This is a genomic window from Chryseobacterium oleae (assembly GCF_900115055.1).
GTDB classification, from domain to species: Bacteria; Bacteroidota; Bacteroidia; order Flavobacteriales; family Weeksellaceae; genus Chryseobacterium; species Chryseobacterium oleae.
Genome location: NZ_FOVD01000002.1, coordinates 576714 through 634384 on the forward strand (window position 1 = coordinate 576714; position 57671 = coordinate 634384).

A 57671-nucleotide genomic window follows, 5' to 3' on the forward strand; every position below is an offset into this window, starting at 1 on the left:
TAGAAAAGCTGAACGTTCCTACCGTTGTGCTGACAAGTGTTTTAACGGCTTCAGCTGCCGAAGACTTTTTAATTTATCTCTATAATCAGAAAAATATAACCAGAGTGGGCGACTACTCCAATGGAAGTACCGGCCAGCCTCTTCAGATAGAACTGCCGGGAAGTGGCTCTGCCATTATATGTACCAAAAAAGTGACCCTGCCGGATGGTGAAGAATTTATAGGAGTCGGGATTAAGCCGCATATTTTTGCAGAAAGAAACCTGAATGATACCTTATATCCTGTGAAGTTTGATTCTCAGCTTGAAGCTGGAATTAATTATTTAAAAGGAACTCTGAAAAACTAATGGAATTTTTACCCCTTAAACAAAGGGAATCTTATTTTACAAATTGTAAATTTGAAGGCCTTAAAGTTGAAGAATGAAAAATATATGCAGAATAAGTGTGATTGGTTTGGTTTTCGCATTGGTAAGCTGTCAATCAGTAAATTATAACAAAATGTTTTATGAAGATGTACAACCGGAGAAAGTGTCGGATCAATTCACTTTTACAGAAGGACCGTCTTCGGATCAACATGGAAATGTTTATTTCACTGACCAGCCTAATGACAAAATCTATTACTGGGACTGGAAAACCAATAAGGTCATAGAGTTTTTGGGAAAGACAGGCAGAGCCAACGGAACTCACTTCGATAAAGACGGAAACCTCATCACCTGCTCTGACGATCAAGGGGAGATCTGGAAAATTTCGAAAGATAAAAAAGTAGAAGTCATCCTGAAAGGTTTTGAAGGAAAAAGACTCAACGGCCCCAATGATGTGTGGAATGATGCATCCGGGGGAATGTATTTTACAGATCCTTTGTACCAAAGGGATTACTGGATAAATTTCAAACAAGAAATTGCACATAAAAGCCTTTATTACAGAACAAAGGATGGAAAAACCATTAAGATGGAAACCTTTGTGCAGCCCAACGGAATTGTGGGAAGCGAGATCTTTAAAAAACTTTATATTTCAGATATCGATGCCGGAAAAACCTATGTTTATGACATTCTTGGAGATGGAAAGTTATCAGAAAGAAGACTGTTCTGCGAGATGGGTTCAGACGGAATGACGCTTGATAAGCACGGAAATCTCTATTTGACAGGAAAAGGAGTGCATATTTTTAACCGTCACGGAAAGAAACTGTACCATATTCCCATTGAAGAGGAATGGACTTCCAATGTGACGTTCGGAGGTGAAAACAATGATGTTTTATTCATCACCGCTTCAAAATCTGTATACACTTTGCCCACCAGAGTAAGGGGAACCAGATAAAAACCTTTTATCATTTAAAGGATCCTTAAATTACAGGATTGTACAATATAACTTAAGAAGACTGTCAGTGATGGTCTTTTTTTGTTTGTCACTTTATGAAAATGAACAAACTGAAAATAGATTCAAGAGGGCGTTGATTTTTAGTAATTTAGAATGGTTTGGAATTTTATTCTTATTTATAATTGAATTGATTAAAAATAATAAGTCTAATTGTGTTTTACTAAGTATTATTTCTGTTAATTATGAAAAATGTTAAAAAATGACATTTTATATTGTTGATTGTGTGTGTTTTGTATTGAATTTTTCGCTTTTTTTGTAAAACGCTTAAAAGATTTTTTAAAATACAGATCAATCGTGGATTTATATCCTCGAAAATGATATGTGTATTTAAATTTTAACATAACACATTCAAAACTATAGATATGAAATTTTACTTATTCATTGCATTGTCACTGGTCCCGTTTTTAGGATCATCACAATGGACAAAAACAGAACTGCGATCGCAGAAAGTCAAGAAATCACAGGAAAAACTGGAATTTTCAGCATTGTATTCTTTAAATACAGATCAACTGAAACAAGCTTTGCAAAAGGCTCCTGCACGTTTTGCCAATGACAAGGGAGTGATAGTTTCACTTCCGGCGGCTAATGGAAAACTGGAAAAATTCCAGGTTTGGGAATTTTCAAATATGGCTCCCGAGCTTCAGGCTAAATATCCGGATATCAAATCTTATGTAGGAACAGGTGTGGAAGATCCGTCTGTCGTTTTAAGGTTCAGCCTTTCTCCGGTAGGGTTTTCATCTATGATTATCCGTTCCGGTATCTCTGAATTCATAGAACCTTTTACCGAAGACAGAACTGTATATGCGGTTTTCGACTCAAAAGCAAGAAGAGGTCACGATAAAGAACCTTTTGAATGCTCAGCAGCTGAAATGGTAGAAAAAAATGCAGGATACAACAATGGTGCAGTCAATAAGAAAGCGGCCGGATTTAATGTCTTCAGAATGGCATTGTCCTGTACCGGAGAATATGCACAGTATCATCTGACAACTGCGGGTACTCCTGCCACAGCTACGGACGCACAGAAAAAGGCGGTCATTCTATCGGCTATGAATGCGTCTTTAACCAGAATGAATGGTGTTTTTGAAAAAGATTTATCCATCCATTTTAATTTGATAGCCAATAATGATGCGGTGATATTTCTGGATTCAGCAACCGATCCATATTCAGTGGGGGCGGGTCCTGATGAAGCCAATGCCGGAATCATAACCGTATTAAGTGCTTCTGATTTTGACATGGGGCATTTATTAGATAAAAAAGATGCCAATGGAGCCGCTTACGGAGATGCTCTTTGCGGTGCTCAGCCGGGAAGAGGGTGGACAGCCTGTAATTTTCCGGAAGGAGATACGTATGATATCGATTATGTTGCTCATGAAATGGGGCACCAGATGGGAGCGGGACATACTTACACTTCCCACACAGGTCAGGCCAACCAGAGGGTAGAGCCGGCCAGTGGAAGTACCATTATGGCATACACAGGAATTATAGGAGGAAACTTAGATGTTCAGTTTAATTCCAATGATTATTACCATATCAATAGTATCAATCAGGTAAAGGCCAGAGTAGCCAATATTTCGTGCGGTATAAATACGCCATTTACCAATCCTGCACCTTCGGTTACCCTGGGAGGAAACTACACGATTCCAAAATCCACTCCGTTTGTATTGAAAGGAACGACTACAGATGCAGGCAGTGCTTCCTATACATATACCATAGAACAGACAGATCAGGCTGCTACGGCGCAGATGGGGGCCAATTCATTTGCCTATGCAGCGAAACCTTCGGGGCCTACTTTCAGATCAAAGACCCCTACCACTTCTCCGGTAAGATATTTCCCTGACTTTAACACTGTTTTGTCAGGAGTACTTACGACGCGTTGGGAATCGGTTTCCGATGTAGGAAGACCGCTTAGCTTTAATATGTCTGTCAGAAACAACAATCCTGTACAACCACAGGTAGGACAGGCAACATCCGTTGTAACTGTAAATGCAGCTGCAGGGCCTTTTAAAGTAACTGCTCCTGCTTTCGGACAGTCATTGGCTTCGGGAACATCATTTAATGTAACCTGGGATGTGGCGGCTACCAACGCAGCACCTATCAATACAGCCAATGTTAATATTAAATTATCTACAGACGGTGGTCTGACTTTTACCACTATCGCAGCCAATACAGCTAATGACGGAAGTGAGCAGGTGACGGTTCCTGCGGGTTCTTCTTCAGCCAATGCTTTTGTTTTAATAGAAGCTGTAGGGAATGTTTATTACGCCGTAAGCCCAAGTTTTGTTATTGATTATTCAGTGACCGATGAGGCTTGTACAACCTATACTTACAATGGAAGTCCTGTAGCTATTACGGACGGCCCGGGCGGAGGAAATATTTCTTCACCGATAGTTACGGTTCCTTTAATGGTAAACAATACGGGAACTATTACCAGAATTAAAGTGACTCCTGCTGTTACTCATCCCAACGTAAGACATCTGTCTATAGGAATTGAAAGTCCTGTAGGATCTTCCGCACTGATTTGGAACCGAAGCTGTAATGCAAACTCAGGAATTACCGCGTCATTCAGTGATGCCGGAAATGCAGTGGTGTGTGCTTCACCGGTTCAGGGTGAGACGAAATCTTATGAAACTTTAGCTATTTTTAAAGGACATAAAGCTCAGGGACAATGGAAACTCTTTGCTTCAGATAATAATCCTGGAAGTGCAGGATCTATTACAGGATGGTCTCTTGAGGTATGTACGCAGCAGACAAAAACTCTGGGTACCAAGGAAACTTCTTCTCCACTGGCAGATGACATCAGAATTTATCCTAATCCAAGTGACGGGAAGTTCTTCATTAAATCCAGAAATATAAAAGGAGAAATGAAAGTGACTGTATTCGATTCTTCAGGCAGACTGATCTCTTCCGATGCTTACCAAAGTAATGGAGATTTCACCAAAGAATTCAACTTGAATGTTTCTAAAGGAGTGTATATGATCAACATCAATTCACCAAAAGGAGCATACAACCAAAAGCTTATCATTAAATAAATTTTTTTAGTAGTAGTATAAAACGAATAGAGGCCAGTACAATACTGACCTCTATTTTTATTTTTGATAGGTGAATTCGCTTAATAGGCAACCTCCATTTTTACTTTCTTGCCTTTCAGTTTTTCAGCACTTAATTTCTTTAAAACAAAGCTTACCTTATTTCTGGAAACAGCAACATAAGAAGTCGTATCCTTCACTTCAATGATGCCAATATCTTCTTTCTGCAGTTCTCCTTTCTTGATGAGATAGCCTACAATATCCACTTTATTCACCTTATCTTTTTTTCCGGCACTGATGTAAATCGTCTGGAAAGGTGTTTTCTCAGGAACCTTATTGAAATCTTTTACACTTTCTTCGGGGGTATTGCTTTTAATGAACGGGAAGTTTTCATCTTCAGTCATGATCAGGTACGCGAAGCCTTTTGCATTCATTCTGGCAGTACGTCCGTTTCTGTGGATGAAAGCATCTTCTTTCGGAGGAAGCTGATAATGAACAATAGATTCCACTTCAGGAACATCCAGTCCGCGGGATGCAAGATCCGTGGTAATTAAGATCCTTGCAGAATCATTTCTGAATTTCAGAAGAGCACGTTCTCTCTCGTCCTGTTCCATACCGCCATGGAAAGTTTCCCTGTCGATTCCTTTTTCAGCCAGCAGATCAGAAATACGGTCTACAGCCTCACGGTGATTACAGAAAATCAGCGTTCTTTTATTTCCGATTTTACAGATTAAATTAAATAACGTATCCAGTTTCTCTTCAGAAATAGTCATTACTTTTCTCAGCTGAATATCCGGTTTTACTTCGCTTAATTTTAGAAAATCAATGATCTTTTCATTTTTTAAACCTGTAAACTGTGGAATTTCATCCATTGCTGTTGCTGAGGTTAAAATTCTTTGGGAAAGCCCTCTCAGCGAACCTGAAATATATTCCATATCCTCATGAAAGCCCAGCTCCAGCGCTTTATCGAACTCATCCAAAACCAAAGTTTTAATCGTTTTAGGATCAAAATTGTTATTTCTTAAATGGTAAGTCACTCTTCCTGGTGTTCCGATTAAAACGGCAGGCGCTTCAATTAAATTATTGACCTCAATTTTTTTATCATGACCACCATAACACACCGACACTTTAAAATCTGTTCCCATCGATTTGAAAACCTGCTCAATCTGCAATGCCAGTTCTCTTGCCGGAACCAGGATCAAAGCCTGAATTCCCTGAACATCTTTTTTAAGGTTACGAAGAACCGGAAATAAAAATGCCAGCGTTTTCCCTGAACCTGTAGGAGAGAGCAAAACAACATCCGTATTGTTTTCAGTAGTCTTATATGTAGATTTCTGCATCTGATTCATGTCCTGAATCTGCAGTTTTTGATAAATTGATTCTAATTCCATTTTGCAAAGGTAGTAAATTTAGAGGGCAAGTTTGGAATGGGGGAGTTTGAGGGTTTGAGAGAGTTATGAATTATGAGTTTTAGGGTGAGTTTGGTTTCGGGGTGCGAGTTTCGAGTATGAGGGTTATGAGTTTGAGGGTTTCAGTTGCTAGTTTATAGATATATCATGTTTTGCATCTGTTTGTCTGAAATCTGATGTCTGACCTGTAATATCTGATGTTTGGCACGTGGAATCTTGTTGCTTAGCTCTTGACTAAATCAAAGGACAATCCTTTCAACCTTCGGCACAGTCCCTAATCCCTAATCCCTGATATTCAACCTACTCAGCATCTCTTTCCCCCTCAATAAAGTAACAGGATAAGCTTCAGTAGTATTGGCAATAGCTTTTTCGTAAAAATCTTTAGCAGCAACTTTGTTTCCCTGGGTGAAATTGATGAAACCTGACATTTCGTACATGAAATTGCGGAGCTTGAGATCCTTCTCTTCTTTGGTGGAGAGGTATTGCAGAAGTTTTTCGGCAGAGGTCAGACGGGCGTCTTTGTAGGGTTTGATGTCATAACCGTTAGGTTTGCTGAACCAGTAATCCCACATGGCGCCGCTATTGTGTTCGTTCCAAGAATATTTAATCAGCTGTAAAGCTACTTCAAGCAGGGCTGGGTCAAGATTTTTATTTTTCGGATCCTGTTTTTCGCTTTCTGCAATATAGCGGTCGATGGTGATGTTTGCGCCTTTATCCTGTATTTCCTGGAAAATAGATTCTTTAAGATACAGAGAATGATTTTTGGAGAAGTTTTCATAAGCAAATGATGAAGGAAAATGATCTGCCAGGTTTTCTATGCGGTAGCCTTTTTTGAGTTCAGATTTTAAATCAATCTTATAAACGGTATTGTAATCGTGAAAAAGATACACGTAGATGATTCCTTTTTTAAGATCGCAGATGGTAGAGTATAGAGTGTTCAGTTCGCCTTCCTGATGGGTTTTGTCTAAAATGCTTTTCAGAAACCCGATATTGTTTTCCTTGGAAGCGGCAAGCATTTCATTGGCGATGTCCGGTCTCCTGCAAGACAGTTTTCCATTAATCATATTGCAGTTGGAATTCACCTGAAAGTCACCGGTCTTTTCTATGATTTTTCCGGGAGTGATTACGATGGAGTTTCCTTCTTTATCCGCCAGTAGAACTTTAGCAGAGATGGCGTAGTCATATTTTTTTAAATACACCATGGCTTCTTTTACGGTTTTACATTTTCCTAAAATTTCCCACATCAGGTCTCCCTGGTAAGGATTTTTCAGATTCAGCTTACTCAGGTCGTAATTGGCTGCTGCAAAATCATAGAACAAACCGTATTCGTTCATGGCAGCGGCGGTCTGCATATCCGGAGCTCCGAAGCTGACGGATCCATAGCGGTCTTTCGTAGCAGGATTATACCAGATTCTTGTAAAAGGAGTCATGTCATCTTCATTGGCAGCGACGAATGTCTCTCCACCTCTTGAACATGAAAATATAGTACAGGCTTTTACCGTATTCATACCGGATGAAAGTATGCTGATGACGAACAGGAGAAATATTTTTTGCATGGGTTGTTTATTTGTTAATGGTTTTGAAGGATATGTGTATTTCTATTAAAACATTTCAGAAAATGAATGTATTACATTGAAATTAAGTTTCTCCTTGATTTCTAATAAGAAAGAGCGCGAGATCCATTGTTAATATAAAATAAAATTCATATCTTTGCACCCACTTTTGTGTGAAAGGTTTGAAAAGGTAAAATATTAAAAATTAATTACTTCCGTATTTTTTAGATCCACATTTATTCAGACCATTAAAAAAGAAGGAATACAAATTTTATTAGAAAATGTCAAAAGAGACAAATTCAGCAGAGGTTTTATTAAACCAAAACGTAGCACCAGAACAATTTGATTGGGATTCATTCGAATCAGGTCTTGATGCAGATGCGAGAAAAGAAAAAAGCGATTTAGAAGAAATCTATAACGGATCTCTTAGCAGCTTGAACGATAACGACGTTATCACTGGTAAAGTTGTAAGATTAACGGATAAAGAAGCTATCGTTGATATCGATTTCAAATCTGAAGGTGTTATTTCTCTTAACGAATTCCGTTACAACCCAGGCCTGAAAGTAGGTGATGATGTTGAAGTAATGGTAGACAGAAGAGAAGACAAAACTGGACAATTACAGTTATCTCACAGAAAAGCTAGAACGCTTAAAGCTTGGGATAGAGTAAACGAACTTCACGAAACTGGAGAAATCGTTAACGGTTTTGTTAAGTCTAGAACTAAAGGAGGTATGATCGTTGACGTACACGGAATCGAAGCATTCTTACCAGGTTCTCAGATTGATGTTAAGCCAATCAAAGATTACGATCAGTTCGTAGGTAAAACTATGGAGTTCAAAGTTGTGAAAATCAACCCTGAGTTCAAAAACGTAGTAGTATCTCACAAAGCATTGATCGAAGCAGATATCGAAGGTCAGAAAAAAGAAATCATCGCTCAGCTTGAAAAAGGTCAGGTTCTTGAAGGTACTGTTAAGAATATTACTTCTTACGGTGTATTCATTGACTTAGGAGGTGTAGATGGATTGATCCACATTACAGACCTTTCTTGGTCTAGAGTGAACCACCCATCTGAAATCCTTGAGGACGGACAGACTGTGAAAGTGGTTATCCTTGATTTCGATGATGAGAAAACAAGAATCCAGTTAGGTATGAAGCAATTAGAGGCTCATCCTTGGGATGCTCTTTCTGCTGACATGAAAGTTGGAGACAAAGTAAAAGGAAAAGTAGTAGTTCTTGCTGACTATGGTGCATTCGTAGAAATCGCTCCAGGTGTAGAAGGATTAATCCACGTTTCTGAAATGTCTTGGTCTACTCATTTAAGATCTGCAGGAGACTTCGTGAAGGTAGGTGATGAAGTAGAAGCTGAAGTATTAACACTAGACAGAGAAGAAAGAAAAATTTCTCTTGGTATCAAGCAGTTATCTAAAGATCCATGGGAAAATATCGAAGCTAAGTATCCGGTAGGATCTCAGCATGTAGGAACTGTAAGAAACTTCACTAACTTCGGTGTATTCGTAGAGTTAGAAGAAGGTATCGACGGATTAATCTACATCTCTGATCTTTCTTGGACTAAGAAAATCAAGCACCCATCTGAGTTCTGTGCAGTAGGTGATAAATTAAACGTTATCGTTCTTGAATTAGACATCCAGGCTAGAAGACTATCTCTAGGTCACAAGCAGTTAACTGAAAACCCTTGGGATAAATTCGAAACGAAATATGCTGAAGGTACTATCCACGCTGGTAAAGCTGTAGAAGTTCACGATAAAGGAGCTTCTGTACAGTTCGAAGACGTAGAAGTTGAAGCTTTCTGCCCATCAAGATTATTAGAGAAAGAAGATGGATCTAAAATCAAGAAAGGTGAAGATGCTCAGTTCAAAGTAATCGAATTCAACAAAGAGTTCAAAAGAGTAGTAGTTTCTCATACTGGAATCTTCAGAGACGAAGAGAAGAAAAATATGAAAGACTCTTCTTCTAGAAACGTATCTTCTTCTTCAAACAACGAAGAAAGATCAACTCTTGGAGATATCGATGCATTAGCAGAATTGAAAAGAAAAATGGAAGAAGGTAAATAATCCTTAATCTATTTGAATATATGAAGCCGCTCGTAAGAGCGGCTTTTTTTGTTTCTATGAGGAATCAGTATTTACGACGTAAGGTCTTGATTTTATGATGGTTGAACTTTATTTATTTGTTGATATTTTTACTTTTTTGGTGTAATTTGATTATAAATTATTTTAATTTACTTGATTATTATTAAAATATTTCATCAAATAGGGAAAAAATATTATTTTTAGCCAACTAAATTTAAATAATAACCATGAAAAAAACATTCTTATTTTTATTCATGACATTCATGATGTCATGGAGTGGACTTAAAGCACAAGGTCTTGATTACATTATCATGCTGGATAACGGAAGCTCCATCACCGCTGATGAATACGCTAATATGAGGCGGGGTGCCATTAAGCTGATGGAAGAGCTTTTGGCTTGTAATAACAAAAGCAGAGTAGCTGTTGTACAGTATGGAACAGGAAAGTATGGGGATACCAGTGGGACTTATAAGCCCATGATTTATATCGAATCCGATTTTACCAGCGATCAGTTTGTCGCCCAGAATTTTGAAAGACGTCTGGATTTTGGAGATCTTTTTAATGAATCCTTAGGAATGATTGGTGATGCACTTGACGGAAATCCCAATGCTAATATTGTAAGTCCTCAGACAACCTTAGGCCTGGTGAGTGATCTTAGAGTAGTTGTATTTACTGATGCAATGAGAAATCTGGGCAATGCACTTACAGGCACTTATCTTGTGAATTCTGGCAGTCCGGGCTATGGTACTACTGCAGCATTTTTGAATGAACTGAAGTTCAAATACAACAGGGGTGCAAGGTTTACAATGATTCACACCAGTCCAGTGATGTCAGCAATCAGGGCTGGTGCAGCTATTGCCTCATATGGTGCGGGATCATATTCCGGACCGGTAGAACCTGTTCAGGGAGATCCTAATATTAACGTAACTCCAAGATTATATTTTAACAGGCCTAATGGATTTCAAGTTTTCCCTGGTGAAATGGAATACTGGAGAGATCTGGCACAAAATATATGCGAGACAAATGGTATGGGAACTGTAGATTTCAGATACGAGCCGGGAGAATGTATAGGATATACACAAGGTGTTGGCGGATATCATCATCTTCCGGCCGGGGCTACCTTATTAAATCTCAAGCTAGAACTGGTAGGCTTACAGTCGGGAACGGTTTTTCCTGTGCCGTATAATCCTTCATTCGGGCCTGGCAACTATTTTGTCTATTATCCACTACCTTCAGACTTTGATGCTGCTGTAAATGGTGGAGCAACTGGAATTCAGAAATTCAAATTAACAATGGAATACTCTTATAACGGTCAGACTGAAGTAGCCTATGCATGGAACAATTATCCGTTTTTTGATTATGACATTAACATGGATTGCCCGGTATTAAAGACAGCAAAACCATCAGAAGAAAAGATGTTCAAGCTTACTCCTAACCCTACTGATGGATTATTCAAAGTAATTCTGAATAAAGAAGTTAAGTCAGGAAAGCTTGAGATCAGAGACTTGACGGGAAATGCAGTGTACAATAAAATACTGCGTAATGAAAAAGAAATAGACATCGACATCAGTTCCCGAAAAGAAGGTGTATATATTGTTAATGCTATCAATGATAAGAACGAAATATATTCAGAAAAAATAATCAAAAAATAAAAAAATTAAGTTGTCTTTCGAGGCAACTTTTTTTTGTATGGCCTATTGTTATTTAATTGTAGAATTGATAAAAATCCCTGTGATGAGAGTCTTTTTCGTAAAGTATTTTATTTTTTGAAATAATTTACTAAAAAATGATGTTAATTGTGAATTATTTGTAAATTAGCGCCTTTATTAGTAAAAATGAAAAAGATAACTCTACCTCTTTTATTTGCTGCATTCGCAGTATTTCCTTCTACTTTATTTTCACAAGATAACGAGAAGCTAGTTAAAGATTATATTTCTCAAAACAAGATCAGAGAATATAAAAAGAACGATCTTACCAACTTCGTCATTGACAATATTGATGTGTCAAAATCAATGAACGGAAATGTTGTAAAATTCCAGCAAACCTACAACGGGATACCGGTTTATGGCTCTGCAGGAACGGTGTTAGTTAAAGATAATAAAGTTGTTTATTATTCAGATAACTTTTTGAAAGATTATAAAGTATCTACTTCTGCTGCTGCAGCGATTACAAAAGAAGCAGCATTACAGAGAATAGCTGATGATTTAGGGACTGAGAATGTTTCGGAGCTGCCGATCATGGCATTCTTCGAAAAAGGAGCTAATAAGCATACTTCAGCGAAGCAGAGACTGGTATATACTACAGATGATAGCCAGAATCTTAGACTTGCGTATGAATACATCTTACATGAGCCAAAAACAACCAATCACTGGAATATTCTTGTTGATGCCAATACAGGTAAAATTCTAAACAAACTGAATTTAAACCTTTCATGTAATTTCCATGATGGAGCCTACGCCCATGACGAGAATACAATGGCATCATTGCCACAGGTTGAAAGTGCCTACCGTTTCAATACAAATAACCTCGTTACTTTGGCACCGGATAATGCCTCTTATAACATTTTCCCTTTACCGGTAGAAGCACCGACATTCGGATCGAGAGCTATAGTGAACAATCCATGGATTCTTGCTTCCTCACCGGAAGGATGGCATTCCAACGTAACGACTCATTACACCACTACAAGAGGGAATAACGTGTATGCTTACGATGATAAAGATGCCAATGAGCAGACTTTCGGGGTATCTCCGGATGGAGGGGCAACAAGGAATTTCAATTTTGCATACGATGCGAATGCTCTGACCTATCTTAATCTATCAGCAGCAACGACCAACTTGTTCTATATCAGTAATATGATGCACGATGTTTTCTACAAATTCGGATTTACTGAATCTGCAAGAAACTTCCAGAGCAATAATTTTGGGAACGGAGGTCTGGATGATGATGAGGTTTTTGCACAGTCACAAGACGGAGGAGGCTTTAATAATGCCAATTTCGCTTCTTATATGGATAATTACAACCCGGTAATGCAGATGTATCTTTGGTTGGGTTCAAACCGTAAATTATTCTACAAAGCACCATCTGATGCAGTGGGCCGTATTGTGAATGCAGGAGTTGCTCAGTTCGGACCTGCTTTAAATGATATAGGAATAACCGGAGATGTTAAATTGGCCAGTGTTATTGATGGCTGTACAGCATTAACTGCCGGAGAATTGGCAGGGAAAATTGGTCTTGTTGAGAGAGGTGGAACGTGCGGTTTTACGGTAAAAGTAAAAAATGCGCAAAATGCTGGTGCTATTGGTGCCATTATTTATAACAATGCTACCAATGGGGCTACGTTAGGAAATATGGGAGGTGCCGATCCTACTGTTACCATACCTTCCATATTAATTACGAATGCTGAAGGTGAATATATCAAAGGAAAATTAGCTACACCTACCACTGTAAATGTTGATTTAAGAGCAGATACAAAATATGACGGTAGCTTTGATAACGGTATCGTTGCTCATGAATACGGTCACGGAATCTCCAACAGAATGACAGGAACAGGATATAACTGTTTAAATTCAAATGCCGATAAAGAGCAGATGGGTGAAGGATGGTCAGATTTCTTTGCATTGATGCTGACCAACAGACCGGGAGATAACGCTACAGTAGCCAGAGCAATCGGAACATACGCCAGCGGACAGACTACTGCGGGTTCAGGGATCAGACCGGCTAAATATTCACCGAGTTTCGCGGTGAATGATTATACGTATGGCAGAACAAACGGAATGGAATACAACAACGGATCAGCTATTGTTCCGGATGTTCACTCTATCGGATTTGTCTGGGCAACCATGCTTTGGGACCTTAACTGGAAATACGTTGAGAAATACGGATATGCATCTGATGTAACGGCTAATGCTACCAGCGGAAGCGCCAGAGTACTTCAGTTGGTGACAGACGCATTGAAACTTCAGGCATGTAATCCAACGTTTATCGACGGAAGAAATGCAATCCTTCAGGCTGAATTGGCAACAACAGGAGGCGTGGACAAATGTATGATCTGGAGAGTTTTTGCTAAAAGAGGTTTAGGATCACTGGCTACAGCCGGATCTTCAACCAATATTAATGACCAGACAGAAAGCTTTGCCCTTCCGGAAGGATGTTCTGCATTGTCAACAGAAGAGGTAAAAGCAGCTAAAAATACCATTTCTATCTACCCGAATCCTGCTAAAGACGAATTCTATATCAACTTCCCAAGCAGTACCATAGGAAAAGTAAGCCTTGAGATCTATGATATGTCTGGAAAACTGGTTTCTTCAGAAGATAAGATTTCACCGGTTGCCAGAAAGGCGGTTTCTACTAATGGCCTGATCAACGGAACCTATATGGTGAAGGTACAAGGTCTTGGTTTTGAGGCTACATCTAAAGTAATCGTTAAGAAATAATTACTCCATAAATCAATTTTTTGAGAATCGCCGCAAGCTTGCTTGCGGCGATTTTATTTATCTATCATAATGACGTCTCAGGGTATTTCAATTATTATGTTGTAACTTTGCAGGCTGTAAAAAAAATTATGAAGAAGAAAAATATACTCAAGGGAGTTTTATTCGTAGGGATCGGGGCCAGTATATACGGAATGCTGGCGACATTTGTGAAAATGGCTTACCATGACGGTTTTACCACTTCTGAAGTGACCACTGCTCAGTTTGTGATGGGGCTGGTTGGGCTTCTGTTCCTGAATTTTATGCAGACGATAACGTCCAAGCAGAAACTTTCGTCACCAAGTGCTAAAGAAGTAAGAATGCTGATGATCGCCGGAACATCTTTAGGCTGTACAAGTCTGTTCTATTATATCGCGGTTCAGTATATCAATGTTTCCATAGCGATTGTGTTGCTGATGCAGTCCGTTTGGTTCAGTGTTGTGGTGGAAAGTATTATCGCAAAGAAATTACCTAACGCAAGAAAAGTGGTTTCCGTGATTATTGTACTGGTAGGAACTATCTTAGCAACAAACCTGATCAATATGGATATTGAACTCGACTGGCATGGGGTTTTCTGGGGCTTAATGGCTGCAGCATCGTATACCATGACCATGTTTACTTCCAATACGCTGGCTACGCATCTTCCGGTATTCAGAAAAAGTATCATTATGCTTTCCGGTGGGGCAATTGTGATATTTGGATTCCTGTTTTTTGCGCAGATAGGGCCAATGTATTTTGATGGCTTAAAATCATTCTACCTTAATTTTACCGAAAATACAGAGCATATTCACTCTTTCAATTATTCCATTTTCTGGACGTACGGATTTGTTCTGGCTTTGTTCGGAACCATTGTACCGCCTATTTTATTCAATGTAGGTTTCCCGAATGCAGGGCTTGGTCTGGGAAGTATTGTTTCATCACTTGAGCTTCCGGTATCAGTGACCATGGCTTTTGTTTTATTAGGAGAAAAAGTCTTGCTGGTTCAGTGGGGCGGGATTATTCTGATCCTTTTTGCGATTGTTCTGATGAATCTTCCGGCAAAAAAAGAATTAAAAGCAGTTGAAGTAGCTTAAAAAAAATCAATAAATTATACAGAAAACCGTTTCTTTTGAGACGGTTTTTTATTTTTTCAAAGGAAATCTTTTTCCATAGCTTAATGACCGCCAAAGCCATTCAAGCAATCCGTAATTGAACCTTTTAAACCACCATCTGCTAAAGAAAATCTGCAGTATAAATACCAGAATGGCTGTCAGAATGTACCAGTGTAATGCCCAATCCGGTTTTAAACAGATGAAGAGAATAAATGCAATAATATTCTGTACAATGTAATGGGTAAGGGTCATTTTACCTGCTATCTGAAGAGCAGAAAAAATATTTTTTACTTTTCCTGCCTGGTTTAGCCAGATAATTCCGGTAGTTGTACAAGTCATTATAGAAAGCACTTCAGGATAAAATAGATTGTAGTAGGTATTGAATGTCCACTCATACTTTTCTATTAAAAGCTGTGAGAAAAAAAGCACTATTGAAAGGCTTAAACTGATTCCGAACAGATTTTTTAAAAACTTTGGGTTATTATTTATCGTATAGAAAAAACGGCTCCGGTGCAAAGCGGCACCCATCAAAAAACAACCCAGCTGTATCAGATGCAGGATAATAGAATAGCTAAGACGCAACATCCACTGATATCTCATCACCAGATTGGCTTTTACATGATCCAGAAACGTATTTTTATCATAGAAGTAATAAAACAGATCCCTGCTTTTAGGGGAAAACAAGAGATGATGTCTTCCCAGAAAGGACTGTAGAAACGGAGTCAATATCAGGATAGTTATCCCAAAAACAAAAAGGTTTCTGGTCTTCAGGGGGTAAAACATGAGCAAGATCAAGCCCATAAAAGCGTAATCATTAAGAATATCACCTCCGAAAAAAAGAGTATTGATAAAAGCGAAAACAAACAGCCACAACATACGTTTGATAAAGAAAGAACTGGCCGGATGACCGCTGTCGCTAATCTTTTTTAGCAGTACTGAAAATCCGAATCCAAATAATACAGCCAGTAAAGTCCATCCTTTTGATCCTAAAATAACCTCTGAGATACTTTCAATAAAAGACGTTAATGGATCGTTTTCTGTTTGAGAAGAATGGGTATTCCAGGTATAGATGGTGGAATAATTCATAATCACCACACTGAATAGAGACCAGCCTCTTAAAATATCAATAATGGGTGTCCGCTGATTCTGTAAGATTGGGCTGTTATCATGCATAAAAAGATATGGTTAAATCATCTGGCAGGAAAGAATAATTCCAGTAAGATGGATTTTATTAGTTTTTTCAAATATACGTTTGTCTTTTTCATCGTAAACATTATGTGCGTTAATGTTTTTATAAAAGAATGGTATAAAATGTAAATTCTATTAAATTTATGAGGAACTCTAAAAAATAAATGCCGGAAAATAATATTTTTGGAGCAGTTTCATTAATTTTAATATCCAAAACAAAGTACTACATGACCTATTTCAGAAAGACAGTAGCTGTAATCATGCTGGCTGCAGTGCCTACCTTCTTATTTTCGCAGACCAAACCACTCGACGCCATATTGTCTGACTATCAATATCCATATGAAGTTCACTATTTAGATCTCAAATCTCAGAATAACGATCTCAAAATGGCTTATATGGATGTACAGCCCCAAAAACCGAATGGAAAAACTATCATGCTTCTCCACGGAAAGAATTTTAACGGAGCATACTGGCAAAAGACCGCAAAAGATCTTTCAGAAAAAGGGTTCAGAGTAATTATTCCTGATCAGATCGGATTTGGAAAATCTTCCAAGCCTCAGAGTTATCAGTTTTCTTTTTCACACCTGGCTGAAAATACGAAAGCTATTTTAGACCAACTTCAGATCGATAAAGCAATCATTCTGGGACATTCCATGGGCGGAATGGTTGCTACGAGATTTACGCTTCTCTATCCGGAGAAAGTGCAGAAACTGATTCTGGAAAACCCAATCGGACTGGAAGATTATAAAACCTTTGCTTCTTATCAGACCATAGACCAGGCGTACCAATCTGAACTGAAAAATACCGCTGAGACTTACAAAAATTATCAGATGAAATTTTATTATGATAATCAATGGAAAGAAGAATATCAGCCGTGGCTGGACCTTATCGCAGGCTGGACACTGCATAAAGATTATCCGCAGGTAGCCTGGGATGCTGCGCTTACTTCGGATATGATCTACAACCAACCGGTCTGTTATGAATTCAAAAATATAAAAACACCGACATTGCTTATTATCGGAACGAGGGACAGAACGGCAATAGGGAAAGACAGGGCACCAAAAGAATTACAGCCTAAAATGGGGCAGTATCAGGAATTAGGAAAAAAAACACAGCGGGAAATAGCCGGATCAAAATTAGTTGAGCTCGAAAATGTAGGACATCTTCCGCATATAGAAGTGTATCCTAAGTTTTTTACTGCTTTGTATGAGTTTATTAAATGAGGTTGAGGTAAAGAATAAGGCTAAGACTAAGGTTGAGATTAATATCAGGCATGAAAATGAATTTCGGCTCAGTCACAAAACGTTGGGAGTGAAATAAAAAATAAATACAATCAAACCTATAAGGTTTCGAAAATATACCTTTCACTTTTTTTTATCTTAAAATGTAAGAAACCCTAAGTTAAAAACGGCTAAGAAACCCAGCCACAACGTGGCGATTTAGCCTAAGATAGGATGCAGTCCTATCAGAGTTCTGCCAATCAGTATACTCTAAAACGAGGCTCCTGAAGCCCCTACCAATTACACCAAAATAAAAAGAGACTACCTGATGAACAGATAGTCTCTTTTTGTATGTATTGTTGTCTGAATTACTTTTTCTTGTAAGCAGCATCCTTGATTCTAGCTTTTTTACCTCTAAGGTCTCTGAAGTAATAAATTCTAGATCTTCTAACTCTACCTCTTCTGTCAACTTCAATTTTCTGAAGTGCAGGCATGTTGATAGGGAATACTCTTTCTACACCTACATCACCACTCATTTTTCTGATAGTGAAAGTTTTTGTAGCGCCAGTACCTCTTAATTGGATAACGGTACCTTTGAAGAACTGAGTTCTTGTTTTTTGTCCTTCTTTAATTTCGTAATACACAGTAATTGTGTCTCCTGCTTTGAATTCAGGGAAATCTTTTTTAGTAATGTACTGATCTTGTACGTACTTTAATAAATCCATTTTTGATAAAATAAAATGTTAAAGCTAAGCAACTTACACGTTCTTCGTCAGAGGTTGAATAACAGGTCGCAAAGATACAAAATACTTTTTGATTCTACCAAATAATTACTGTACTAAAAACTATAATTTTTTCACCCCAAATCTGACGTAAAGTTAACAGTTCCTTTAAGTTCCCATCAGCAATAGTTTACATAGGAAGTCTACTTTTGCCCGAAATTAAAAAATCAGATCATTATTTTTTTAATGGCCTGATTTACAAATCGAAATAAATCTAAAACAAAAGTAAACTATTATGAAACACTATTTCTTCTTTTTCTGTTTTGCCGTCCAGATGGCATTCGGGCAGGCACTTTTTCCCTACCTGCAGAATCCGACGCCCAACTCGATGATTGTCAATTGGAAAACAGCTTCCGACAATGAAACAACCGTGATCTACGGAACATCTCCAACCAGTCTGAACGTGACGGTTACGGGAACCACAAACATTTTTTCCGATACAGGGTATAACAATAACTATTATTACCACACTGCAAAAGTGTCAGGTCTTCAACCCAACACCAAATACTATTATAAAATAAAGACCGGAACTACAGAGTCTGCGGTTTATAATTTCAGAACCCTTCCTCTTCCGGGACAGGCTGCGACGGCAGACGGAAAAATCCGTTTCCTGATCATGGGAGACAACCAGATCAAAGCGGAACCAAGATATGATACGCTTACTCTGAATGCTTTTAAAAAACTAAAGCAGAAATTTGGAGCCAGCACAGATCCTTCGGATAATATTGCCCTTACTTTTATGGTGGGTGACCAGGTGGACGTAGGAACATTGGATCATTATGAAAATGTGCATTTTAAAAAGAACATCAAATTATCACCATATCTTCCTATTCAGACAACGGTAGGAAACCACGAGACGTATGGAACGCTTGGGATGAATTCTTACTATGCCCATTTCTATATCGATGAAATTAAATATAAAAATATCTCATCAGGAAACGAAAACTATTATGCACAGCAGGCTGGAAACGTTTTGTTTGTAAGTTTGAGTTCTGAGCATACAGGTACTGCACAACAAACATGGCTTTCCCAGATTTTAGATGCAGCGAATGCTGATCCTACGGTAGACTGGATCATTTCTTTAAGCCACAGACCTTACCAGGCAGAGCAGTATGTAGGAGATATTTCTACATGGGTGAGAAACAATGCAGTGCCATTGCTGACGACTTCCAATAAATACTTAATGCACGTTGGAGCTCACCACCATTTATACCACAGAGGTCAGTTGAAAGAAACCCCGAATTATCAGATTATTTCCGGAGGTACCGCTTGGGACCAGTATTGGGGAATGTCTAATGAGCAGGATTTTGATGATGTACAGAAAACACTGACTGACTGGACCTACCAGATCGTAGAAGTAGATGTGCAGACCGGAAAAGTAGATATAGAATGCTACTCAATTGGAGGGGTATATAATAAGAAGCAAAACGAATTGGTAGATACTTTCCACCGATATAAAAACCAACCGAAACCTTCAAAGCCTTCTGTTACAAACACCTTTGCTGCATCAGTAACGTTGCCTTTAACGCTTGACGGAAGTACTTTTGCATCATCTAACGGAGAACTTCTGAACACCACACAGTTCCAGATCAGTAAGGCGGCGAACTTTTCAGTTATTGAAAAAGAATTTTACCGTGATTATGAAAACTGGTTTGGGAAAGACGGAAACGGAACACCGGATAAAACGAAAAATTTAAATGCAGGAGTTGATATTACAAAAGCTACTATTGCTGCGAATTCTATCTCAAACGGCACCTATTATGTAAAGGTTCGTTACAGAGACAGAAACCTGGAATGGAGCGACTGGAGTGATGTAAAACAGTTTGAGGTAACTGGAAGTGTGGTTTCCAATCCTACTTTTACATTAGATAAAACTGAATATACACAAGCTGAGCCTATCACAGCTACTTACACCGGAGGACCTGGTAATCAGCAGGACTGGGTAGGAATCTATAAAAAAGGACAGACGCCTGCGACTACAACTTCTCAGGGCTTTATTTACACCAACGGACAAACGGCAGGAACAGCGGTGTTCACGAATGGTCTTGCCAATAAAGGTCAGTATTTTGCAGGTTTCTTTGCTAATGGAGGATATACTGAAATTACGGGCAGAAAGAGTTTCTATGTAGGACCGAAAGTGGTGCTACAGGCTACAGCAGATACGTATCCGGTAGGTGGAACGGTTGTCATCAATTACAGCAGCGGACCGAATTTGGTGAAAGACTGGATCGGAATTTATAAAATGGGGCAGACGCCGGGAACCAATACGGCTACCAAATGGAGCTATGTGACAACACCTGCAGGAACACTGGATTTTACAGGTCTTGCAAAAGGATATTATTATGCTCAGTATCTTCTTGAAGACGGATATACAGGAATCGGAGATAAGGTATTCTTTAAAGTAGGTGATATCGTAACAGATTTGTGGATCAACAAACCGGTCTATACATTAGGTGAAAATATTACCGCTTCATGGACTGATTCTCCTGGAATTATCAAAGACTGGCTGGGGATTTATCCTCAGAGTGTTCAGACGCCGGATGATAACTTTGTTTCTTATACGTATTTCGATGGGGTGACTCAGGGAACAAAAACCATACAGGGAGCAGCACTTCCTACAACACCGGGGAACTATTATATGGTAATGTTTACGAATGACTCTTATACAGAAGTTTCAAACAGAAAACAATTCCAGGTAACATCCGGAACACTGGGAACGGATGAAGTGAAAAGCACAGAGAAAAATGTAGTGATATATCCGAATCCAACGAAACCGGGTGAGCCTACATTCATCAAGAGTGATTATCCAATTGAGAAAATTGAGCTTTTATCAGCATCAGGACAGTTGTTGTATGAATCTAAAAACATCAACAACCAACGTTTCTCTCTTGTCAATGAAAATCTTCCGAAAGGCGTATACTTCGTGAAAGTGCACACAAGAAAATTATTTACTTTAAAACTGGTGATCCAGTAATATTCTAACAACATATTGAAAGAAAGCAGGAAAATTATTTCCTGCTTTTTCTATTTAATATGAACAGGAACAGTAAAATACAAATAACAATGATCATCTCTTTTACTTTTTAATGGGAAATTAAGTTCATTAAAGCTCCTAAAATCATGATCGAAATACCAAATGTGAGCATTCCCAATACATAGGAAACAAGGGCTTTAAAATAACTGGCTACCTTGCCTTTATCGAAAAACTGTCCTACAGACCAGGAAAAATAGACAAACACGATCGCTGCAGCAATCTGCATCAGGTGATATTTTGTGAATCCTTCAACAATGGCAAAAACAGAGAACATCAGCATTTCCATTCCAAGAATAAAACACAGAAGGATCAGTATTTCAAAAAAATTGTAATCGTATTTTCTGAAAAATATTTTTAGCCAAAAAGCAATAAACGCACCCATAATAATATTGGAGTACCCATAATGACTTTGAACCCAATTATTAATGGCATTGAGCTTCGAATCTCCCGCACCATCAATTTTTATATAGCTTTGTTCGATATGAAAAAAGTGATTGATAAGTGTATAGATTAGCGATGTGACAATAATAAATATCACTGGTTTAACAAGCCGGCTTCTGTTTTCACTAATGAAATTTCTGATGTTTTCGCCGGGTCTTATTAGTAATTCTCTGATGGTATACAAAATACCTCTGTCAAAATGTAAAACGTGTTCGATTTCATGGAGGATGTAATGTCCGTCTATTCTTTTCGGTTTTAAATTTTGTCTGCAGTTTGAGCAAAATTCTTCATTCATAGTAGTTTAAGTTTTAAATGCAAAAAAAGATAAATAGTTTTACATACCCTTTACACTTTAGTTTAGTTTTTGAAAATTTTATGTACTTAAACTTTCGCTTCATCCAATCGCATGGTTAAAAAAAGTTCCCGCAGATTCCACAGATTTAGCAAATTTTTTATCCACTCATACACTTCGCTTCATCGAATCAACGAAGTTAATTTCTCCCTTTGCTCCTCTTAAATTTCCAGCAGATTAATTATTCTTTGCGTGAAAAAAAGTCCCACAGATTTCGCAGTTTTTTTTTCAGTCAGACATTTCGCTTCGTCAAATCAACGAAGTTGATTCCTCTTTGCAATCCTTAAATTTCCAGTATATTAATTATTCTTTGCGTGAAAAAAAACCGAGCAGATTCCACAGATTTCGCAGATTTTTTCATGCATTCAGACATTTCGCTTCGTCAAATCAACGGAGTTGATTCCTCTTTGCAACCCTTAAATTTCCAGCATATTAATTATTCTTTGCGTGAAAAAAGACTCGCCCAGATTCCACAGATTTAGCAAATTTTTTATCCACTCATACATTTCGCTTCGTCAAATCAACGAAGTTGATTCCCATTTGCTCCCTTAAATTTTCAGTACAATTAATCATCCTTTGCGTCAAAAAAAACAGAAACAAAGGTTTAAATTTTCCACAAAAAAAATCGGCCATTACAAACAGCCGATTTTTATATTGAAATTAGAATATTTTAAAACTCATACAGAAGATCATCCTCCTGTAAAGCCGTACTCAAAGCACCATAAGTATCCTGTGGTTCAGCATCTGCAAGAATTTTTGAGTCCTGGATAAGTTTTCCCTCCGGAGTATACACTTTCAACAGCACCCATTTTCCGCTGCGCTCCATTTCCTTTAATCCTGATTCAGTTTTATATCTGATTTTTCCGCTCTGAAGAACTCCGTCTTTTACAACGGCTTTATTGCCGGGCTTTCCTTTTGCATATTGTATGATCTGTGCTGTGAAACCTTCTCCTTCTTCCAAAGGCTGGCTGTAGGTATAAACAATGGCTCCTTTATCATCATAAACAGTGGAGTCATATCCGGTTTGCCTGGCATTCATTTTTTTCTCAGATTTTAGCTTTTCACCTTCCCTGAAAGATTTTGAAAGAACTAAAATACCATCTTTATATTGCTGTTCATTAAACTCTTCGTATAAAGTTCCGTTGTAAGGCATATCATCCTTATAGGTTAAAGTGCCTTTCAGTCTTCCGTCCGGATGATAGAATTTCATTTCCTGTACCACATCATCCTTTAAGACTTTTTCAGAAGACAGCTTTCCGTTTTCATCAAAGTATTTGTTCATAATGATGGAACCGTTTTTATAGGTGTCTACCGCTGTGAAGCCGGATAAATCATAATTAAACTGATAGTCTTCGCCGTCCTGAGGCTTATAATAATTGGATTCTTTATCATAAACGTAGGTCAGATTTCCTATTTTTTTACCCGTTTCATCGTAGGTGGTTTTATAACCGTCTTTTTTGCTTTTCTTATCTTCCTGAAGGATTTTTCCGTTTTTTGAATAGATGATACTCTCCTTGATAGTCCCGTCGCTTTTCTGTTTTTCGATTTTGGATACCCTCATCGGATTGTAGTAATAATCTACGGTTACATTGTCATCGGAGTTCCCTGTATTGCTTGTGCCGATGTGTTTTCCTTTATCGCCGTAATATTTAGTTTCGTACTTTCCTTTGCTGTCTGTGGTGATTTCATAGCGGATTCCTTTAATATCTTCATCATAGGCGATCGTTTTGAAATTCTCAGAATCCTCATAGGTAGTAATAGTATTGAAAGAAGAGGATAATTCAGCGTCTTTGTAGGTGTACATTTTTCCTTTAAAGGTACCGTCTGCTTTATACACAAGATCTTCCACGGGTCTTCCTTTTTCATCAAACGTTTGAGCCGGTCCTATCTGTTTTCCGCCTGAAAATGTTGCTGTGCTTACTGTTTTACCTTCAGGGCTGTACCAGACTACTTTTCCTTCATAGACCTCGCTGCCGGGAGTGGCATTGGTAGCAAGACCTTCCATCTGCAGTTTCCCGTTTTTATAAAAATCTTTAATTAAAGTAAGCTTGCCTTTATTTTCAGTTTCACGGTAAAATTCCATTTTGTCCTGAGTGGTTTTCTCCCAGTTTTCGTCAAAATAGATTTTTTCCTGTGCGCCTACACTGATGCTGAGGATCAGAGCAAGAACTGCGGAGGTAAATAATTTTTTCATGTTTTTATTAAAGTTTAAATGATTCAGTAGTGATAATTCGAAGTGGAGTAGAAGGATCAATCTGTATATAAACAACATTAATTGATCACGCCAAATATAAGTCAATTTGCCGAGAAATAAAGGGAATTGAAGGCATAAAACCTCCGTAAAATCACGGAATTTTTTCTGAGAAATTTCACTATAAGAACATGAAAATGGATTGATCTGCCTTTTACGGCTCAGCGTTTTTACAAATAAAAGAAATCCTTCTTTTTCTTTTTGATAAGCATATCGATCCCTAAAGCTTTGTATCCATTAAGAGAAAACATACCCAAAAGCATGATAAACAAAACCTGCGGCAGATAGAAGAAATAGGTAAGCCATGTGAAAGGATCCATAGAACGGGTTCCAACGGCAGGATTTACGGGAACAAGTTCAGTAGGAATAGAGTGAATGTCTTTGGTGAATAATGCCACAAGCATAATGACAATTAATGACAGTGAACTGAATCTGGTTAATAGCCCCAACAATAAAAATAATCCCCAGAACGCTTCATTAAAAGCTACAAAATTAGCCATAAACTGAGGGTTGGAAAAACTAAGACTGCTAATGGTTTTCAGCATATAGCCCTGAAAAACCGGATGGAAAAGTTTATTGAAACCTGTGATAAAAAAGAACAGTCCGATGCTTATTCTGCAAATGACATAAAATAGATCGCCGGGTTTATTGAAAGTATTCTTTTCCATATTATAGAGGTATAAATTAAATTTTTAAATGGTTTAAAGGATTTAACTTAAACTATGATGCCGGAATCCACCAAAAGTTAGATCTGAATTCAAATAAATTTCTGAATAATGCAGATATGAGAAAAATGATTAAATTTAACGGACAGAAAATCTAATATTTCATGATAGATAAAAGAGTAAAAAATGCAAAGGAAGCCATCGAAGGAATTAATGATGGAATGACTTTAATGCTGGGCGGGTTTGGTCTGTGCGGTATCCCTGAAAACTCAATAAATGCTTTGGTAGAAAGCGATGTGAAAGACGTAACCTGTATTTCAAACAACGCAGGTGTTGATGATTTTGGGTTAGGATTGCTGCTTCAGAAAAGACAGATCAAAAAAATGATCTCTTCATATGTAGGCGAAAATGCTGAATTCGAAAGACAGATGCTGTCCGGAGAACTGGAGGTAGAGCTTACACCACAGGGAACTTTAGCAGAAAAATGCAGAGCAGCTCAGGCTGGAATTCCTGCTTTTTATACGCCTGCAGGGTACGGAACAGAGATTGCAGAAGGAAAGGAAGTAAAAGATTTTAACGGAAAACCTCATATCCTTGAACACGCTTACAAAGCAGATTTTTCAATCGTAAAAGCATGGAAAGGAGACTATCTTGGAAACCTGATCTTCAAGGGTTCTGCAAGGAATTTCAACCATCCGATGGCGGGTGCGGCAAAAATTACTATTGCTGAAGTGGAAGAATTGGTAGAACCGGGCGTATTAGATCCTAATGAGATCCATATTCCGGGGATTATGGTGCAGAGAATTTTCCAGGGTGAAAAATTTGAAAAAAGAATTGAACAGAGAACGGTAAGACAGAAAGATTAATTCCTGTTGAAATCCGGTATTGACCATAAAAGAAAAGCGCTGAAATAATTCAGCGCTTTTTTTTATTCCTGTGAAATAAGATTTTTTCTTTCCCCGATCTGTTGTCGCCACATCGCGAAATACAAACCTTTTTCTGCAATGAGATGGCTGTGAGATCCTGTTTCTATCACCTGTCCGCGTTCAAGAACATAGATTCTGTCTGCATGCATAATCGTGCTTAAACGGTGGGCAATAAGAACCGTGATCTGTTCTTTTTCTTTGGAAATATCTTTAATGGTAGAAGTTATTTCCTCTTCTGTGATGCTGTCCAAAGCTGAAGTTGCTTCATCAAAAATTAGTAAATGAGGTTTTCTTAAAAGTGCTCTTGCAATGGCAATTCTTTGTTTTTCTCCACCACTCAGTTTCAGTCCGCCTTCACCAATAACGGTTTCGATACCTTTTTCAGCTCTTTCTAGCAATGCGGTACAGCTGGATTTCTTTAACGCCATTTCCAGATCCTCTTCGGTAGCATTGGGATTGACAAAAAGAAGATTCTCCTTGATGGTTCCTGCAAAAAGCTGGGTATCCTGCGTCACAAAACCAATTTGATTTCTCAGTTCATCAAAATCAAACTCTTTTCCGTTAATACCATTGTAAAAAATATTTCCTTCCTGTGGCCTGTAAAGTCCAACCAGCAATTTAACCAACGTACTTTTTCCTGAACCACTTGGTCCCACAAAAGCAATGGTTTCGCCATTTTTCACATCAAAAGAGATATTATTTAAAGCTTTATACTGGGCCGACTGGTGTTTGAAAGAAACATGCTTAAACTGTAATTCCTCAATAGCCCCGATTTGCTTGGGATGAAGCGGTTTTTCTTCCACTTCTTTCTTCATTAAATTATCAAAATTCTGAAGAGAAGCCTCTGCTTCACGGTAAGAAATAATGATATTCCCGATTTCCTGCATCGGGCCGAAAATGAAAAAACCATAGAACATCAGAGACAGGTATTGTCCCGGAGTGACAATGTTTTTAAAAATCAACAGTAACAACGTCATGGTGATCAGCTGCTGAAGAAAATTAACCATCGTTCCCTGAATAAAACTTAAAGAACGGATGCTTTTCACCTTTCTCAGTTCAAGCCCAAGGATCTTGTAGGTATTGTTATTTAAACGGATCACTTCCTGATTCGTCAATCCCAAACTTTTAACGATTTCTATATTTCTTAAGCTTTCGGTCGTACTTCCTGCCAGAGCAGTAGTTTCCGAAACAATATTTTTCTGAATGCTTTTGATTCTTTTACTCAATAAATTGGTGATGAAAGCAATCAGGAAAATTCCGCAGATATAAACAGGCATAATCGACCAGTGTAAACGGATCGCATACACGGAAACGAAAATGATACTGACTAAAATTCCAAAGAAAATATTAATAAAGCTGGTGATGAATTTTACGGTATCTTCTCTTACTTTCGTTAAAATAGATAAAGTTTCACCACTTCTCTGGTCTTCAAATTCCTGATAAGGCAATGCCATTGAATGTTTCAGACCATCTGTAAAGATTTTCGCACCAAACTTCTGAGTAATTACGCTTACGGCATAATCCTGAAAAGCTTTGGCGATTCTGCTCACCATCGCCGTTCCGATAAGCAATCCCAGAAAGTAAAAAACACCGTGATAAACACCACTACCGTATAAATATTGATTCAGGTTTCTCGGCAGGAGTTTTTCCTTGTCAAAAAAGTTGGGATGTGTCACCAGCTGATCCAGGATATTACCTGTAATGGCAGGAGCAAATAAAGAGAAAACCTGATTAATGGTGGCCAGCAGCAAAGAAAGTGCGATCAACCATTGGTAAGGCTTAAGGTATCTTAAAAGTATTTTCATTCTAGTAAATAATGCTGCAAAATTAGAGATATTATTTTGACTTCTGGTATTTACGTGAGCTCTGGTTTAGAAAATTAATATTATGTGGCTGAAAGCTTAAAGTTGCGGGGTACGCGGTGCGAGTTTGAGTGTCGGATAGCTATGAAGTAAGAGGGTTTGAGGGTTTTAGAGTAAATGAGTTTGGAAGAGGGTTGTCAGTTGTTGGTTTGTAGTAATTAAGCTGATGGATAATCGTCTCATTTTTGACATCTTGAGTCTTATTTCTTAACTATAATCAAAAGACGATAATTTGAATCTTCGGCACAATCCCTGCCACCTGCTACCTAATATCTGCTACCTAGAACCTGCCACCTACCTCACCTTTATCTCAACCTTAGCAACAAAGCCCTTTTGTATTCAAGTGAAAAGAATTAAATTGCAGTCTAAGTTTTTATTATGCTTACAAAAGAACAAATTGCTAAAAGGATTTCAAAAGAACTGAAAGACCGATATTATGTAAACCTGGGAATCGGAATCCCTACATTGGTGGCTAACTATGTTCCGGATGGTATTTCCGTAGAATTTCAGAGTGAAAACGGAGTGCTCGGAATGGGTCCTTTCCCTTTCGAAGGGGAAGAAGATGCCGACATCATCAATGCCGGAAAACAGACCATCACCATCCTGCCGGGAGGCTCATTTTTCGATTCAGCCTTCAGTTTCGGGATGATCCGCGGTCAGAAAGTAGATCTCACCATCCTTGGAGCGATGGAAGTTTCTGAGAACGGAGATATCGCCAACTGGAAAATTCCGGGAAAAATGGTTAAAGGAATGGGTGGAGCAATGGACCTTGTAGCATCTGCAGAAAATATTATCGTTGCGATGATGCACGTGAACAAAGCAGGAGAAAGCAAGATCCTGAAAAAATGTACCCTTCCGCTGACTGGCGTTAACTGCGTGAAAAGAGTCGTAACCGAATTAGCGGTACTAGACGTGACTCCTCAAGGATTCAAGCTGGTAGAAAGAGCACCGGGTGTTTCAGTGGAGCACATCGTAAAATCTACAGAAGCAGATCTGATCATCGAAGGTGAAATTCCTGAAATGCAATTTTAGATAAAACAAAAACCTTGTCATTGACAAGGTTTTTTTATTGAAAAATATCTTTTGAACCATTATAATTGACGTAGGAAATCGTAGCGTTAAGAAAATAAAATCTGCGAACGTTAAGAAAATTCTACTGTTTGAAGCGCGACACAAAATTCAAATCGAATAACCTGTATAGAATTCGCGCGAGTTTAGAATTTTTAGTGAACAGAATTTATTTTTAGCGAAGAGTTCCAGGTCTTGAACTTTTGTTTCTTTTGTTTCAAGACAAAAGAAAATAACCTTTTTTATGTTTTCAGTTTAAGTTCAACACAACATCGCTGAAAAATCTTAATTAGAAGCTCTAACATCTAATATCTAACATCTAACTTCTCATATCTATTTCCCATCCTGCGCCCCAAAAACCTTCTGTAAAATAGAAGTCGTTCTCATTGCAGGCGTATTTCTGATTCCGCTTTCCTTTTCCGCGACCATTTTGAACACCCCATTGATGGTTTCTGTTGTTACATATTCATTAAGATCAGTCGTTACAGCCTGTCCTGTAAATGTGTTGTATTTGGAGATCAGGTTTTTCCAGACCGTATCAGCGCCTACTTTTCCTAATGAAGCTTTCACTTTGGGCTGAAATGCGGTAAACAGCTGGCTTTGCGTTTTGGTCTGTAGATAATTGGTTGCTGCGTTATCACTGCTTAACAAAATATTTTTAGCATCCGTAATTGTCATGGATGTGATCGCTTTTGTAAAAATAGGAGCGGCTTCAGTTACGGCATCTTCAGCAGCTCTGTTCAATAATTTTACCCCTTCATCAGCAAGACTTCCCATTCCCAGAGAGCGGAGTGTGGTATCGATCTTTCTAAGTTTTTCGGGCATTAAAATTTTTACGGCTTCATTTTTTAAAAATCCGTCTGTCAGAGCTAGTTTCTTTACACCATCAGTCACTCCAAGGCTTAATGCTTCCTTTAATCCTGAAGAAATCTGTGTTGAAGTAAGACTTCCAAGATTGATAGGAGACGTTTTGGTTGGAGTTGTGGTAGTAGTAGTTGAAGTCGTCGCTGTGGTTGCAGGTGTTTTAGGTTTTGACGGATTGTCAAGATCAACACCGGTTTTAGTTTTAACCGTAGATTTGATGATATCTAAGAGCTGTGCCTGTGAAGAAATTGAAAATAATAATCCTGCGGCCAGTAAAATGCTTTTTCTCATTGTATTTTTTTTGCAAATTTAGATGTTTTATTATTTAATAAGTTAAAATGCACCGAAGAGTTTTGGAAAATATTTATATTAGCTAAAACCTTAATCATACCCAGATGCGACGTTTTCTTCTTATATTTTCCGCTCTTTTTTCCACTCTTTTCACTGCTCAGATAAAGCCGAATTTAATTCCTTATCCTCAAAGTCTAACCCTACAGGAGGGGAAGTTTATTATACCTAAAACTTTGATTCTGTATGATAAACTTCCGAAAGAAGAGACGGAATATTTCAGAAAACGCCTTGGGTCTCAGGTTAAATTTCAATCCAGCGGCAATACGGAAAAAGTTCATGTGATGCATATACTGATTCCACAGCCGAAAATTCCGATTAATCCTGAAAGTAAGAAAGAAAGTTATTCCATTGACATTTCTCCAAAAGGGATTTTTATAAGTTCGGATACCAAACAGGGCTATTTTCTTGCCCTTCAAACCTTGATTCAGCTTTTTGAAGAACATCAGGAAGATGGTGCTATTCCGGCTATGGAAATAAAAGACAGTCCTAAATTTGCCTGGCGCGGAATGCATCTGGATGTCTGCCGTCATTTCTTCAATGTGGATGAAGTGAAGCAGTACATCGATTATCTGGCTATGTACAAGCTGAATACCTTTCACTGGCACCTGACAGACGATCAGGGCTGGAGAATTGAAATTAAAAAATATCCGAAACTGACCGAAATTGGTTCAAAACGTAAAGAATCCATGATTGGAGCTTATGTAGACAATACATTTGACGGAAAACCTTACGGCCCCTACTTTTATACTCAGGAACAAATCAAAGACATTGTTAAATATGCCCAGCAGAGACATATCACCATCGTTCCGGAAATTGAAATGCCGGGACATGCGTTAGCTGCTTTGTCCGCATATCCCGAATTGGCCTGTACAAAAGGACCGTTTGAAGCGGCTACAAAATGGGGCGTTTTTGACGATGTGTTCTGCCCAAAAGAAGAAACATTCACCTTCCTGGAAAATGTTCTTGATGAGGTCATGAAATTATTCCCTTCCCAATACATCCACATTGGTGGTGATGAATGCCCGAAAACAAGATGGAAAGAATGCGCGCATTGCCAGGAATTAATTAAGAAAAATAATTTAAAAGATGAGCATGGTCTTCAAAGCTATTTCATCCACAGAATTGAAAAATATGTCAACAGTAAAGGCAGAAAAATCATTGGTTGGGATGAAATTCTGGAAGGTGGCCTTGCACCAAACGCAGCCGTGATGAGCTGGACAGGCGTGAATGGAGGAATTGAAGCCGCAAAATCAGGACATTTCGCAGTGATGACGCCCGGAGCGTATTGCTATTTCGACCATTATCAGGGAGATCCGCAGTCGGAGCCTAACGCTTTTGGTGGATTTACCCCTTTAGATAAAGTGTATTCTTACAATCCTATTCCTTCAGAGCTCAATGCGGAGCAGGCAAAATATATCATGGGTGTTCAGGCCAATTTATGGACAGAATATATCACAGATTTTAAACAGGTGCAATACATGATTTTCCCAAGGCTGATGGCACTTTCAGAAGTAGGATGGGGGACCGCAGACCCTAAAAATTATAAAGAATTTGAAAACAGGGTCATTAGCCAGTTCAAAGTGCTGGACAAAATGAAGGTGAATTATGCAAAAAGCATTTACAATATCTCCGGAAAAGTAATTCCTGGCGGCAACGGTATTTCTTATGAGCTTACGGTTTCACAGGACCCAAAAGGAATCCGATATACAACGGACGGAACAGATCCTACTCTGAATTCACAGATATATCAGGGACCCATTAATATTTCTAAATCTTTAACCGTTAAATCTGCCTATTTTGAGGATGGAAAACTGAAAAGTGCCGTTTCTGCACAGGAATTTACAGTTTCAAAAACGACAGGAAAAAAAATAACCTTAGAACAGCAGCCAAGTGAAAATTACTCTTTCGGAGGCGCTTTTACCTTAGTGGATGGAATTATCGGAAATACCAGACAGCTGGGTAAAACATGGCTTGGTTTTCAGGGGAAAGATGTCGTAGCGACTATTGATCTTGGTCAGAAGACAGGTTTTTCGGAAGTTTATTTCAATACTTTAGAAAATAAAGGAAGCTGGATCCATCTGGCGAAATCTGCACAGATCTTTATTTCCGACGACGGTAAGAATTTTAAAATGATCAAAGAGATTGGAAAAGACGAGATCCTTAGTTCAAAAGGAAAGATAAAATTAAACGTAGGAAGCCAGAACTCAAAATACATCAAACTCAAAATAGAAAACGCTGGTATTATTCCTGCGGGAAATCCCGGAGCCGACTCAAAAGCATGGCTATTTGTGGATGAAATTGGCGTAAATTAGCCAAAAGTTGAATGATTAATATGCAGAACGACGTCCTCTCCTCAGAATTTGCCACCTCACCCGAACTGGTTGAAAAACTGTATCAATACGGCATTCCCAAAAGCTATGCTGAAGGAGATAGTATTCTGGATGAAAATGCTTCCATACGCTCTATCCCGATTATTATGAAAGGGATGATCAAAGTGATCCGAACAGACGAGGACGGACGGGAAATCCTCCTCTATTACATAAAAACTGGAGAAAGCTGCATCATGTCTTTTCTGGGTGGAATGCACAATGAAAAAAGTATGGTAAAAGCCGAAGTGGAAGAAGATACCGAGATACTTTTCTTACCCGTAGATAAGGCTTCGCTGTTTATCAGAGAACATCCGGAATGGCTGGATTATATTTTTAAACTCTACCATAAACGTTTTGAAGAATTACTGGAAATCATCAACGCCATTTCTTTTAAAAAAGTAGATGAAAGACTTTTGAATCTTCTCAATAAAAAATCTGAACTTACCGGTTCCAAAACTATTGTCATCACCCATGAGCAGCTTGCCAACGAATTGGGTACCGTAAGAGTTGTCGTATCAAGACTGCTCAAACAATTGGAAGAATCCGGAAAATTAAAACTGGGTAGAAATAGAATTGCTCTTTTATAAGATCATACTAGTCCCGACCCAAGTATTTTACACCAAACGAAAATCTTAGATTTTCAAAGAACTTAAGTTTACTTCTATACGATACTATTTTAACTTTAAAATAAACTTAAGTTTGGAAAAACTTTTGCGCCTTTTGTGGTTAAAAAAGCCTCGTAAAAAATACCTTATGTAACAAAAGTAGCTGTAAGTTCTCTCAACTATCTTCATTTTTACAAAAAATAATTAAGAAAAAATGCTGGAAATTATAAAAGAACCCTGGCCATGGTATGTAGCAGGCCCTTTGATCGGACTTACCGTTCCCGCCTTATTGATTCTTGGAAATAAATCCTTCGGGATCAGTTCTTCATTAAGGCATATCTGCGCTGCATGTATTCCGGCCGGAATCAGTTTTTTCAAATACGACTGGAAGAAAGAAGCCTGGAATCTGTTTTTTGTGCTGGGAATTTTTTTCGGGGGAATGATTGCTTCTCATTTTCTCCTCAATACATCAGAAATTACCGTTCATCCGGAATTGAAAACCGAATTGGCAGGCTACGGCATTACAGATTATAGCAATCTGGTTCCTGTTCAGTTGATGAACTTTGAAAGTCTATTGACCCTTCGCGGATTCATCATGATGGTGGTCGGAGGATTTTTGGTAGGCTTCGGAACAAGATATGCCGGCGGATGTACAAGCGGACACGCCATCATGGGACTTTCCAATCTGCAATGGCCGTCATTGGTGGCAACGGTATGTTTTATGATCGGTGGTTTTATCATGGCCAATCTTGTCCTGCCATTTATTCTTTCCCTTTAAACTTTTAAATAAAATCAATTATGACAGATCATAAAGAAGCCGATATCCGTCATCAGGATACCAACTGTACGAATGAAAGCAGACTGAAGCATCGATGGTACTACAATCTGAAATATCTTTTGGCTGGAATTATCTTTGGAATTATTTTCGTGAAAGCTGAGGTAATCAGTTGGTTCAGAATCCAGGAGATGTTCCGCCTGCAGTCTTTTCATATGTATGGAATCATCGGAAGTGCCGTTTTGGTGGGAATGATTTCGGTTGGAGTCATCAAAAAATTCAATATCAAAACAATATATGGTGAACCTATAATCATACCTTCAAAAAAATTTAACAAAGGCCAGATCTACGGTGGATTGATCTTTGGTTTTGGCTGGGCCATTACCGGAGCATGTCCCGGACCACTTTTTGCCCAGATCGGGACGGGCGCATTGGCGGTGAGTGTAACCCTTCTCAGTGCAGTTGCAGGAACATGGGTATATGGTTATTTCAGGGATCAACTGCCACATTGATCATTAAAAAATAAGAAAAAGACTACAGAGCTGGTGCCGTGGTCTTTTTTCCTTTTATGCTAGCGGGAAAATTGCTAATTTGGAAGCCAAATACATCTCACATGCAAAGCAGACGAAACTTCATCAAAAAAACAGCCGCCGCTTCTCTGGCGCTTGCTGTAAATCCCCTGGATCTCATCGCTAAAGACTTACCCGATCATTCTAAAACAGTTGGAAAGCCAATCGTTCTCTCCACCTGGAATTTTGGTCTGAAAGCCAATGAAGAAGCCTGGACTATTCTTGGAAAAGGCGGAAAAGCGCTTGATGCAGTGGAAAAAGGAGTTCGTCTGGTAGAACTGGATCCTACAGAAAGAAGTGTAGGTTATGGCGGACGTCCGGACAGGGATGGAAGAGTGACTCTTGATGCCTGTATTATGGATGAAAACTATAATATCGGTTCCGTTGCATGTTTAGAGCATATCAAAAACCCTATTTCCGTGGCAAGATCGGTTATGGAAAAAACACCACACGTAATGCTGGTTGGAGACGGAGCTTTACAGTTCGCATTGTCACAAGGCTTTAAAAAAGAAAACCTCCTTACTCCCGAATCTGAAAAAGAATGGAGAGAATGGTTAAAAACCAGCGAATATAAACCGGTTGCTAATATTGAAAATCATGACACCATAGGAATGATCGCTCTTGACGCACAGGGAAACCTTTCCGGAGCCTGTACTACCAGTGGAATGGCGTTCAAAATGAATGGCAGAGTAGGAGATTCACCTATTATCGGTGCGGGTCTGTTTGTAGACAATGAAGTAGGAGCAGCTACGGCTACAGGGCATGGCGAGGAAGTGATCCGGACTGTAGGAACCCATCTTGTAGTTGAACTGATGAGACAAGGAAGAAATCCTCAGCAGGCCTGCAAAGAAGCAGTAGAAAGGATTGTGAATATAACTAAAAAAAGAAATAAAAATCTGAAAGATATTCAGGTTGGCTTTATCGCTTTAAATAAAAAAGGCGAGTATGGTTCTTACTGTATTCAGGACGGATTTAATTTCGCAGTCTATGATCAGAAAGGAAACCGTCTTGAAAAGCCGGAATTTGCCCTGAAATAAAAATATTTTCTTACCATTCAATAAAAAATAAATGTCAAAAATAGAAATAGCATGTTTCAATCCGGAATCAGCCATGATTGCTTTTGAAAACGGAGCAGACAGAATCGAATTATGTGACGGATTAAGCGAAGGCGGGACGACTCCCGATTTTGAAACAATGAAAGAGCTCAGAGCAAAAATTACTATTCCGATTTTTGTAATGATCAGACCACGTGGAGGAGATTTTACCTATTCAGAAGCTGAATTGGAGCAGATGAAAAAAGAATTGGTTCAGTTGAAATCTTTAGGTGCAGATGGTTTTGTTTTTGGGATCTTAGACCAAAATGATGAGGTGAATGTAGAACAGAATAAGGTTTTAGTTGAATTGGCAGATCCTCTTCCATGTACTTTTCACCGCGCTTTTGACCGCGCAACGAATCTTGAAGATTCTTTAGAAAAAGTAATTGACTGCGGTTTTAAAACGATCCTTACTTCAGGCCAGAAACCCAATGTTTCAGAAGGCAAAGAAAACCTGAAAAAACTGGTTGAACTTTCCAATGGCCGGATTGAAATTCTGGTTGGAGGCGGCCTTCGCTCTACCAATATTGAAGAAATCAGGGAATTTACCAATGCGGGCTATTTTCATTCTTCAGCAATCACGGATGGTGGTGCTTTTGCCATTGCGGATGAGGTTGTAGCTTTGAAAAATAAATAAAGCGGATTTTTAACGTAAAGTTTTATTTTAGAGAGCGTTTAGTTTTGAGGAAGGCAAAGAGTGCGACTCCGTCACTGATAAATCGGTCGGTATAAAGCGTCTACTTAATCAAATCAATGCTAATTGATTTCTTCTTTGTAGCCTTAGAATTTTGCATTATAAAAATCAATCTTTGCGTCATTATATGTCATGTTTTTTCACGCAAAGTTTTATTTTAAAGAGTGTTTAGTTTTGAGGAGGGCAAAGAGTGTGACTTCGTCACTGACGAAGCTAAACGGATAAGGCAGTCGCTTAATCGAATCAATGAAATTGATTCTGTCTTTGCAGCCTTAATGTATGCAGTATTATAGTAAAACTTTGCGTTAAATAATATTGTTTTTGTTTAGGGTAATGCAAAAGTGAGATTATACATAAGTAGGAGTTCAGTATAAAACGTCTGCTTAGTCGAATCAATGAAATTGATTCTGTCTTTGCAGCCTTAATGTATGCAGTATTATAGTAAAACTTTGCGTTAAATATATTGTTTTTGTTTAGGGTAATGCAAAAGTAAGATTATACATAAGTAGGAGTTCAGTATAAAACGTCTGCTTAGTCGAATCAATGAAATTGATTCCTTCTTTGCATCCTTCAATTATATAGTATTAAAATAAAACTTTGCGTTAAAAAACAAAGCACAAAAAATAAAAAACACAAATGAATGACAGAAAACGAATTATCCTACAAAATAATAGGAGCTGCCATTGAAGTTCACAGGAATTTGGGAGTCGGGTTATTGGAAAATGCCTATGAAACTGCTCTTGCATACGAATTGAAACAGCAGGGAATAGATGTACAACAACAAATATCTCTGCCTTTAAAGTATAAAGAAGTTACAATAGAAAACGCCTATAAAATTGATTTAATTATAGAAAATAAGGTTATTGTTGAAGTAAAAGCCGTTCTTGAGCTGCACCCTGTTTTTTATGCTCAGGTGTTGACTTATCTGAAACTAACGAATATTCAGCTAGGACTACTGATCAATTTTAATAGTGAACTTATCAAATACGGAATTCACAGAATTGTAAACAAGCTTATTAATGAATAAATCCATCCTTTTTGTTTTTCTTTTTATTCAGACTATGATGACTGCACAACTTACAGAACGAATTTTGTCTTCGGAGAAATGGCAGTTCAAAAATACAAAAGAGCAGGATTGGCTTTCTGCAAAAATTCCGGGTACCGTTCATCTGGATCTGATGGAGAATAAGGTAATTCCCGATCCTTTCAAAGATGAGAATGAAAAAAAGGTGCAATGGATAGAAAATGAGGATTGGGAGTATAAAACCACCTTTAAAGTATCTGCAAAAGAACTCAAACATAATCATATTGACCTGATTTTTAACGGACTTGATACCTTCTCAGAGATCTATCTGAACGGAAAACTGTTGAAAAAAACAGACAATATGTTCAGGAAATGGAATGTTCCCGTGAAAGAGTTTCTGAAGGAAGGAGACAATGAACTGAAGATTACATTTAAATCTGCAGTGAATGAAGGAAAGGAATTGGCTAAAAAAGTTCCGTTTACAATGCCGGAATCGCCCAGAAGCTTTGTAAGAAAGGCGCAGTATCAGTTTGGATGGGATTGGGGACCAAGATTGGTGACCGCCGGAATCTGGAAAGATATACAATTGGAGTCCTGGAATTTCGCAAAAATAGAGACTGTGAAATACCATCAGAATTTTTCAAATGAAGTTTTGGATTTTAATTTTGAAATAGAAATTAATGCACAGGAAGCCGGGGATTATCGTTTGAATATTAATCAATTGAACAAGACCGTTTCTCTTAAAAAAGGGATGAACACCATTCGTGTTCCTTATGATATGAGTGGGTTCAAGCTCTGGCAGCCCAACGGTTGGGGAGAGGCGAATCTTCATGATTTTAAAATCAAACTTTTAAAAAATAAGACTGCTTTAGACCAAAAAAATATAAAAGTAGGATTTAGAACGGTAGAACTGGTTCAGGAAAAAGATACCGCCGGAAAATCGTTCTATTTTAAAGTCAACGGAAAGCCTTTGTATGCTAAAGGAACCAACTGGATCCCTGCCGACAGTTTTTCACCCAGAATAACCAAAGAAAAGTACCGGAAACTGATTAAAGACATGAAAGAGGCCAATATGAATATGGTCCGTGTCTGGGGTGGCGGAATTTATGAAGATGACGAATTCTACAAAGCCTGTGACGAAAACGGTATTCTCGTTTGGCAGGATTTTATGTTTGCAGGAAGCTTTTATCCGGCTGATGAAGCTTTTTTAAACAACGTCAAAGAAGAAGTAAAAGATCAGGTGAACAGACTTCAGAATCATCCGTCCATTGCTTTGTGGTGTGGGAACAATGAAGTTGATGAAGCCATCGTCAACTGGGGATATCAGAAACAGTTCAAATATTCAAAAAACGATTCCCTACAGGTGTGGAAAGACTATAAAAAGCTGTTCCATGACGTGATTCCAAATGCGTTACAGCAAAATCTTACTCCTGAAAAAAATATCTACTGGCCAAGTTCGCCATCTATCGGTTGGGGACATAAAGAAAGCCTTACCGAAGGAGATTCTCATTATTGGGGAGTTTGGTGGGGAGAGCAGCCGTTTGAAATCTATAATGAAAAAGTAGGCCGTTTCATGTCTGAATACGGTTTTCAGGGAATGCCGAGTCTGGAAGCTACGAAGTCTATGTTTTCCGGAGCTCCCGATCTGAATTTGCAGAATCCTACCGTAAAAGCACATGAAAAACATGGCCGAGGATGGGAAATCATCAATGAATATATTAAAAGAGATTATCAACTTCCCACAGACTTTGTACAATACAATTACATTTCCCAATTGCTGCAGGCGAGTGGAATGAGAATCGCGGTTGAGGCTCATCGTCGTGCAAAACCCTATAATATGGGAACTTTATACTGGCAGCTGAACGATTGCTGGCCGGTGGTTTCATGGTCTTCCATTGATTATTTAGGAAACTGGAAGGCTCTTCAGTATCAGATGAAGCGAAGCTTTGAACAACAGGTGATTTTAACGGATGAAAATGATGGAAATTTAAATTTTTACGCCATTAATGATGGAATTAAGAATTTTGCTGATGCTAATTTGGAAATCAAAGCAGTGAATTTTGACGGAAAGGTTTTAAAAGAAGTCAAAGCATATTCAAAAGAAAAATCATTGGAAAGTATTCTGAAATTTGATCCGATTGAAATCAAAAATGTAATAACTGAATCTGAAAAAAATAGAACCTTTTTGCAACTTACCTTAAAAGACAAAGAAGGAAAAATAATAGTTATCAATACCCATTTCTTTGTTAAACCGAAAGATCTGCAGCTGACAAAACCAAATATCAAGATCAAAAGAATTTCTCAGGATGAAATTGAAATTTCCACAGATGTACTGGCAAAAGACGTTTATCTGATAGGAGATATTCATTTCAGTGATAATTTCTTCGACCTTCTTCCTCATACCTCGAAAAAGATCAAACTGTCAAAACCTCTGAAAAATATCGAAGTAATGAGCCTTTGGGATACCTTACAGAAATAAGAAAGTAATAAAACAAAAATCTGCATCATCAGCTGAATCTGCGGGAGCATAAAAAAACAAACCTCATAGGTTTTTAAAACCTATGAGGTTTATTATTTCCAAAGTTCAATATTAGCTTACCAGCAATCCGCAACATAAAATTTTATCAAAGATAAAATTTTTGCAAATCACAAGATAAATCATGAAACGAATAGTGCTTTGCTACATTTCAACAATAAAAAAGCCTTCCAAATACTACGGAAGGCTTCTTTCTATATAGAGTAAGTTGGTGCTAAAGACATTAATTTACTTTTCATATTAATTATTTTTGTGGTTTTGTAAAATTAATAATTTATTCAATATTTTGTGATTTATCATGTAAAAAATATTGAAAATTAATATTGGAAATTGATCATATTTAGGAATTAGATTAAGATAGAGTATTCTGTAAATGTGATGTTTATTGAGTTTAATGAAATATATTCGCTTTAAATTGATTTTAAATAAAAATAGATTTTTGTCATTAAAAATTACTTTTTGGAGGTCATAACTGAAAAATCAACCGTAACTTTGCGTAATATTTCTTACACATTATGGTAAATTTTGTTCTGATTGCAGTGTGTATTATCGCAGGAATGGTATTCAAGGCAACAAAATCTATCCATCCCGATGCCCACAAAGGAATTAACACCTGGATTCTTTATCTGGCCCTGCCCGCGGTATCCTTTAAATACCTGCCCAAAGTAAAATGGACCACAGAAATGCTATTCCCCATTATGGCTACCTTTCTGATCTCTGTTTTTTGCTTCTTCTTCATGATGTTTTACAGCAAAAGTAAAGGCTATTCCAGACGGTCCAGAAGCACATTGGAACTGACAAGCGGATACAGCAATACTTCCTTTGTAGGTTTTCCGCTGATCAGTGCTTTTTATGGTGAAAGTCTATTAAGCATTGCGATCATCTGTGACCAGACCATGTTTTTTGCCCTTTCCACCATGGGAATTATTGCGGCCGTAAAAGGAGGAAGCAGATCCGGTAAAGTAAGCGCTCTGTTTATTCTGAAAAGACTGATCACTTTTCCGCCATTAATTGGATGTATCGCAGCACTGACCTTATCACAATTTATTGATTTCACTGCTGCAGAGCCGTTTTTTGATAAACTGGCGGCAACAGTAAGTCCATTGGCATTATTCTCAGTTGGACTTCAATTGAAATTCAACGGATGGAAAAAACTGATTCCCCAGATGTCCGTTTCCATGCTCTATAAACTGATTTTAGCTCCGGCTATTGTACTTGGTCTGGCATTACTTCTTAATATAAAAGGAGATGTAGCAAAAATTACCGTATTTGAAGCCGCAATGCCTACAGTCGTCACCTCAAGCATTATTGCAGAACAGTTCAGGTTAAATACCAAGCTCACCAATCTGATCATCGGTTTCAGTATTCTTGTAGGATTTCTTACCTCTGCCGTCTGGTATCACATCACCGAATGGCTTTTCTAAAATAGGAGACCGAAACTTCCCTACGAGAACAAAAAATAATGACTATTGATTCGACTAAGCAAGCGTTTTACCCTGCAGCTTCATCAGCGACGCAGTCTAACTCTTTCCCTTCTTAAAATTAAACGTTCTTTAAATCAAACTTTGCATTTAAAAAATCATACAAATTAAAAATAATCTCTCGCAGATTATACAGATTCAGCAGAGGCTAATGTATTTTAAATCTGCATAATTTGCTCAATCCGCGAGAAACCTTTAGAATAATACGAGCATCCATATGATGTACATACGACAAACATATTCAATAGGAACGGGCTTTAGCCCGTTTAATTTCAATAATAACGCAAAACGGCTTTAGCCAAAATTTAAATTCACACAGTTCCTCGCAACAGCAGATACAATCTCAATAAAAAATTGCAGTTCTCTCAAGAAAAATCTAATTTTACACTTTAAAATTTTCCCTTGCAGTACGTCCAAATCGTTTTACCCCTTAATTTAAAAGGATCTTTCACCTATAAAGTCCCTGAAGAGCTGATGCCGGATATTCAGCCCGGAATGCGTGTGCTGGTGCCGTTTGGAGGCAAGAAAATCTATACGGGAATTGTTTTTGAACTTCACGACAATGCGCCTGAAAATTTTGTAGCCAAGGAAGTCATCAGTATTCTGGATGATCAGCCGATTCTTCCTGAAGAACAGATCAATTTCTGGAACTGGCTTTCAGATTATTATCTGTGCGGATTGGGGGAGATTTACCGTTTTGCATTTCCTTCTTCTTTAAAACTGGAAAGTGAGACTTATTTAAAATTAAAACCCAATATAACGGTTGATTTTGAAAATCTGGATGTCAATGAAATGTACCTGGTTCAGGCATTGGAAGTGCGTCAGTTAATTAATTTAACGGATATTGAAGCGTTCATTCCTAAAAAAGATATCATTAAAACGATCAATTCCCTGATCGATCTGCAGTATATTGAAATTGACGAAAAAATTGCGGAAAAATATAAAGCAAAGGAAGTCGCATATGTAAAGATTAATGATCAGGTTTTGGGTAACCAGAATCTGACGGAGATTCTTTTAAAACTGAACAAAGCTCCCAGGCAAAAGGATCTTTTCCTCGCTATTTTAGAAAAACAAACTGAGCATCCTGATATTCCGGTTAAGAAATCTGAACTGTTTGAGGATGGATATTTCGGAAGCTCCCATTTCAAATCGCTTGCAGATAAAAATCTTGTCGAAGAATATTATATGCAGAAAGACAGGATTGAGAGTTATGAAGGGGTTATTGAAGAGCTTGAAGAGCTTTCCGAGCAGCAGAAGGAGGCTAAAATTGAAATAGATGAAGCTTTTGAAGAAGGGAAAAATGTATTGCTGCATGGGGTAACTTCCTCTGGGAAAACCCATATTTATTTAGAGAAAATCGAAGAATGCATTCAGGAAGGGAAAAATGTCCTGTTTCTGCTTCCCGAAATTTCTCTGACCAAACAGATTACCCAAAGGCTGGAAAAAAAATACGGAAGACAGCTTGGTTTCTATCACCAGAAACTGACGGATTTTGAACGGGTAGAAGTCTGGAGAAGAATCAAACAGAACGATATCAAAATTCTCATAGGAACCCGAAATGCGATGTTTCTGCCGTTTAAAAATATTGGACTGATCGTTGTGGATGAAGAACATGATTCCGCATACAGGCCAAGAGAAGCTTCCCCTAATTTCAATGCGAAAGATGCTGCACTGGTTTTAGGAAATCTTTACGGAGCGGGTGTAATCCTCGGATCGGCAACGCCTTCGGTGGAAAGCTACTACAATGCAAGAAAAGATAAAATAAAATATATCTTCCTGAACGAAAGATTCGGGAATGTCAATCTGCCGGAATATGAACTCATCAACTTTAAAGAAGCCCAGGAATCTAAAAAGGTCTCCGGGAACTTTTCTTTACACTTGATAGATGAGATCAAAAAAACGGTGGATGAAAAAAATCAGGCCATTGTGCTTCATAACCGCCGCGGTTATGCCAATGTTATAGAATGTGAAACCTGCGGCTATGTCAATTACTGTTCGAACTGTGATGTTGTAATGACGTATCACAAGGCTGCGAATGAAATGAAATGCCATTACTGCGGACAGAGAGCCTCAAAACCGAGAAGCTGCCCGAAATGCCAGTCTGAAAACCTGAATGAAAGAGGAGTAGGTGTAGAGCAGATTCATGAAGAAGTATCTAAACTCTTTCCTGACCATGAAGTAGACCGGATGGATGTAGATTCCATGCGTAAGAAATTTGCGTATGAAAAGCTATACGAGAAAATTGAAGATGGTGAAACTGACATTATCGTAGGAACGCAGATGATTTCTAAAGGTCTTGATTTTGACCATATCGAACTGGTGACCATTCCAAAAGCCGATTCTCTGCTCTATGTGCAGGATTTCAGGGCTGAGGAAAGAGCCTACCAGCTGATCACGCAGGTATCCGGAAGAGCCGGAAGGGTTTCAGGAAAAGGGAAAATTTTAATTCAGACCTATAATCCCGATCATTCCGTTTTTCAGCTGATCAAGATGAATAATCCGGCGAAAATCTATAAATATATCCTTACCGAGCGTCAGAAATTCCACTATCCACCGTTCACAAAGCTCATTATGATCGAGCTGAAGCACCGGAAAGAAGACAAAGTGAACAGAGCTTCCCAGTTTTTAGGATCCATTTTAAGAAAATACCTTCCTGAAGAATGTGTTTTGGGACCTGAAAGAGCGCAGATTGCAAGGCTAAACAATTTATACCAATTCCAAATTATGCTTAAACTTCCACGCGGGAAAAAGTATGACGAATTCAAGAAGATGGTTTTGCTGAGTTTGAATGAATTTGATGAAATCACTGCTTATCAAAGTATTAAAAAAGACGTTTTAGTGGATTTTTAACATTTTTTAACAAACTTTAGGCTCTTTTATAAGACCTCTGTGACCCTTTATCTGACAATAATTTCTACTTTTGGTCGTTGATTAAGTGTTTGGCTCTTTAATTGGATGATTTAACTTATCATTTTTTATTGTGTCAAACTATGGAACCAAAAAAAGATAGATGGTAAATTACAGAAAATATATTTCAAGTGCAGCGGTATTGGCTTCTGGGTTTTTCCTTGCTCAATCTACCGTTTCTACCGTTCTTTACTCACAGGCTTACGATAATCAAAGAAGTACTTTGAATCTGCCTTCTCCCATTACTTCGGTAGCGGAGAAGACAATTTTGTCGGCCAAAGAGCTCGTAGACATAAATGTAAACACAATGATGGCGGATCCTGTGCTGAAAAATGCCAGTTGGGGATTCGTAGTGTATGACCCGAAAACGAAGAAGGTGATCTCTTCGTACAACGAAAATACTCCTTTAGTTCCGGCTTCTACTACCAAATTGTTAACTACGGAAACAGCATTGAACCTTTTAGGCGAAAACTACCGTTGGATGACGCAGCTGGAATATTCAGGGACTATTGATGAAAGTGGAGTTTTAAATGGAAACTTGTATCTGATAGGCAGCGGAGACCCTTCTTTAGGAACCAATAAAGCAGGAGCGTGGTCGTACAGAGACATTGTTTCAGACTTCATGAGCGGACTTTCCCGCGAAGGTATCAAAAAGGTAAATGGTGATATTATCATTCAGACAGCGCTTTTCAAAGGCAATATTACAATGCTTCCGGAAAATGTTGTATGGCTTGAAAACAATAATTACTACCTGCCTGTAGGAACTACCCGCGAGATCAATCCGGCAAACGAAAAGCTGATTGTGAAAAAATCAGGATTTGCTTCCGATAAAAAGTATTTCTACGTTTCTCCTTATGTAAACCAGATGGTGTATGCTGAAAAGTATGATGGAGACGGTGTTTTAACGACAAAACTTCCGGATGCTCCGGCTTATCTTGCCAATACGTTCAGAACGACACTGGTGAAAAGTGGAATTGGAGTAACAGGGAAAGTAACGCCAAAAATGACGGATGCAGCACCTGAAAGCAGAAAACTGGTAGCAGCTTATAAATCTCCTACATTAGGTGATATTGTATTCTATACCAACCAGCACAGTGACAATTCTCTTGCAGAAGCTTTACTGAAAACAGTAGGGTACCAGAAAATGGGCGACCAGACTTCTGAATCAGGAAGAATAGTCGTAACCAACCACCTTAAAAATGAAAGCTTCGATATGATCGGGCTGAATTATATGGATGGAAGCGGGCTGTCAAGAGGAAATAACGTAACGCCTATTTCCCAGGTGAAATTTCTGACTTCTTTAATGGATGAGAAATATTACAAAACCTATTTTACGTCACTGCCGGTAGGAGGACAGTCCGGAACACTGAAAAGAATGTTCATCGGAACCGGAAACGGACAGGTTTTTGCTAAAACAGGAACTTTAAATAAAGTGAAAACTTTAGCAGGATATCTTAAAACTAATTCAGGGAAGACGCTTGTGTTTTCTTTAATGGTCAATAATTACTCAGGATCTGTAGATATGGTGAAGAAAAGAATGGAAAAAATTCTTGAGCCGGCTCTCGATCTTTAAACAATATTTATTTTAATATTCTAAAAACCTTTTAATCCATGATTAGAAGGTTTTTTTTATCTTTGATTACATCTAATAACCTGAGTATGAGAAAATTTTATCTTTTAATCCTGAGCTTTTTAATCTCTCAGAATTATTTTAGCCAGAAACAGGAACCTAATATTGAAATGAAAGGGCTTATCGCAAAAGAAATGAATGCTTTTACGAAAAAGATGATCACCTACAATATCAACCCGAATACCTTAAATTACGATCTTCAGTACCAGAGAATGGATGTCAGTCTTGATCCTGCAGTATACAATATTTCGGGTTCCGTGACTTCTCATTTCAAGCCCACTCAGAATATGAGCAGCATTTATTTCGATCTTTCTGATATCATGGTGGTTTCTCAGGTGCAGTACCATGGAAGTAACCTGACGTTCCAGCAGCTTCCTACCAAAGAAGTGAAAATCGATTTTCCCGCTTCCATTCCTGCCAATACCCTTGATTCTCTGACGATCCACTACTCGGGAGCCCCGTCTGTGGGAAATGCGTTTACGACAACAACGCAAGGGGGAATTCCTATTTTATGTACTTTAAGTGAACCTTACGGCGCACAGGACTGGTTTCCCACGAAGCAGAGCATGAATGATAAAATTGAACGGTTTGATCTTAAAATCACCACACCTTCACAATACAATGTGGCTTCCAATGGAAAATTAATGTCGGAAACTACACTCCCCGGAAATCAGAAACTGACCTTCTGGAGAACGGCGTATCCTACAGCAGCCTATCTGATCGCTCTTTCTATTACCAATTTTGTTAAACTGAACGATACCATCGGGAATCCACCATTTCCGTTTGTGAATTACGTATATCCTTCCACGAATGCCAATGCCACCAGTATGGCCAATATCGAATGGACTAAACAGGTCATGAATACTTTTGAAACCTATTTCGGACCCTATCCTTTCCGGAACGAAAAATATGGGCATATGGAATTCAAATTCAATGGCGGAATGGAGCACCAGACCATGTCATCCATGGGTAGCTGGAGCAAACCGTTAATTGCTCATGAGCTGGCCCATCAATGGTTCGGAGATAAAGTGACCTGTGGCGCCTGGAATGATATCTGGCTGAATGAAGGTTTTGCAACATTCGGGGCTGGTCTTGCGAATGAAAAATTATTGATGACCAATGCTGAATTTAAGAATTTTCTGTTGGGAGAGATTAATAATATTACTTCTGTTCCCAATGGTTCTACTTACGTTCCGGATGCAGAGCTTTCAAGTGTAAGCAGAATTTTCAGCAACAGACTGACGTATGCAAAAGGGGCCTATATTCTGAGAATGATTAAATGGATTTTAGGAGACACCGCTTTCTATCAGGCCGTGAAAGACTATCACGGAAGACCGAACTTAGCCTACAGCTATGTAAGAACTGCAGATTTTAATGCTTCTCTGTTACAGTCTACAGGAAAAGATTTTGCAGGATTTTTTAATGACTGGTTATACGGTGAAGGATATCCAAGTTATACCACAAAATGGAAACAGACCGGAAACCAGATCTTTTTTAAAGTTTCACAAACCCAGAGTAGTCCATCGGTCAGCTTTTTTGAAATGCCATTACCTATTAAAGTCAACGGAACGGGAGGGGAGATTGCTTATTTTACATTGAATCATACCGCTAATAGTCAAGGATTTTTAGAAACCGTTTCTTTTCCGGTTGCCAGTGTTGAATTCAATTATGATTATCAGATTCTTGAGAAAAATTCTACCGTGCTTCAGGATAATACGTTAAGTGTTTCTTCCGTAGAAAAGGATGACTTCGCATTATATCCTAATCCGGCTAAGAATGAAATGTACGTAAAAGGAATTGGCAGAGCAGTTGATTATTCCATTCATGCTGTAGATGGGAAGTTGATCAGAAAATCGGTGTATCAGCCTGGAAAAACAATTGGAATTTCAGAGTTGGTTCCGGGGACTTATATTTTTACCATCAATGAGCAGCATATCAAATTTATAAAACAGTAAAAAATTCACTAAATAATCTATTTTACCTTCAATATAATTATGATAAGTGCTTTTAATTGTGAAGTAATGTAGTAATCTGTCTTTATTTTTGATTTAAAAAATTATATATTACTTAAGATATTGTGAAATAAATTTTTAAAAAAGACTATAAATACTGTAGTTTTTCATGTAAATGTTTGTTTTATCTATAAATTAACCTTTTAATCTTGGATTAGAAGGTTTTTATCTATATTTAACCGAATAATTTTTTGGGAAATGAAAACACTTTATCTTTTGATTCTGAGCGCCTTGCTGCCGCAAGTGATGTACAGCCAGAATACACATGATCACAATATTGAAATGAAAGGATTGATAGCAATGGAACAGAAATCCTTTGCTCATAAGATGGCCACTTACAATGTGAGTCCCAATACGCTGAATTACGATCTTCAGTATCAGAGAATGGACATCAGTCTGGATCCTGCAGTGTATAATATCTCAGGTTCTGTGACCTCGCACTTTAAGCCTAATCAGAATATGAGCAGCATCTATTTTGATCTTAACAGTACGCTTACTGTATCTCAGGTGAAATATCACGGAACGGATCTTACATTTCAGCAACTTTCTACAAAAGAACTGAAAATAGATTTTCCGGCTTCTATCCCAGCGAATACACTGGATTCCCTGACGATCAATTACTCCGGTGCTCCATCTTCGGCTAACAGTGCTTTTTTTAATGGAAATCAGGGCGGAACGGCTGTTCTGTCTACATTAAGTGAGCCTTATGGCGCACAGGATTGGTTTCCTACCAAGCAGAGTCTTAACGATAAAATTGAACGATTTGATTTTAAAATAACAACACCATCACAATATAACGTTGCTGCAAACGGTAAACTGATGTCTGAAACTACACTTCCGGGTTCAAAGAAACTGACCTTCTGGAGAACGGCATATCCTACAGCAGCGTATCTGATTGCCCTTTCGATTACCAATTTTACGAAATTAAGCAGTACCATCGGAAACCCGCCTTTTCCGTTTGTGAATTATGTATTCCCATCCACGGCTTCCAATACAAGTACAATGTCTAATATTGAATGGACGAAACAGGCGATGGATACATTTGAAACGTATTTTGGACCTTATCCTTTCCGTAATGAAAAGTACGGGCATATGCAGTTCCAGTGGGGAGGCGGTATGGAGCATCAGACCATGTCTTCTATGGGAAGCTGGAGTAGAAGTATTATCGCTCATGAGCTTGCTCACCAATGGTTTGGGGATAAAGTAACCTGTGCAACATGGAATGATATCTGGCTGAACGAAGGTTTTGCCACTTTCGGGGAACACCTGGCGAATGAAAAACTCTTAATGACCAATGCTCAGTTTATGAGTTTTCTGGTTGATGAAAAAAATACCATTACCAGTGCAACCGGAGGAAGTACTTATGTTTCAGATGCTGAACTTTCCAACTCAAACCGAATTTTCAGCAGCAGACTTTCCTATGCAAAAGGAGGATATATTGTAAGAATGATCAAATGGATTTTGGGTGATACCGCTTTCTACCAGGCTGTAAAAGATTATCACTCAAGACCGAATCTGGCCTATGGTTATGCAAGTACCGCAGATTTTAAAGCTTCATTTCTTCAGTCCAGCGGAAAAGACCTTACTGAGTTTTTTAATGACTGGCTATATGGTCAGGGATATCCAACATATAATATCAAATGGAGACAGACCGGAAATCAGATCTTCTTTAAAGCGGGACAGACGCAGAGTAATGCTTCTGTAAGCTTTTTTGAAATGCCGTTACCGATCAAAGTTAATGGAACAGGAGGGCAGACCGCTTATTTTGTTCTAAACCACACGACTAATAATCAGGGATTCCTTGAAACAGTTACTTTCCCTGTGGCGAGTGTTCAGTTTAATTACGAACATCAGATTCTGGACAAAAACTCTACGGTAGTTCAGGATAATACCTTAAGTGTGTCTTCCGTGGAGAAAGAAGAGTTTGCACTGTATCCGAATCCTGCCAAAAATGAGCTGTATTTAAAAGGAGTTGACAGAGCAATTGATTATTCCATTTATTCTATTGATGGAAAGCTGATCAGAAAATCAGTGTATCAGCCTGGTAAAGCGGTTGAAATTTCAGAACTGGTACCGGGAACCTATATTTTTACGGTTCAGGAGAAAAATATAAAATTTGTTAAACACTAAGATAGTCAGGAAGTTTGAAGATGGAAGAGGGAAGTGATTGAGTCTGAAATCAGAACTTCTACCTCTTATCTTAACGAATTTAGATTAAATAAAAAAACGGACCTTGAGTCCGTTTTTTGTTGTTTTTTGAAATAGGCAGTCACAAAATTAGTATCCACAAAAGGTCAAAACAGCTGAGAATTTAAATAAAAGTTTTAACAGCCGGAAAGAGGTTAAAAAAGCGGATAGTAAAAATAGTGAGCGCGTTCAGCAGATAGTATGGCGTACAGTAATTCCATTGTTAAAATAATTTAAGGTTAAACATATTGTGATGAAGTTTTTATATCAGGAAGCTTCTGTGTTTTCTGGCAGCCCGGGTAGCTCTTTTTCTGGCTGTTTTTACTTTGTACCGAAACCATTTTTCTTTGAAGAGTTTGCGCATCATATTATCAAAATTCCTGGTCACGACCATATTTTTGAAGCCGCGCCATTTTTCAAGAAGGCTTGAAGGAAGTGCTCTTACAGAAACGGAGTAACCTTCGGTTTCATATTGTATATAATGCCACCAGCCGGAAGGGATGTAGAGCGTTTCGCCCGGATTCAACAGTGCTTCATAGCCGTTTAAATAGAGGAGGGCCGGGAATTCTCTGTAGTCGGGATCTTTGATATTGGGTAAACTATGAAAATTGTAAGGCAGTTTATACATCAGATCCGATTGCTCCCACGGAAAAAGCCAGATTCTTTTGATGCCGTGAAACTGAGTAATGAAAACATGGGACATATCAATATCAATGTGGTTTCTGGTAATGGATCCTTCGCCACCGAAGAACATGAAAGGAAGCCATTTCAGTATTTTGCCGTTCGTCACATCGTTATAATGGAGGTCGTCTTTAAGCTCCGGTTTGATATTAAGCAGATTGAATAAAAACAGTCTGTGCTCTGTAGGCGTTGTACTGATCAGGTCAAGATAGTCTGAAAATGTGGTTTGTCCGATCGGGCTGCTGGCCACTCTGTCCAGAGATTCCAGCTCGCTTCCGTAGATGTTCACTTTATGATTTCCTGCTATTTCCTTGAAGTATTTATAATTCCACTTTTTAAAAGCAGGACTTCCGGGATCGATAAAATCTTCCATAATAACAGGAAGACGTGGCTTCATATAATTCTGTATAAAGCTTCGGGAACTTAGTGTCTTTACTTTTTCTATCGGAGTCAGTCTCATATTCCTCAGTTTAGATCACAAATATAATTATTATCCTATTAAATTAGTAGACTAATTGTGTTAAAACTGAATTTGAACCCTATTTTTAGAATTAAACTTTTAAAAGCTGATATTTTAACACCTTTTTATTAAATTAGCGCATCTAAAAAATTACTAAAAAATGATCTCTGAAAAATATCTTCAACATTTACAGAACGAACTGCAAAACATTGAAAATGACGGTCTTTATAAAAGAGAAAGAATCATCACTTCCCAGCAGAGCGCAGAAATAGAAGCTAACGGAAAGAAGCTTTTAAACTTTTGTGCCAATAATTATCTGGGTCTGTCCAACAATCCGGAGGTGATGAAGGCCTCTCAGGACATGATAGAGTCGCATGGTTACGGTATGTCATCTGTACGTTTCATCTGCGGAACACAGGATATTCACAAGCAATTAGAGAAAAAAATCGCGGATTTCTTAGGTCTTGAAGACACGATTTTATATGCGGCATGTTTTGATGCGAACGGAGGTGTTTTTGAACCTTTATTTACTGAAGAAGATGCGATTATTTCAGACGAACTGAACCATGCTTCAATTATTGACGGGGTACGTCTTTGTAAATCGGCAAGATACCGTTATAAAAATAACAATATGGCAGATCTGGAAGCACAGTTAATCGCTGCTTCTGAAAAAGATCACCGTTTCAAAATCATCGTTACCGACGGCGTTTTCTCTATGGATGGTATTGTAGCTGATCTGAAAGGCGTATGTGACCTTGCAGACAAATACAATGCATTAGTAATGGTAGATGATTCTCACGCTACAGGTTTCATCGGAAAAACAGGCCGTGGAACACACGAAGCCAATGAAGTAATGGGCAGAGTGGATATTATCACGTCTACGTTAGGAAAGGCTTTAGGTGGTGCTTTAGGCGGATTTACTTCCGGTAAAAAAGAGATCATCGATATGCTGAGACAGCGTTCCCGTCCTTATTTATTCTCGAATTCATTAGCACCTGGTATCGTAGGAGCAGCATTGAAAGTTTTGGATATGATCTCTGATGACACTTCACTTCGTGATAAGGTGATGGAAAACGCAGAATATTTCAGAAAAGAAATGGTGGCCAAAGGATTTGATATTCCTGAAGGTGATGCTGCCATTGTTCCGGTGATGTTGTACGACGCCCCTCTTGCTCAGAAAATGGCTGAAAAGCTTATGGATGAAGGGATTTATGTAATCGGGTTCTTCTATCCTGTAGTACCGAAAGGAAAAGCAAGGATCAGAGTACAGCTTTCTGCAGCTCACACCAGAGCACACCTTGACAAAGCGATTGCTGCTTTTGAAAAAGTAGGTAAAGAGCTTGGTGTGATTTCTTAATTAAAATAGTATATTATTTAAAACAGGTTTTATGAAAAAAATACTTCTGATCATCGGTTTTGTATGTTTTCAAAGTTTCTCTGCACAGAGCATTATGGATTTCGATCTTAAAAATGTAGAACTGCAGGGCATGAAACCTGCGACAATAGATAAAGAAATGAAAGATATCGGGATTACAAAAATCCCTTTTGTGACGGATAATCCCGATATTATTTCAAAAATAGAAGGTCCGGAAACGGCAGCTACCATTAAAAATTTCTACACCTTTACGTACAATAACGCTAAAAAGGATGATGGTGGAGTCATGGTTTATGAGTTTAAAACAAAAACGGATCTGGATGTATTTCTTGCCAAAAACTATGAACAGTCCAACAGCAGGACTTTAGTAAAAGGTTTGTTTTGCATTAATATCTGGAGCGATTACGGTCTGCATGTAAAAGGGAAGGAAACCAGTGAAGACCATCTGAACAAGCTGGAAAAGTATTACACAAACCTCGGTGCGAAAAGAGTAAAGCTACAGGAAATGCAGCCTGTTGACGCCACCGATCAATAATTTTTTATATCTACTGATGCTTTATACAATAATCAAAGCACTGCATATCATCTTTATGGTAAGCTATTTTGCGGGAATTTTTTATCTCGTAAGAATTTTCGTTTACTATAAGGATACGGACGAATTTGCTGAAGAAAAAAAGAAAATCCTTAGAGAACAGTATACTTTCATGGCCAGAAGGCTTTGGAATATCATTACCGTTCCGGCAGGTGTGATAATGGCAGTTTGCGGAATTGTGATGATCTTTCTTAATACCGGGCTGATGAAAATGCCGTGGTTCCATTTAAAACTTACTTTCCTGATCGGTCTTGCCGTTTATCATTACTGGTGCTGGAAAAAAGTACTGAAACTGAAAGAGTTGAACGGACAAACCATCGAAACGCCTAATATCAAACTGAGACAGGCCAACGAGATCGCTACATTTCTTCTGTTCCTTGTGGTATTTACCGTGATCCTTAAATCTTCAGTGATTGAGTACTGGTGGCAATTAATCGCCGGATTTTTCGTTCTTGTATTTCTGATCATGATGACGGTGAAACTCGTTAATAAAAAAAAGAAGGACTAAAGAGTTATAAGTTAAGAGTTATGAATGATGAGTTTTTTTGCTACCTGCTACCTGCTACCTGCTACCTGCTACCTGCTACCTGCTACCTGCTACCTGCTACCTGCAACCTAAACTCTAACCCCTAAATAAAACTATGATTGCAATTTTAAAGAAGGAACTTTGGAGTTACTTTGGAAACTGGAGCGCGTGGGTCATTATCGGCGCATTCAGTCTGATTACCGCTCTTTTCCTGTTTTTTTTCGAGAATGATTCTAATATTTTCGACATCGGAATGGCCTCTCTGCAGAGCTATTTCGTACTCGTTCCATGGCTGCTGATGTTTATTATGCCTGCATTGTCTATGAAGACTTTTGCGGAAGAACAGCAGACGGGAACCCTGAACTGGTTGTTTTCGCAGCCTTTAAAAGTTTCAGACTTGGTAACAGGGAAGTTTCTTTCAGTGTGGATTGTTGGGGTTTTATGCCTGATTCCGTCACTGATTTATCTTTATACCGTATATGTTTTAGGCGTTCCGGCCGGGAATATTGACCTTGGAATGACCTTCGGAAGCTATATCGGACTGATCGTGCTGATTGCAGCATTCTCAGGCGTTGGAATTCTGGCTTCTTCCTTATCACAGAATCAGATCATGGCTTACCTTTTGGGCGTTTTCATGTGTTTCATCATGTACTTTGGGATAGAGCAGCTGGCGAGCTACAAGCTTTTGGGCGGTGCCGATTTTGTTCTTCAGAATATAGGTTTTTATCAGCATTTTTTGGGCTTTACCAGAGGTCTTATCGATTTTAAAGATGTGGCTTATTTTATTCTGATCATCGGTGCTACGTTATTATTGTCCAACCATTTTATCTCTAAAAAGAAGTAGTATGATGAAGAAGTTCAATATTAAATCTCCATTAGGGATTTTCCTGATCGCCATAGTGCCTTTGGTGATTCTGCTTACGTATTCGGGAATCAGATTAGACTTAACAAAAGAAAAAAGATATACGCTTTCGGACAGTACGGTAAAAGTGCTGGAATCTGTGAAAAAGCCGCTCACAGTAGATGTTTATCTGGAAGGAGATTTTCCGGCAAGCTTTAAACAGCTTCAGAGCGAAACCAGATTTATGCTGGAAGAGTTCAGAAAAATCAATCCGAAGATCGATTTTAAATTCATCGATCCTATTAAAACAAAAATGTCTAAGGACACGCTGATGGCGATGGGGATGCAACCTTCTGTTCTTCCGGATGTAAAAGATGGTAAGATTACACAGATTACGCTTTTCCCTTATGCTGTGATCAAATATGATAAAAGAGGAGTGTCTATCCCGTTGGTGGTACAGCAGGCGGGAATAGATGCAGATCAGCAGCTGACCAGATCTATTGAAGGTCTTGAATACAGTCTGGTTTCCAATATCAAGAATATCGCAGCGGATAAGAGAAAGAAAGTCGGAATCCTGGTAAATCAGGATGAGCTTGGTCCTGAAGAATTCCATGGTTTTATGCAATTGGCGCTGGAAAATTATGATGCAGGTCCAGTAGTCCCAAAAAATCAGACAGAACTTACTCTTGAAGATCTTCCGTTACTGAAGCAGATGAGCGCTTTAGTGATTGCAAAACCTAGAAAAGCATTTACAGATAATGAAAAAGTAATCCTTGACCAGTTTATTATGAACGGTGGGAAAACCCTTTGGATGATCGATGCCGTAAACGCTGAAATGGATACGCTGACAAGATCTCAGAAAGTAATGCCTTTCCCTGTAGATATCAATATGACGGATTTCTTTTTCAATTATGGAATCAGAATCAATCCGGCGTTGGTGAAGGATGTAAAGAAATTTGCCCTGCTGAAACTGGTAACGGGTGAAGTAGGAGGGAATCCTCAGTATACAAGCCTTCCATGGCCGTATTTCCCACTTGGAATTGCTGAAAATGATAATCCGATTACGAAAAATATCAACCCTGTAAAATTTGAATTCCCGACTTCCATCGATACATTAGGCGGAAGGAAAAACATCAAAACAAAGGTTCTTTTCGAATCCAGTGAGAGAACGCTTCTGAAGCAGGTTCCCAACTATGTGGATCTTAAAGAAATTGCCAGTGTAGACAGTCTTGGCCAAATGGAAAAACCAAGCAGACCTAAGATTTTTGCTGTTGCACTGGAAGGGAAATTCAACTCTGCCTACGCATCAAGGATTGAAAGAAAAGGATATCCGGGTTTCAAAAGCCAGAGTACTGAAAACAAAATGATCATAATTGCTGACGGAGATGTCGGAAGAAATAAAATGCACAAAGGTGAGCCGCTTCCGATGGGAATTGACCGTCTGACGAATCAGGAGTTCGGAAACGAACAGTTCCTGAGAAATGCGTTGGATTATCTCTTGGACGACAGCAATCTGATGGCACTTAGAAACAGAAACATTGAAGAACGACTTCTCGACAGAAACCGTATCACGGAAGAAAAAGCAAACTGGCAATGGCTGAATCTACTGCTGCCTTTAGTGGTAATCGGTCTTCTGGGAGGATTATTCTTCTGGATGAGGAAAAGAAAGTTTGGATAGAATATATAAAAACCACCGTGAAAAACGGTGGTTTTTTATTTTTGGAGTACGGAGCAGCGTTGAGGTTTTTACATTAATAAGGACGAACTTTAATCCGTTCATTCCCTAATCCCTGCTACCTATCACCTGCTACCTATTATCTGCTACCTTAATATTTAAACGGAAGATTCACAATATCAATTACTTTTTCTCCTCTGTTGTTTTTTCCGGCTTCCCATTTCACCTGGTAAGTCGCTTTTTCAGCTGCTTTTTTTACTTCGCTGTTGAAAACTTCATTTTCTCCATAGGTGGAAATATTCACTACATTGCCTTCCGAGTTGACTTTCAGAATGATCTTGGTTTTTAAATCTTTACTGAGCGGCTTAAGAGCATCTGCATTTAAATTCTTTTTGACGTTTTCAATAAAGGCTTTGTTTCCTTTGGGATATTGGGCAGGAAAAGCTACCATTGGAGGCGGAGGAACAGACATATCCTGAGGCTGTCGCGACTCGAATTTATCTTTTACTTTTTCTTCTTTTTTTACTTTCTGTGCAAACCCAATTCCGAACATCAATGTCAGAATGAGTAAGATTATTTTTTTCATAATAATTGTGATTGTAGTTGAAATGATACAAATCAATGGATCATTTAAAATAGGACATAAAGAATGAATAGTCTTTTGAAAAACTATTCATTCTCATTGTTTAATTAGCACCAAAATCCACCACCGCAGGCGTAGTTATGGCAGCTTGTTCCTCCTGTTGAAGCCGGACACATTCCCCAGCCATAACTTCCGTCATCATTGGCATGGCATAATTTCCATCCGTCACAAGGAGCGGCTACTGCTGCTACAGCCCCGGTTAGGCCTCTCATTTGGTCTCTTGAAAGTTTTTTTAGATTTTTCATAATAATTAGTTTTTGGTTTTCCTACTCTTTTAAAGCTTTTCGGATTCCGCTTATCTAAATCCTAAGGTAGTGAATTTTTGGGTTGCTTTTTAATTTTCAGACGAAAATTATCAAACAAATTCACTTGTAACCTGTTGCTGTATAGTGTTTTATTGTATTGATGGTACTTTCCGCCATGTAAATGCTGATGTGAAGAAAGCTAATGTGGTATATGAAAAACTTGTGGAGTAAGATCAAAAATAAATCAAACCTTATATTAAATACAACTTTTAATTTTTAAGATTTTTTAACCACAAATACCACAAATATTTTTCACAAATACCACTATTAAGTCATCTATATTGGTGTCATTCGTGAAAAATATTTGTGCAGTTTGTGTTTTAATAAATGCAAAGTTTTAACATAACATCGAATAGTTTAAGAAATAGAAAGAGAAAAATCAATCTTCGACTGATTCGATGGAGCGTCTGCATAAAAGTTTTCTTAGTCTATTTGAGCTGAATCGACATTCGTATTTATCAATTGAACATTTTCCTGAATTCCAGCGGCGACTGATTCGTCTTCTGTTTAAACAACTTACTGAAAGACTGCGGATGCTCAAAGCCCAGTTCATAAGCAATTTCACTTACCGAAAGATGAGTGGTGCTGAGGCGTTCTTTGGCCAGCTCAATCAGTTTATTTTGGATATGCTGCTGTGTATTTTGTTGGGTATGAATGCGCAATAAAGATCCGAGATA

42 protein-coding genes (2 of these 42 cut by a window edge) are annotated in these 57671 nt (G+C 38.3%); 29 read left to right on the forward strand and 13 right to left on the reverse strand.

The window, feature by feature from the left end; translation table 11 throughout:
* The 3 genes from BM143_RS09665 to BM143_RS09675 form a co-directional block, all read left to right on the forward strand.
* Window positions 1-344 carry the final stretch of a S41 family peptidase gene (locus tag BM143_RS09665; RefSeq protein WP_090024284.1) on the forward strand. 1069 nt of this gene lie to the left of the window's left edge, so only the last 344 of its 1413 coding nucleotides appear in the window; its start codon lies off the left edge, out of view; it ends in the stop codon at window positions 342-344.
* A gap of 73 nt (window positions 345-417) precedes the next feature.
* Window positions 418-1311 (forward strand): SMP-30/gluconolactonase/LRE family protein, encoded by an 894-nt coding sequence (locus BM143_RS09670; RefSeq protein ID WP_090024285.1) that lies wholly within the window; start codon window positions 418-420, stop codon window positions 1309-1311.
* 422 nt (window positions 1312-1733) lie between these two features.
* Window positions 1734-4400: a zinc-dependent metalloprotease gene (locus BM143_RS09675; RefSeq protein ID WP_090024286.1), complete on the forward strand. Its 2667-nt coding sequence runs from the start codon at window positions 1734-1736 to the stop codon at window positions 4398-4400.
* Window positions 4401-4480: 80 nt separating this feature from the next.
* On the opposite strand, the gene BM143_RS09680 is transcribed toward BM143_RS09675, so the two are convergent.
* On the reverse strand, window positions 4481-5788 hold the full coding sequence (locus BM143_RS09680; protein ID WP_047448529.1) for a DEAD/DEAH box helicase: 1308 nt from the start codon (window positions 5786-5788) through the stop codon (window positions 4481-4483).
* Window positions 5789-6087: 299 nt separating this feature from the next.
* Window positions 6088-7362 (reverse strand): C45 family peptidase, encoded by a 1275-nt coding sequence (locus tag BM143_RS09685; protein WP_139222015.1) that lies wholly within the window; start codon window positions 7360-7362, stop codon window positions 6088-6090.
* A 278-nt stretch (window positions 7363-7640) separates the two neighbouring features.
* Here BM143_RS09685 and rpsA point away from each other — a divergent pair, with 278 nt between their 5' ends.
* The 4 genes from rpsA (at window position 7641) to BM143_RS09705 (ending at window position 14991) form a co-directional block, all read left to right on the forward strand.
* Window positions 7641-9431, forward strand: a complete 1791-nt coding sequence (rpsA, locus tag BM143_RS09690) for a 30S ribosomal protein S1 (RefSeq protein ID WP_034726429.1) — start codon at window positions 7641-7643, stop codon at window positions 9429-9431.
* Window positions 9432-9676: 245 nt separating this feature from the next.
* Window positions 9677-11101, forward strand: coding sequence for a T9SS type A sorting domain-containing protein (locus BM143_RS09695; protein WP_090024288.1), 1425 nt, complete (start codon window positions 9677-9679; stop codon window positions 11099-11101).
* Window positions 11102-11284: 183 nt separating this feature from the next.
* Entirely contained in the window at window positions 11285-13882 is a 2598-nt protein-coding gene (locus BM143_RS09700) for a T9SS-dependent M36 family metallopeptidase (RefSeq protein ID WP_090024289.1), read from the forward strand.
* Between the two features lie 128 nt (window positions 13883-14010).
* Entirely contained in the window at window positions 14011-14991 is a 981-nt protein-coding gene (locus BM143_RS09705; protein WP_090024463.1) for an EamA family transporter, read from the forward strand.
* Window positions 14992-15039: 48 nt separating this feature from the next.
* Here the strand turns inward: BM143_RS09705 and BM143_RS09710 are convergent, their stop codons facing one another.
* Window positions 15040-16182, reverse strand: coding sequence for a DUF418 domain-containing protein (locus BM143_RS09710; RefSeq protein WP_090024290.1), 1143 nt, complete (start codon window positions 16180-16182; stop codon window positions 15040-15042).
* A gap of 242 nt (window positions 16183-16424) precedes the next feature.
* Here BM143_RS09710 and BM143_RS09715 point away from each other — a divergent pair, with 242 nt between their 5' ends.
* Window positions 16425-17420 (forward strand): alpha/beta fold hydrolase, encoded by a 996-nt coding sequence (locus BM143_RS09715; protein WP_090024464.1) that lies wholly within the window; start codon window positions 16425-16427, stop codon window positions 17418-17420.
* A gap of 365 nt (window positions 17421-17785) precedes the next feature.
* Here BM143_RS09715 and rplS read toward each other — a convergent pair whose 3' ends face one another.
* Entirely contained in the window at window positions 17786-18142 is a 357-nt protein-coding gene (gene rplS, locus BM143_RS09720; RefSeq protein ID WP_034704964.1) for a 50S ribosomal protein L19, read from the reverse strand.
* A gap of 292 nt (window positions 18143-18434) precedes the next feature.
* Here rplS and BM143_RS09725 point away from each other — a divergent pair, with 292 nt between their 5' ends.
* Window positions 18435-21173, forward strand: coding sequence for a fibronectin type III domain-containing protein (locus BM143_RS09725; protein WP_090024291.1), 2739 nt, complete (start codon window positions 18435-18437; stop codon window positions 21171-21173).
* Between the two features lie 109 nt (window positions 21174-21282).
* Here BM143_RS09725 and BM143_RS09730 read toward each other — a convergent pair whose 3' ends face one another.
* From BM143_RS09730 to BM143_RS09740, 3 genes are all read right to left on the reverse strand, one after another.
* Window positions 21283-21969 (reverse strand): DUF3667 domain-containing protein, encoded by a 687-nt coding sequence (locus BM143_RS09730; protein ID WP_090024292.1) that lies wholly within the window; start codon window positions 21967-21969, stop codon window positions 21283-21285.
* Window positions 21970-22696: 727 nt separating this feature from the next.
* On the reverse strand, window positions 22697-24220 hold the full coding sequence (locus BM143_RS09735; protein ID WP_090024293.1) for a toxin-antitoxin system YwqK family antitoxin: 1524 nt from the start codon (window positions 24218-24220) through the stop codon (window positions 22697-22699).
* Window positions 24221-24447: 227 nt separating this feature from the next.
* Window positions 24448-24945: a DoxX family protein gene (locus BM143_RS09740; protein WP_090024294.1), complete on the reverse strand. Its 498-nt coding sequence runs from the start codon at window positions 24943-24945 to the stop codon at window positions 24448-24450.
* Window positions 24946-25106: 161 nt separating this feature from the next.
* Here BM143_RS09740 and BM143_RS09745 point away from each other — a divergent pair, with 161 nt between their 5' ends.
* Window positions 25107-25808: a CoA transferase subunit A gene (locus BM143_RS09745; protein ID WP_034726421.1), complete on the forward strand. Its 702-nt coding sequence runs from the start codon at window positions 25107-25109 to the stop codon at window positions 25806-25808.
* Between the two features lie 62 nt (window positions 25809-25870).
* Here BM143_RS09745 and BM143_RS09750 read toward each other — a convergent pair whose 3' ends face one another.
* Complete coding sequence (locus BM143_RS09750; RefSeq protein WP_090024295.1) at window positions 25871-27673, reverse strand: ABC transporter ATP-binding protein; 1803 nt, start codon at window positions 27671-27673, stop codon at window positions 25871-25873.
* 435 nt (window positions 27674-28108) lie between these two features.
* Here BM143_RS09750 and BM143_RS09755 point away from each other — a divergent pair, with 435 nt between their 5' ends.
* Window positions 28109-28762: a CoA transferase subunit B gene (locus tag BM143_RS09755; protein WP_034726419.1), complete on the forward strand. Its 654-nt coding sequence runs from the start codon at window positions 28109-28111 to the stop codon at window positions 28760-28762.
* Window positions 28763-29131: 369 nt separating this feature from the next.
* On the opposite strand, the gene BM143_RS09760 is transcribed toward BM143_RS09755, so the two are convergent.
* Window positions 29132-29953 (reverse strand): DUF4197 domain-containing protein, encoded by an 822-nt coding sequence (locus BM143_RS09760; RefSeq protein ID WP_090024296.1) that lies wholly within the window; start codon window positions 29951-29953, stop codon window positions 29132-29134.
* A 104-nt stretch (window positions 29954-30057) separates the two neighbouring features.
* On the opposite strand from BM143_RS09760, the gene BM143_RS09765 reads away from it, so the two are divergent.
* The 13 genes from BM143_RS09765 to BM143_RS09825 all read left to right on the forward strand — a co-directional run bounded on the left by BM143_RS09765 (window position 30058) and on the right by BM143_RS09825 (window position 49839).
* Window positions 30058-32325 carry a glycoside hydrolase family 20 protein gene (locus BM143_RS09765; RefSeq protein WP_090024297.1) on the forward strand — a complete coding sequence of 756 codons (2268 nt, stop codon included), beginning with the start codon at window positions 30058-30060 and terminating at the stop codon, window positions 32323-32325.
* A gap of 20 nt (window positions 32326-32345) precedes the next feature.
* Window positions 32346-32969, forward strand: coding sequence for a Crp/Fnr family transcriptional regulator (locus tag BM143_RS09770; protein WP_090024465.1), 624 nt, complete (start codon window positions 32346-32348; stop codon window positions 32967-32969).
* A 232-nt stretch (window positions 32970-33201) separates the two neighbouring features.
* On the forward strand, window positions 33202-33765 hold the full coding sequence (locus BM143_RS09775; RefSeq protein ID WP_090024298.1) for a YeeE/YedE family protein: 564 nt from the start codon (window positions 33202-33204) through the stop codon (window positions 33763-33765).
* Window positions 33766-33785: 20 nt separating this feature from the next.
* Entirely contained in the window at window positions 33786-34274 is a 489-nt protein-coding gene (locus BM143_RS09780; protein ID WP_090024299.1) for a DUF6691 family protein, read from the forward strand.
* Window positions 34275-34375: 101 nt separating this feature from the next.
* Window positions 34376-35368 (forward strand): isoaspartyl peptidase/L-asparaginase family protein, encoded by a 993-nt coding sequence (locus BM143_RS09785; RefSeq protein ID WP_090024300.1) that lies wholly within the window; start codon window positions 34376-34378, stop codon window positions 35366-35368.
* A 31-nt stretch (window positions 35369-35399) separates the two neighbouring features.
* Window positions 35400-36062, forward strand: coding sequence for a copper homeostasis protein CutC (locus BM143_RS09790; RefSeq protein WP_090024301.1), 663 nt, complete (start codon window positions 35400-35402; stop codon window positions 36060-36062).
* Between the two features lie 697 nt (window positions 36063-36759).
* Window positions 36760-37146, forward strand: a complete 387-nt coding sequence (locus tag BM143_RS09795) for a GxxExxY protein (protein ID WP_090024302.1) — start codon at window positions 36760-36762, stop codon at window positions 37144-37146.
* Window positions 37139-39622, forward strand: a complete 2484-nt coding sequence (locus tag BM143_RS09800; RefSeq protein ID WP_090024303.1) for a beta-mannosidase — start codon at window positions 37139-37141, stop codon at window positions 39620-39622. The genes BM143_RS09795 and BM143_RS09800 overlap by 8 nt, the downstream gene beginning before the upstream one ends.
* Window positions 39623-40194: 572 nt before the next feature.
* On the forward strand, window positions 40195-41103 hold the full coding sequence (locus tag BM143_RS09805; protein WP_090024304.1) for an AEC family transporter: 909 nt from the start codon (window positions 40195-40197) through the stop codon (window positions 41101-41103).
* 459 nt (window positions 41104-41562) lie between these two features.
* A complete protein-coding gene (gene priA / locus BM143_RS09810) occupies window positions 41563-44010 on the forward strand; it encodes a replication restart helicase PriA (RefSeq protein ID WP_090024305.1) in 2448 nt (815 codons plus the stop codon).
* 160 nt (window positions 44011-44170) lie between these two features.
* Window positions 44171-45640, forward strand: a complete 1470-nt coding sequence (gene dacB, locus BM143_RS09815) for a D-alanyl-D-alanine carboxypeptidase/D-alanyl-D-alanine endopeptidase (RefSeq protein WP_052202266.1) — start codon at window positions 44171-44173, stop codon at window positions 45638-45640.
* An 86-nt stretch (window positions 45641-45726) separates the two neighbouring features.
* Window positions 45727-47652 carry a M1 family aminopeptidase gene (locus tag BM143_RS09820; protein ID WP_090024306.1) on the forward strand — a complete coding sequence of 642 codons (1926 nt, stop codon included), beginning with the start codon at window positions 45727-45729 and terminating at the stop codon, window positions 47650-47652.
* 255 nt (window positions 47653-47907) lie between these two features.
* Window positions 47908-49839 (forward strand): M1 family aminopeptidase, encoded by a 1932-nt coding sequence (locus BM143_RS09825; RefSeq protein ID WP_090024307.1) that lies wholly within the window; start codon window positions 47908-47910, stop codon window positions 49837-49839.
* Window positions 49840-50158: 319 nt separating this feature from the next.
* Here the strand turns inward: BM143_RS09825 and BM143_RS09830 are convergent, their stop codons facing one another.
* Window positions 50159-51037 carry a cupin-like domain-containing protein gene (locus tag BM143_RS09830; protein ID WP_090024308.1) on the reverse strand — a complete coding sequence of 293 codons (879 nt, stop codon included), beginning with the start codon at window positions 51035-51037 and terminating at the stop codon, window positions 50159-50161.
* A 160-nt stretch (window positions 51038-51197) separates the two neighbouring features.
* Here BM143_RS09830 and kbl point away from each other — a divergent pair, with 160 nt between their 5' ends.
* From kbl to gldG, 5 genes are all read left to right on the forward strand, one after another.
* Window positions 51198-52394 (forward strand): glycine C-acetyltransferase, encoded by a 1197-nt coding sequence (gene kbl, locus BM143_RS09835; protein WP_090024309.1) that lies wholly within the window; start codon window positions 51198-51200, stop codon window positions 52392-52394.
* Window positions 52395-52425: 31 nt separating this feature from the next.
* Window positions 52426-52947 (forward strand): hypothetical protein, encoded by a 522-nt coding sequence (locus tag BM143_RS09840; protein ID WP_090024310.1) that lies wholly within the window; start codon window positions 52426-52428, stop codon window positions 52945-52947.
* Window positions 52948-52963: 16 nt separating this feature from the next.
* The gene (locus tag BM143_RS09845) at window positions 52964-53512 is read left to right on the forward strand and encodes a CopD family protein (protein ID WP_090024311.1); all 549 of its coding nucleotides are present in this window, start codon (window positions 52964-52966) and stop codon (window positions 53510-53512) included.
* A gap of 133 nt (window positions 53513-53645) precedes the next feature.
* Window positions 53646-54374, forward strand: a complete 729-nt coding sequence (locus tag BM143_RS09850) for an ABC transporter permease (protein ID WP_090024312.1) — start codon at window positions 53646-53648, stop codon at window positions 54372-54374.
* A 4-nt stretch (window positions 54375-54378) separates the two neighbouring features.
* On the forward strand, window positions 54379-56049 hold the full coding sequence (gldG, locus tag BM143_RS09855) for a gliding motility-associated ABC transporter substrate-binding protein GldG (protein WP_090024466.1): 1671 nt from the start codon (window positions 54379-54381) through the stop codon (window positions 56047-56049).
* A gap of 148 nt (window positions 56050-56197) precedes the next feature.
* On the opposite strand, the gene BM143_RS09860 is transcribed toward gldG, so the two are convergent.
* The 3 genes from BM143_RS09860 to BM143_RS09870 all read right to left on the reverse strand — a co-directional run.
* A complete protein-coding gene (locus BM143_RS09860; protein ID WP_090024313.1) occupies window positions 56198-56632 on the reverse strand; it encodes a hypothetical protein in 435 nt (144 codons plus the stop codon).
* 104 nt (window positions 56633-56736) lie between these two features.
* A complete protein-coding gene (locus BM143_RS09865) occupies window positions 56737-56934 on the reverse strand; it encodes a bacteriocin-like protein (protein WP_090024314.1) in 198 nt (65 codons plus the stop codon).
* Window positions 56935-57452: 518 nt separating this feature from the next.
* Window positions 57453-57671: the 3' end of a helix-turn-helix domain-containing protein gene (locus BM143_RS09870; protein WP_090024315.1), read on the reverse strand. It continues 696 nt past the right edge of the window; the window shows 219 of its 915 coding nt (coding positions 697-915); the start codon falls outside the window, past its right edge — the gene reads right to left on this strand; the stop codon is at window positions 57453-57455.

Coding starts and splice junctions, on each gene's coding strand:
- BM143_RS09780 (WP_090024299.1), top strand. CDS start 33,786: ATGACAGATCATAAAGAAGCCGATATCCGTCATCAGGATACCAACTGT.
- BM143_RS09775 (WP_090024298.1), top strand. CDS start 33,202: ATGCTGGAAATTATAAAAGAACCCTGGCCATGGTATGTAGCAGGCCCT.
- BM143_RS09850 (WP_090024312.1), top strand. CDS start 53,646: ATGATTGCAATTTTAAAGAAGGAACTTTGGAGTTACTTTGGAAACTGG.
- BM143_RS09795 (WP_090024302.1), top strand. CDS start 36,760: ATGACAGAAAACGAATTATCCTACAAAATAATAGGAGCTGCCATTGAA.
- BM143_RS09830 (WP_090024308.1), bottom strand. CDS start 51,037: ATGAGACTGACTCCGATAGAAAAAGTAAAGACACTAAGTTCCCGAAGC.
- kbl (WP_090024309.1), top strand. CDS start 51,198: ATGATCTCTGAAAAATATCTTCAACATTTACAGAACGAACTGCAAAAC.
- BM143_RS09840 (WP_090024310.1), top strand. CDS start 52,426: ATGAAAAAAATACTTCTGATCATCGGTTTTGTATGTTTTCAAAGTTTC.
- BM143_RS09700 (WP_090024289.1), top strand. CDS start 11,285: ATGAAAAAGATAACTCTACCTCTTTTATTTGCTGCATTCGCAGTATTT.
- BM143_RS09705 (WP_090024463.1), top strand. CDS start 14,011: ATGAAGAAGAAAAATATACTCAAGGGAGTTTTATTCGTAGGGATCGGG.
- BM143_RS09820 (WP_090024306.1), top strand. CDS start 45,727: ATGAGAAAATTTTATCTTTTAATCCTGAGCTTTTTAATCTCTCAGAAT.
- BM143_RS09750 (WP_090024295.1), bottom strand. CDS start 27,673: ATGAAAATACTTTTAAGATACCTTAAGCCTTACCAATGGTTGATCGCA.
- BM143_RS09800 (WP_090024303.1), top strand. CDS start 37,139: ATGAATAAATCCATCCTTTTTGTTTTTCTTTTTATTCAGACTATGATG.
- BM143_RS09675 (WP_090024286.1), top strand. CDS start 1,734: ATGAAATTTTACTTATTCATTGCATTGTCACTGGTCCCGTTTTTAGGA.
- BM143_RS09680 (WP_047448529.1), bottom strand. CDS start 5,788: ATGGAATTAGAATCAATTTATCAAAAACTGCAGATTCAGGACATGAAT.
- BM143_RS09695 (WP_090024288.1), top strand. CDS start 9,677: ATGAAAAAAACATTCTTATTTTTATTCATGACATTCATGATGTCATGG.
- BM143_RS09790 (WP_090024301.1), top strand. CDS start 35,400: ATGTCAAAAATAGAAATAGCATGTTTCAATCCGGAATCAGCCATGATT.
- BM143_RS09825 (WP_090024307.1), top strand. CDS start 47,908: ATGAAAACACTTTATCTTTTGATTCTGAGCGCCTTGCTGCCGCAAGTG.
- BM143_RS09745 (WP_034726421.1), top strand. CDS start 25,107: ATGATAGATAAAAGAGTAAAAAATGCAAAGGAAGCCATCGAAGGAATT.
- BM143_RS09730 (WP_090024292.1), bottom strand. CDS start 21,969: ATGAATGAAGAATTTTGCTCAAACTGCAGACAAAATTTAAAACCGAAA.
- BM143_RS09670 (WP_090024285.1), top strand. CDS start 418: ATGAAAAATATATGCAGAATAAGTGTGATTGGTTTGGTTTTCGCATTG.
- BM143_RS09740 (WP_090024294.1), bottom strand. CDS start 24,945: ATGGAAAAGAATACTTTCAATAAACCCGGCGATCTATTTTATGTCATT.
- BM143_RS09755 (WP_034726419.1), top strand. CDS start 28,109: ATGCTTACAAAAGAACAAATTGCTAAAAGGATTTCAAAAGAACTGAAA.
- BM143_RS09765 (WP_090024297.1), top strand. CDS start 30,058: ATGCGACGTTTTCTTCTTATATTTTCCGCTCTTTTTTCCACTCTTTTC.
- BM143_RS09770 (WP_090024465.1), top strand. CDS start 32,346: ATGCAGAACGACGTCCTCTCCTCAGAATTTGCCACCTCACCCGAACTG.
- BM143_RS09860 (WP_090024313.1), bottom strand. CDS start 56,632: ATGAAAAAAATAATCTTACTCATTCTGACATTGATGTTCGGAATTGGG.
- BM143_RS09725 (WP_090024291.1), top strand. CDS start 18,435: ATGAAACACTATTTCTTCTTTTTCTGTTTTGCCGTCCAGATGGCATTC.
- BM143_RS09715 (WP_090024464.1), top strand. CDS start 16,425: ATGACCTATTTCAGAAAGACAGTAGCTGTAATCATGCTGGCTGCAGTG.
- BM143_RS09805 (WP_090024304.1), top strand. CDS start 40,195: ATGGTAAATTTTGTTCTGATTGCAGTGTGTATTATCGCAGGAATGGTA.
- BM143_RS09735 (WP_090024293.1), bottom strand. CDS start 24,220: ATGAAAAAATTATTTACCTCCGCAGTTCTTGCTCTGATCCTCAGCATC.
- rpsA (WP_034726429.1), top strand. CDS start 7,641: ATGTCAAAAGAGACAAATTCAGCAGAGGTTTTATTAAACCAAAACGTA.
- BM143_RS09760 (WP_090024296.1), bottom strand. CDS start 29,953: ATGAGAAAAAGCATTTTACTGGCCGCAGGATTATTATTTTCAATTTCT.
- BM143_RS09845 (WP_090024311.1), top strand. CDS start 52,964: ATGCTTTATACAATAATCAAAGCACTGCATATCATCTTTATGGTAAGC.
- BM143_RS09785 (WP_090024300.1), top strand. CDS start 34,376: ATGCAAAGCAGACGAAACTTCATCAAAAAAACAGCCGCCGCTTCTCTG.
- BM143_RS09710 (WP_090024290.1), bottom strand. CDS start 16,182: ATGCATGATAACAGCCCAATCTTACAGAATCAGCGGACACCCATTATT.
- dacB (WP_052202266.1), top strand. CDS start 44,171: ATGGTAAATTACAGAAAATATATTTCAAGTGCAGCGGTATTGGCTTCT.
- BM143_RS09685 (WP_139222015.1), bottom strand. CDS start 7,362: ATGCAAAAAATATTTCTCCTGTTCGTCATCAGCATACTTTCATCCGGT.
- BM143_RS09865 (WP_090024314.1), bottom strand. CDS start 56,934: ATGAAAAATCTAAAAAAACTTTCAAGAGACCAAATGAGAGGCCTAACC.
- rplS (WP_034704964.1), bottom strand. CDS start 18,142: ATGGATTTATTAAAGTACGTACAAGATCAGTACATTACTAAAAAAGAT.
- gldG (WP_090024466.1), top strand. CDS start 54,379: ATGAAGAAGTTCAATATTAAATCTCCATTAGGGATTTTCCTGATCGCC.